Source organism: Flavobacterium sp. GNP011 (assembly GCF_056428925.1).
Genome location: NZ_JBWJVJ010000006.1, coordinates 1 through 57,671, shown reverse-complemented (window position 1 = coordinate 57,671; position 57,671 = coordinate 1). Strand labels below are relative to the sequence as shown.

The 57,671-nt window shown below is 33.0% G+C and carries 52 protein-coding genes and 2 tRNA genes (1 of these 54 running past the window's edge); 26 read left to right on the top strand and 28 right to left on the bottom strand.

Translation table 11 applies throughout. The annotated features are described in order from the left end of the window. From groL to miaB, 7 genes are all read right to left on the bottom strand, one after another. Positions 1–1,529, bottom strand: the 5' portion of a protein-coding gene (gene groL, locus AC061E_RS07395; protein ID WP_086454307.1) for a chaperonin GroEL. Its footprint begins 103 nt before the window's first position; the window shows 1,529 of its 1,632 coding nt (coding positions 1–1,529); it begins with the start codon at positions 1,527–1,529; the stop codon falls past the left edge of the window. Positions 1,530–1,604: 75 nt separating this feature from the next. Further along, positions 1,605–1,880: a co-chaperone GroES gene (locus AC061E_RS07390; RefSeq protein WP_144889261.1), complete on the bottom strand. Its 276-nt coding sequence runs from the start codon at positions 1,878–1,880 to the stop codon at positions 1,605–1,607. Positions 1,881–2,019: 139 nt separating this feature from the next. After that, on the bottom strand, positions 2,020–2,349 hold the full coding sequence (secG, locus tag AC061E_RS07385; RefSeq protein WP_478285661.1) for a preprotein translocase subunit SecG: 330 nt from the start codon (positions 2,347–2,349) through the stop codon (positions 2,020–2,022). A 3-nt stretch (positions 2,350–2,352) separates the two neighbouring features. Continuing rightward, positions 2,353–3,198, bottom strand: a complete 846-nt coding sequence (locus AC061E_RS07380) for a tetratricopeptide repeat protein (RefSeq protein WP_478285660.1) — start codon at positions 3,196–3,198, stop codon at positions 2,353–2,355. A gap of 66 nt (positions 3,199–3,264) precedes the next feature. Continuing rightward, positions 3,265–3,768, bottom strand: coding sequence for an LptE family protein (locus AC061E_RS07375; RefSeq protein WP_478285659.1), 504 nt, complete (start codon positions 3,766–3,768; stop codon positions 3,265–3,267). A gap of 58 nt (positions 3,769–3,826) precedes the next feature. Beyond that, positions 3,827–5,083 carry a sigma-54 interaction domain-containing protein gene (locus AC061E_RS07370; RefSeq protein WP_086454313.1) on the bottom strand — a complete coding sequence of 419 codons (1,257 nt, stop codon included), beginning with the start codon at positions 5,081–5,083 and terminating at the stop codon, positions 3,827–3,829. An 82-nt stretch (positions 5,084–5,165) separates the two neighbouring features. After that, positions 5,166–6,611: a tRNA (N6-isopentenyl adenosine(37)-C2)-methylthiotransferase MiaB gene (gene miaB, locus AC061E_RS07365; RefSeq protein ID WP_478285658.1), complete on the bottom strand. Its 1,446-nt coding sequence runs from the start codon at positions 6,609–6,611 to the stop codon at positions 5,166–5,168. Between the two features lie 384 nt (positions 6,612–6,995). On the opposite strand from miaB, the gene topA reads away from it, so the two are divergent. The 7 genes from topA to AC061E_RS07330 all read left to right on the top strand — a co-directional run bounded on the left by topA (position 6,996) and on the right by AC061E_RS07330 (position 16,633). After that, positions 6,996–9,527: a type I DNA topoisomerase gene (gene topA, locus AC061E_RS07360; protein WP_478285657.1), complete on the top strand. Its 2,532-nt coding sequence runs from the start codon at positions 6,996–6,998 to the stop codon at positions 9,525–9,527. 67 nt (positions 9,528–9,594) lie between these two features. Next, the gene (locus AC061E_RS07355) at positions 9,595–10,746 is read left to right on the top strand and encodes a formimidoylglutamase (RefSeq protein WP_478285656.1); all 1,152 of its coding nucleotides are present in this window, start codon (positions 9,595–9,597) and stop codon (positions 10,744–10,746) included. A gap of 127 nt (positions 10,747–10,873) precedes the next feature. Beyond that, complete coding sequence (gene porK, locus AC061E_RS07350; protein WP_478285655.1) at positions 10,874–12,280, top strand: T9SS ring complex lipoprotein PorK/GldK; 1,407 nt, start codon at positions 10,874–10,876, stop codon at positions 12,278–12,280. A 43-nt stretch (positions 12,281–12,323) separates the two neighbouring features. After that, the gene (gene porL, locus AC061E_RS07345; RefSeq protein ID WP_478285654.1) at positions 12,324–12,971 is read left to right on the top strand and encodes a type IX secretion system motor protein PorL/GldL; all 648 of its coding nucleotides are present in this window, start codon (positions 12,324–12,326) and stop codon (positions 12,969–12,971) included. A gap of 43 nt (positions 12,972–13,014) precedes the next feature. Then, positions 13,015–14,556 carry a type IX secretion system motor protein PorM/GldM gene (gene porM / locus AC061E_RS07340; protein WP_478285653.1) on the top strand — a complete coding sequence of 514 codons (1,542 nt, stop codon included), beginning with the start codon at positions 13,015–13,017 and terminating at the stop codon, positions 14,554–14,556. A 47-nt stretch (positions 14,557–14,603) separates the two neighbouring features. Next, positions 14,604–15,494 carry a type IX secretion system ring subunit PorN/GldN gene (porN, locus tag AC061E_RS07335; protein ID WP_478285652.1) on the top strand — a complete coding sequence of 297 codons (891 nt, stop codon included), beginning with the start codon at positions 14,604–14,606 and terminating at the stop codon, positions 15,492–15,494. Between the two features lie 86 nt (positions 15,495–15,580). Beyond that, complete coding sequence (locus tag AC061E_RS07330) at positions 15,581–16,633, top strand: NAD(P)/FAD-dependent oxidoreductase (RefSeq protein WP_478285651.1); 1,053 nt, start codon at positions 15,581–15,583, stop codon at positions 16,631–16,633. Here AC061E_RS07330 and AC061E_RS07325 read toward each other — a convergent pair. Then, positions 16,630–17,019, bottom strand: a complete 390-nt coding sequence (locus AC061E_RS07325; RefSeq protein ID WP_478285650.1) for a DUF983 domain-containing protein — start codon at positions 17,017–17,019, stop codon at positions 16,630–16,632. The two genes, AC061E_RS07330 and AC061E_RS07325, sit on opposite strands and share 4 nt — an antisense overlap. Positions 17,020–17,104: 85 nt before the next feature. On the opposite strand from AC061E_RS07325, the gene AC061E_RS07320 reads away from it, so the two are divergent. Beyond that, entirely contained in the window at positions 17,105–19,012 is a 1,908-nt protein-coding gene (locus tag AC061E_RS07320; protein ID WP_478285649.1) for an ABC-F family ATP-binding cassette domain-containing protein, read from the top strand. 33 nt (positions 19,013–19,045) lie between these two features. On the opposite strand, the gene AC061E_RS07315 is transcribed toward AC061E_RS07320, so the two are convergent. Then, positions 19,046–20,014, bottom strand: a complete 969-nt coding sequence (locus AC061E_RS07315) for an App1 family protein phosphatidate phosphatase (protein WP_478285648.1) — start codon at positions 20,012–20,014, stop codon at positions 19,046–19,048. A gap of 13 nt (positions 20,015–20,027) precedes the next feature. Here AC061E_RS07315 and AC061E_RS07310 point away from each other — a divergent pair, with 13 nt between their 5' ends. Then, positions 20,028–20,966: a diacylglycerol/lipid kinase family protein gene (locus tag AC061E_RS07310; RefSeq protein ID WP_478285647.1), complete on the top strand. Its 939-nt coding sequence runs from the start codon at positions 20,028–20,030 to the stop codon at positions 20,964–20,966. Here the strand turns inward: AC061E_RS07310 and AC061E_RS07305 are convergent. Then, a complete protein-coding gene (locus AC061E_RS07305; RefSeq protein ID WP_478285646.1) occupies positions 20,959–22,107 on the bottom strand; it encodes an 8-amino-7-oxononanoate synthase in 1,149 nt (382 codons plus the stop codon). The genes AC061E_RS07310 and AC061E_RS07305 overlap by 8 nt on opposite strands. Positions 22,108–22,349: 242 nt before the next feature. On the opposite strand from AC061E_RS07305, the gene AC061E_RS07300 reads away from it, so the two are divergent. Then, a complete protein-coding gene (locus AC061E_RS07300; protein ID WP_478285645.1) occupies positions 22,350–22,628 on the top strand; it encodes a 4a-hydroxytetrahydrobiopterin dehydratase in 279 nt (92 codons plus the stop codon). Positions 22,629–22,878: 250 nt separating this feature from the next. Beyond that, on the top strand, positions 22,879–23,733 hold the full coding sequence (locus AC061E_RS07295) for a leucine-rich repeat domain-containing protein (RefSeq protein ID WP_478285644.1): 855 nt from the start codon (positions 22,879–22,881) through the stop codon (positions 23,731–23,733). A gap of 764 nt (positions 23,734–24,497) precedes the next feature. Here the strand turns inward: AC061E_RS07295 and AC061E_RS07290 are convergent. The 7 genes from AC061E_RS07290 to AC061E_RS07260 all read right to left on the bottom strand — a co-directional run bounded on the left by AC061E_RS07290 (position 24,498) and on the right by AC061E_RS07260 (position 31,297). Then, entirely contained in the window at positions 24,498–25,067 is a 570-nt protein-coding gene (locus tag AC061E_RS07290) for a hypothetical protein (protein ID WP_478285643.1), read from the bottom strand. After that, complete coding sequence (locus AC061E_RS07285; RefSeq protein WP_478285642.1) at positions 25,054–25,548, bottom strand: RNA polymerase sigma factor; 495 nt, start codon at positions 25,546–25,548, stop codon at positions 25,054–25,056. Before AC061E_RS07285 ends, AC061E_RS07290 begins: the two co-directional genes overlap by 14 nt. Before the next feature lies 1 nt (position 25,549). Further along, positions 25,550–26,386: an alpha/beta fold hydrolase gene (locus AC061E_RS07280; RefSeq protein ID WP_478285641.1), complete on the bottom strand. Its 837-nt coding sequence runs from the start codon at positions 26,384–26,386 to the stop codon at positions 25,550–25,552. Positions 26,387–26,726: 340 nt separating this feature from the next. Further along, complete coding sequence (locus tag AC061E_RS07275) at positions 26,727–30,014, bottom strand: NACHT domain-containing protein (protein ID WP_478285640.1); 3,288 nt, start codon at positions 30,012–30,014, stop codon at positions 26,727–26,729. Continuing rightward, on the bottom strand, positions 30,002–30,901 hold the full coding sequence (locus tag AC061E_RS07270) for a hypothetical protein (RefSeq protein ID WP_478285639.1): 900 nt from the start codon (positions 30,899–30,901) through the stop codon (positions 30,002–30,004). Before AC061E_RS07270 ends, AC061E_RS07275 begins: the two co-directional genes overlap by 13 nt. Before the next feature lie 217 nt (positions 30,902–31,118). Beyond that, positions 31,119–31,191 (bottom strand) — tRNA-Met (locus tag AC061E_RS07265). 33 nt (positions 31,192–31,224) lie between these two features. After that, positions 31,225–31,297 (bottom strand) — tRNA-Met (locus tag AC061E_RS07260). A gap of 202 nt (positions 31,298–31,499) precedes the next feature. On the opposite strand from AC061E_RS07260, the gene era reads away from it, so the two are divergent. The 12 genes from era (at position 31,500) to AC061E_RS07200 (ending at position 40,956) form a co-directional block, all read left to right on the top strand. Further along, positions 31,500–32,381 carry a GTPase Era gene (gene era, locus AC061E_RS07255; protein WP_144889172.1) on the top strand — a complete coding sequence of 294 codons (882 nt, stop codon included), beginning with the start codon at positions 31,500–31,502 and terminating at the stop codon, positions 32,379–32,381. Between the two features lie 124 nt (positions 32,382–32,505). After that, entirely contained in the window at positions 32,506–33,075 is a 570-nt protein-coding gene (locus AC061E_RS07250) for a hypothetical protein (protein ID WP_478285638.1), read from the top strand. Between the two features lie 385 nt (positions 33,076–33,460). Beyond that, positions 33,461–33,973 (top strand): hypothetical protein, encoded by a 513-nt coding sequence (locus AC061E_RS07245; protein WP_478285637.1) that lies wholly within the window; start codon positions 33,461–33,463, stop codon positions 33,971–33,973. Positions 33,974–34,134: 161 nt separating this feature from the next. Further along, positions 34,135–34,644 (top strand): hypothetical protein, encoded by a 510-nt coding sequence (locus AC061E_RS07240; protein WP_478285636.1) that lies wholly within the window; start codon positions 34,135–34,137, stop codon positions 34,642–34,644. Positions 34,645–34,885: 241 nt separating this feature from the next. Then, complete coding sequence (locus AC061E_RS07235) at positions 34,886–35,434, top strand: hypothetical protein (RefSeq protein WP_478285635.1); 549 nt, start codon at positions 34,886–34,888, stop codon at positions 35,432–35,434. Positions 35,435–35,832: 398 nt separating this feature from the next. Then, positions 35,833–36,381 carry a DUF2975 domain-containing protein gene (locus AC061E_RS07230; protein ID WP_478285634.1) on the top strand — a complete coding sequence of 183 codons (549 nt, stop codon included), beginning with the start codon at positions 35,833–35,835 and terminating at the stop codon, positions 36,379–36,381. 3 nt (positions 36,382–36,384) lie between these two features. After that, a complete protein-coding gene (locus AC061E_RS07225; protein ID WP_086453359.1) occupies positions 36,385–36,594 on the top strand; it encodes a helix-turn-helix domain-containing protein in 210 nt (69 codons plus the stop codon). 170 nt (positions 36,595–36,764) lie between these two features. Next, positions 36,765–38,075, top strand: coding sequence for a ribosome biogenesis GTPase Der (der, locus tag AC061E_RS07220; protein ID WP_144889166.1), 1,311 nt, complete (start codon positions 36,765–36,767; stop codon positions 38,073–38,075). Between the two features lie 265 nt (positions 38,076–38,340). Then, the gene (locus AC061E_RS07215) at positions 38,341–38,823 is read left to right on the top strand and encodes a hypothetical protein (RefSeq protein ID WP_478285633.1); all 483 of its coding nucleotides are present in this window, start codon (positions 38,341–38,343) and stop codon (positions 38,821–38,823) included. 164 nt (positions 38,824–38,987) lie between these two features. After that, positions 38,988–39,668, top strand: coding sequence for a hypothetical protein (locus AC061E_RS07210; protein WP_478285632.1), 681 nt, complete (start codon positions 38,988–38,990; stop codon positions 39,666–39,668). 173 nt (positions 39,669–39,841) lie between these two features. Beyond that, the gene (locus AC061E_RS07205) at positions 39,842–40,321 is read left to right on the top strand and encodes a hypothetical protein (RefSeq protein ID WP_478285631.1); all 480 of its coding nucleotides are present in this window, start codon (positions 39,842–39,844) and stop codon (positions 40,319–40,321) included. A gap of 212 nt (positions 40,322–40,533) precedes the next feature. Further along, positions 40,534–40,956 carry a hypothetical protein gene (locus tag AC061E_RS07200; RefSeq protein WP_478285630.1) on the top strand — a complete coding sequence of 141 codons (423 nt, stop codon included), beginning with the start codon at positions 40,534–40,536 and terminating at the stop codon, positions 40,954–40,956. A gap of 166 nt (positions 40,957–41,122) precedes the next feature. Here the strand turns inward: AC061E_RS07200 and AC061E_RS07195 are convergent, their stop codons facing one another. From AC061E_RS07195 to AC061E_RS07155, 9 genes are all read right to left on the bottom strand, one after another. After that, the gene (locus AC061E_RS07195) at positions 41,123–41,863 is read right to left on the bottom strand and encodes a DUF2490 domain-containing protein (RefSeq protein WP_478285629.1); all 741 of its coding nucleotides are present in this window, start codon (positions 41,861–41,863) and stop codon (positions 41,123–41,125) included. A gap of 147 nt (positions 41,864–42,010) precedes the next feature. Continuing rightward, positions 42,011–44,608 carry a TonB-dependent receptor gene (locus tag AC061E_RS07190; RefSeq protein ID WP_478285628.1) on the bottom strand — a complete coding sequence of 866 codons (2,598 nt, stop codon included), beginning with the start codon at positions 44,606–44,608 and terminating at the stop codon, positions 42,011–42,013. Between the two features lie 221 nt (positions 44,609–44,829). Then, entirely contained in the window at positions 44,830–45,243 is a 414-nt protein-coding gene (locus AC061E_RS07185) for an RrF2 family transcriptional regulator (protein WP_478285627.1), read from the bottom strand. Between the two features lie 203 nt (positions 45,244–45,446). Beyond that, positions 45,447–46,448 carry a hypothetical protein gene (locus tag AC061E_RS07180; RefSeq protein WP_478285626.1) on the bottom strand — a complete coding sequence of 334 codons (1,002 nt, stop codon included), beginning with the start codon at positions 46,446–46,448 and terminating at the stop codon, positions 45,447–45,449. 172 nt (positions 46,449–46,620) lie between these two features. Next, positions 46,621–47,430, bottom strand: a complete 810-nt coding sequence (locus tag AC061E_RS07175; RefSeq protein WP_478285625.1) for a TPM domain-containing protein — start codon at positions 47,428–47,430, stop codon at positions 46,621–46,623. After that, the gene (locus AC061E_RS07170) at positions 47,430–47,867 is read right to left on the bottom strand and encodes a TPM domain-containing protein (RefSeq protein WP_144889153.1); all 438 of its coding nucleotides are present in this window, start codon (positions 47,865–47,867) and stop codon (positions 47,430–47,432) included. Before AC061E_RS07170 ends, AC061E_RS07175 begins: the two co-directional genes overlap by 1 nt. Positions 47,868–47,959: 92 nt before the next feature. Next, complete coding sequence (locus AC061E_RS07165) at positions 47,960–48,547, bottom strand: LemA family protein (protein WP_478285624.1); 588 nt, start codon at positions 48,545–48,547, stop codon at positions 47,960–47,962. Between the two features lie 63 nt (positions 48,548–48,610). Then, a complete protein-coding gene (locus AC061E_RS07160) occupies positions 48,611–48,943 on the bottom strand; it encodes a MerR family transcriptional regulator (protein ID WP_144889152.1) in 333 nt (110 codons plus the stop codon). A gap of 89 nt (positions 48,944–49,032) precedes the next feature. Then, positions 49,033–50,010, bottom strand: a complete 978-nt coding sequence (locus AC061E_RS07155; RefSeq protein ID WP_144889151.1) for a M23 family metallopeptidase — start codon at positions 50,008–50,010, stop codon at positions 49,033–49,035. A gap of 316 nt (positions 50,011–50,326) precedes the next feature. On the opposite strand from AC061E_RS07155, the gene alaS reads away from it, so the two are divergent. Then, a complete protein-coding gene (alaS, locus tag AC061E_RS07150; protein ID WP_478285623.1) occupies positions 50,327–52,963 on the top strand; it encodes an alanine--tRNA ligase in 2,637 nt (878 codons plus the stop codon). 208 nt (positions 52,964–53,171) lie between these two features. On the opposite strand, the gene AC061E_RS07145 is transcribed toward alaS, so the two are convergent. Together AC061E_RS07145 and AC061E_RS07140 are read right to left on the bottom strand one after the other, a co-directional pair. Then, positions 53,172–54,917 carry an ABC transporter ATP-binding protein gene (locus AC061E_RS07145; protein ID WP_478285622.1) on the bottom strand — a complete coding sequence of 582 codons (1,746 nt, stop codon included), beginning with the start codon at positions 54,915–54,917 and terminating at the stop codon, positions 53,172–53,174. Positions 54,918–55,138: 221 nt separating this feature from the next. Next, the gene (locus tag AC061E_RS07140) at positions 55,139–55,969 is read right to left on the bottom strand and encodes a hypothetical protein (protein WP_478285621.1); all 831 of its coding nucleotides are present in this window, start codon (positions 55,967–55,969) and stop codon (positions 55,139–55,141) included. Positions 55,970–56,596: 627 nt separating this feature from the next. Here AC061E_RS07140 and AC061E_RS07135 point away from each other — a divergent pair. Then, positions 56,597–57,376, top strand: coding sequence for a hypothetical protein (locus AC061E_RS07135; protein ID WP_478285620.1), 780 nt, complete (start codon positions 56,597–56,599; stop codon positions 57,374–57,376). Positions 57,377–57,511: 135 nt separating this feature from the next. Beyond that, on the top strand, positions 57,512–57,671 hold a 160-nt coding region (locus AC061E_RS07130), incomplete at its 3' end, for a GSCFA domain-containing protein (RefSeq protein WP_478285772.1).

Sequence of the window (57,671 nt, the reverse complement as noted above, 5' to 3'; positions counted from 1 at the left end):
ACTGATGCGGCATTTTCTAAGGCTACACGAGTTACTTTTTTGGGATCAATAATTCCAGCAACAAGCATATCAACATATTCGTCAGTTTTAGCATTATATCCAAAATCTCCTGAACCTTCAGCAACTTTTGCTACTACTACTGAACCTTCAAGACCAGCATTTTCTACAATAGTTCTCAACGGAGCTTCTACAGCGCGGGATACAATTTGAATTCCTGTAGCTTCATCAGCATTGTCTGCAATAATGTTGCTTAGAACATTTTTAGCTCTTAATAATGCAACACCACCACCAGCAACAATACCTTCTTCTACTGCAGCACGAGTAGCGTGTAAAGCATCATCAACTCTGTCTTTCTTCTCTTTCATTTCTACTTCAGATGCTGCTCCTACATAAAGTACAGCAACACCACCAGCTAATTTAGCCAAACGCTCTTGTAATTTTTCTTTATCGTAATCAGATGTTGTTGCTTCCATCTGACCTTTGATTTGGTTTACACGGTTTTTAATCATGTCTGCATCTCCAGCACCACTTACAATAGTTGTATTGTCTTTATCAATAGTTACTTTTTTAGAAGTACCTAACATTTCAATCGTTGTGTTTTCAAGTGTATACCCTCTTTCTTCAGAAATTACAGTTCCGCCAGTAAGAATAGCAATATCCTCTAGCATAGCTTTTCTTCTGTCTCCAAAACCAGGAGCTTTAACAGCAGCAATTTTCAAAGCTCCTCTTAATTTATTTACTACCAATGTAGATAATGCTTCTCCATCTACATCTTCAGCAATGATCAATAATGGTTTACCTGATTGAGCTACGGGCTCAAGAACTGGTAATAATTCTTTTAGTGAAGAAACTTTTTTGTCGTATAAAAGGATATATGGATTCTCTAATTCTACTTCCATTTTTTCAGAATTAGTCACAAAGTATGGAGAAAGGTATCCTCTGTCAAATTGCATTCCTTCTACTACATCAACATACGTATCAGTACCTTTTGCTTCTTCAACCGTAATTACTCCTTCTTTTCCAACTTTTGCGAAAGCAGTAGCGATTAACTCACCAATTACTTCATCATTGTTAGCAGAAATTGAAGCAATTTGTTTGATTTTCTCAGAATCACTTCCTACTACTTTTGCTTGCTGTGCTAAGTCGGCAACGATAGCTTCAACAGCTTTATCAATTCCTCTCTTTAAGTCCATTGGATTTGCTCCAGCAGCTACGTTTTTCAAGCCTTCTTTTACGATTGCTTGTGCCAAAACAGTAGCAGTTGTAGTTCCGTCTCCTGCTAAATCATTTGTTTTAGAGGCTACTTCTTTTACCATTTGAGCTCCCATGTTTTCTAATGGGTCTTTCAATTCAATTTCTTTGGCTACAGTAACACCATCTTTGGTTACGTTTGGTCCACCAAATGCTTTTCCAATGATTACATTACGTCCTTTAGGTCCTAAAGTTACTTTTACAGCATTTGCTAATGCATCAACACCACGTTTTAATCCGTCACGTGCTTCTATATCAAATTTTATATCTTTTGCCATTTTTTCAAAAATTGTTTAATTGTTTTTAGTATTGAAAGTTTCAATTTTTTTATTCCCTTTATGGGATTCTCTAGACTATACTATTGCTAGAATATCGTCTTCACGCATAATTAAGTAGTCAACACCTTCTAGTTTCAATTCTGTACCAGCATATTTGCCATAAAGTACGGTATCTCCAATTTTCACTGTCATCGTATGCTCTTTGGTTCCATTTCCTACTGCAACAACGGTTCCCTTTTGAGGTTTTTCCTTTGCTGTATCAGGAATATAGATACCAGAAGCAGTTTTTGTTTCAGCAGCCATAGGTTCAATTAGAACTCTATCCGAAAGTGGTTTAATGTTTAAATTCATGGTCGTATGTTTTTATATAAAATTAAAAAGTTGTGATTAACGTTTTTCAGAAATTGTGCCATCTTGCTTTAACTGACATATTTTCCTAAAAAAAATGCCAGCTTTGACAGGCTGGCATTTAATATATATGTGATATTATTTATTTTGCTGGAGCTGGAGTAGCTGGAGCGTTTTGTACTGGTGCAGCAGGCGCAGTAGTACTTGTGTTTTCAATTATTTTAGAATCAGTATCACTTAGCGTTCCTGTAAAACTTAAACTTGAAAACAAAATCAATAATATAAGAACCGTTGCTAAAGTCCATGTACTTTTATCTAAAAAATCAGTTGTTTTTTGAACTCCACCTAGCATTTGAGAACCTCCAATGTTTGAAGATAATCCTCCACCTTTAGGGTTTTGAACCATTATGACTACGATTAATAAAAAACATACTATAGTTATTAAAACTAAAAAAATTGAAAATGTGCTCATTGTTTAATTATTATTATGTTGTAAAATCTTAATATCCGAAATGCGGTTCGCAAAGAAACTACTTTTTTCTGGATATTTCAAAATTAATATTTCATAAGCTTGAATTGCTTTTTGATATTTTTTTTGTTCCAAATAGACTCGTGCGAGCGTTTCTGTCATTAATGATGAATTATCAGTAGTATTGATATCAATGGTAATGGGTATTGATACACCATGCTTTCCAGGTGTGATTTTGGGACTGGTCTCTATAAACTTGTCAATTAGTTCTAGTTTTTTTCTTTTTTCCTCATCCATTAAAGTTTCTGGTTCTGGTGCTGTTTCGTCACGTTTTATTGGCTCGGTACGAGATAATTGAAGCCATTCCTGAAACGAATGTTGTTCTTGTTTTGAAAAATCAAGTGGAGTTCCTATGGCTAGTTTTTCCTCTATTTGATGGGATCTTTCCTCGGGCGCTACAGTGCTAGATTTAGAAATTGAGGTTAAAATTGATTCTTCAAGAGTATTAATTTTTTGATCTAATTTTTTTTCAGGAACAATTGTTTCGCTGTCAATTACTTGAATTTCGAGCATTTCTTTAGCTTTCTTTTCATACAAACTAGTATGTATAGAAATAAAAGTTTTTGATGTTATAAAGTCAAACAATACAGATCGGTCTGTGGTATAGGCTGCTGTTCGTTTTAGGGCGTTATTGTATTTGTAACTGTCTTGGTTGTAAAGTCCTTTTAATTGAAGCGCTCGTGCACTTTGAAAATACGGAAATTCATCAATTACCTGATCTAAATCTTGTGTTTGTTGCACCTGAATGGAATCCGGATTGTTGATTAAGTGGGTAAAGTCAGTTACATTCATGGTATTAATTGTTTCAGTTATTCCTATTTAGCTATAGAATTTTTGTACTTTTAAACATTTGGTTACTTACCATTTTGCTAATGATTCATTAAAGATTTCTTGTGTAATTCTTTCAAAAATTTCTTTTAAAGCATTGTTTAATGTTGCTCCAGTAAGTTGTTGATCAGCGGGGTAGTCAAAGAAAAATGAGAATGGTTTTTCAAAATTATCTGTTTCTTTCTTTTTATTTGTAAAACGTACATTTACTCTTACTGTTAGTCGGTTTTGAGCAGCACGTTGATCAGCAGTTGCTGTCATTGGACTAATACGGTATTCTACTATTTCCCCTTCATAAGCCAAATCGGCACCATTTTTCACCAAGTTTAAATTAGTTTGATTTTGAATTAAATCCTGAAGTTCAAGTGTAAAAGTTCTGTCAATACCGGGTTCAATAAGTTCAGCATTGTTTTGAAAAAAACCTACCTGAAACGTTTCGGCATCAATTTTGCCAGTTCCTGTGAAGTTATACACGGAGCATCCTTGTAATGAGTAAGCTAGTATTAAAACAAATATAAATTTTATGTATTTCATGTAAAATAGTAATAGTTAATTTCTGTTTGTTTGACCAGTTAAGTCTAGTAACATTAAATTACAAGTCAAATTGTTTGATTTTTCTATATAAAGTGCGCTCCGATATTCCTAACTCATCTGCGGCTGCCTTGCGTTTACCTTTGTTTTTTTCTAATGATTTTTTGATCATTTCTATTTCCTTCTGCTCGAGTCTAAGTGTTTCTTCTTCCTCTATTGTTTCGGCAAATAAATAATTATCTTCTGGTTCTTGGTACAAACTTTCGTTATTCAAGGTTGTAATTTGGTTGGTTCTAGGGGATTCTTCAAAGTCTATTTCGTTGTCATTTTCCTTAGAACCGTATATTTTTTTGATCAAACTTTGATTGGTCTCTTGCACTTTTGAACTTCCATTCTGAATCAGTTCCAGAGTCAATTTTTTCAAGTCATTCAAATCACTTTTCATATCAAAAAGGACTTTGTATAAAATTTCTCTTTCAGTACTGAAATCGTTTTCACTTTTTTTATCCTTAATAACGGAGGGTAAGTTACTTCCTTGTTCTGGTAAGTAAGATTGTAAAGTGGAGGAGGTGATGTCTCTGCTTGTTTCTAAAACTGAAATTTGCTCAGCCACATTTCGTAATTGTCGAATGTTACCACTCCAACGAAATTTTTGCAACAAGTGTACAGCACTTTCCTCTAATTTTAGTGGTGGCATTTTATATTTGTGAGCAAAATCAGCAACGAATTTTCTGAATAATAAGTGAATATCGTCTTTTCTATCTCTTAAAGGAGGCAAGGTGATATCAACGGTACTCAATCTGTAGTATAAATCTTCTCTGAATTTTCCTTTTTCAATGGCATCAAATAAATTGACATTGGTAGCAGCCACAATTCGAACATCAGTTTTCTGTACCTGAGAGGAACCTACCTTAATAAACTCACCATTTTCAAGAACACGCAGTAATCGAACTTGCGTGGTAAGTGGTAATTCTCCCACTTCATCAAGGAAAATGGTGCCTCCATCAGCCACTTCAAAGTAGCCTTCTCTGGTACTAGTTGCGCCTGTAAAAGCTCCTTTCTCGTGACCAAAAAGTTCACTATCTATAGTTCCCTCTGGAATTGCTCCACAATTTACAGCAATATATTTTCCGTGTTTTCTATGCGAAAGTGAGTGTATGATTCTAGGTATGTTTTCTTTTCCTACGCCGCTTTCACCGGTTACCAGCACGGTAATATCAGTTGGGGCAACTTGTATGGCTTTTTCAATGGCACGATTCAGTTTTGGGTCATTCCCAATAATCTCGAAGCGCTGTTTTATTGATTGTACTGATTCCATTTGATTTTTGTTTAAAGTTTTTTTTGTTTCAGGTTTCAAGTTATAATGTGAACTTTAAACCTGAAACTTGAAACTAACTTTTCTAATTCATTTCAGAATATCCAACCGCTTCCCCTTTTAAAGTTCCGCTTGTGCAAGAAGTAATTTTGACATTTACAAAATCTCCAATTTTATAATTTTCTTTTGGAAACACTACCGTTATACTCTGCGAATTTCTTCCAGAGAATTCTTCTGTTGATTTTTTAGAAACTTTTTCGACCAAAACTTCTACAGTTTGACCTATGAATTCTTCACTTCTAAACCAAGCATGTTTTTGTTGTAAATCTACAATTTCTTGTAATCTACGGGCTTTAGTTTCTTCTGGGACATCATCTTCCATTTTTCTTCCAGCCAATGTTCCTGGACGTTCAGAATACGAATACATATACCCAAAATTATAATTCACGTACTCCATTAAACTCATTGTGTCTTTATGATCCTCTTCAGTTTCTGTTGGAAATCCTGCAATCATATCTTGCGAAATAGAGCAATTCGGGATTATAGTCCTAATTTTATCTATCAAAGTCATGTATTGTTCACGAGTATGCAAACGATTCATTTCTTTGAGGATTCGGTTACTTCCAGACTGAACCGGTAAATGAATGTGCTTGCAAATATTAGGATGCTTAGCAATTACATGCAATACACTTTCATGCATGTCTTGTGGATTAGAAGTTGAAAATCGAATTCTCATTTTAGGAAAACCAATAGCAACCATCTCAAGTAATTGATCAAAATCAACGGCTGTGGCTTTTTGCATCTCGCTAGCATTTTCAAAATCTTTTTTCAAACCACCACCGTACCACAGGTAGCTGTCTACGTTTTGTCCGAGTAAGGTAATTTCTTTAAAACCTTTGTCCCATAAGTCTTGAATCTCTGCTATGATGCTTTGGGGTTCACGGCTGCGTTCTCGGCCACGGGTAAATGGCACTACACAAAAAGTACACATATTATCGCAACCACGAGTGATAGAAACTAAGGCCGTAATCCCATTGCTCATCAATCGAACCGGAGAAATATCGCCATAGGTTTCGTCTTTTGATAAAATAACATTTATAGCATCTCTACCTTCCTCAACTTCTTGTAATAGATTGGGTAAATCTTTGTAAGCATCAGGACCTACAACAAGATCTACAATTTTTTCTTCCTCAAGAAATTGACTTTTCAAACGTTCTGCCATACACCCCAAAACCCCAACTTTCATTTTAGGGTTAATGCGTTTAACGGCATTGTATTTTTCTAAACGTTTTCTAATGGTTTGCTCTGCTTTATCGCGTATAGAACAGGTATTTACCAGAACTAAGTCTGCCTCTTCGAGAACTTGTGTGGTATTATATCCATTTCCAGATAAAATGGAAGCTACAATCTCGCTATCCGAAAAATTCATCGCACAGCCGTAGCTTTCTATAAAAAGTTTCTTTGTATTCTCAGGTTTATTCTCTAAAACAAGACTTTCGCCTTGTTTGCTTTCTTCAATAATCTTTTCCATGCTATTTTTTCAAAGCACAAAGATAAGCTAAAACAAATAAATATGACAACTTGTCAGATTAAGAATTAACAGTATTTTAAGTTTGATTTTTTACAGCTATTCCTGTTCTCAATTTAATCTTTCTCTTGAGGTTTGCTAAAAAAAGATTTTTCTCTGATGATTATTTTAAACGGGAAATACCACCTTTTTTTACTTACTTAATTTAGTCTTTAATTTAAATTCGATTAACCTTAAATGCAATATATGTAGTATTCAGTAAACATACCTAAAAGGGTTTATTGACTACAGAGAGTCTCTATTAATAAGTGTCAATTAATTCAAATGTTATTTCAAAAGCTTGATATTTAAAAAAAATAGATACTTTTGTCCCAGAAAAATAGACGAATGGCAAAGAATTTAGTTATAGTAGAGTCCCCAGCAAAGGCAAAAACAATCGAAAAATTCCTAGGTACAGATTATCAAGTGGAGTCCAGTTACGGGCACATTGCTGATCTACCTTCAAAGGAAATAGGAGTAGATGTAGATCATAATTTCAAGCCTAAGTATGAGGTTTCTGCAGATAAAAAAGCCTTGGTCACCAAGCTGAAAGGGTTAGCTAAGAAAGCCGATATGGTATGGCTAGCAAGTGATGAGGATCGTGAGGGTGAAGCTATTTCTTGGCACCTTGCCGAAGAGCTTAATTTAGATAAAAACAAAACAAAAAGAATTGTTTTTCACGAAATTACAAAAACAGCTATTCTTAAAGCTATTGATAATCCTAGAGAGATAGACTACAATTTAGTTAATGCACAACAAGCGCGACGTGTTTTAGATCGTTTAGTTGGTTATGAATTATCTCCTGTATTGTGGAGAAAAATTAAGGGTGGTTTATCTGCGGGTCGTGTTCAGTCAGTATCTGTACGTTTAATTGTAGAACGCGAACGAGAAATTAAAAATTTCAAAGCCGTTGCAACCTACTCTGTCGTAGCTGAGTTTACAAACGAATCAGGAAAAATATTCAAGGCTAAATTGCCTAAAAATTTTAATACAAAACAAGAAGCTCAAGATTTTTTAAACAAAAATATTGGTTCTACATATAAGGTAGCAGATTTAGAAACAAAACCTACCAAAAAATCTCCAACGGGTCCTTTTACTACTTCTACTTTACAACAAGAAGCAGCGCGTAAATTGTATTTACCGGTGGGTATAACCATGCAACTTGCACAGCGTTTGTATGAAGCGGGATTGATTACCTATATGAGAACGGATAGCGTAAATTTATCCAAAGATGCAATGGAGGCTGCTCAAGCCGAAATTATCAAATCTTATGGTAAAGAGTTTTCTAAGCCAAGAACATTTGTTAATAAAAGTAAAGGAGCACAAGAGGCGCACGAGGCAATTCGTCCCACTGATATGTCACGCCATACGGTAGATATTGACCGTGATCAAGCACGTTTGTATGATTTAATTTGGAAAAGAACATTGGCTTCGCAAATGAGTGACGCGCAATTGGAACGTACTAATGTGAAAATTGAAGCGAGCAATCACAATGAAATATTCACTGCATCTGGTGAGGTATTGCTTTTTGAAGGTTTCTTAAAAGTGTATCTGGAAGGGCATGATGATGATGAGGAAGAGCAGGAGGGAATGTTGCCTGCAATGAAAGTGAACGAAAAATTACAAAATAATTACATCACAGCAACCGAGAGATACACTAGAGCTCCAGCTCGTTTTACTGAAGCTTCTTTGGTGAAAAAATTAGAGGAACTAGGAATAGGTCGTCCATCTACTTATGCACCTACAATTTCTACCATCATTAACAGAAATTACGTTGAAAAAGGAAATCTAGACGGTCAAGAGCGTAATTATACGCAGTTGATTTTGCAATCTGGCAAGGTAGGTGAGAAAGCACTTAAAGAAAATACTGGATCAGATAAAGGGAAATTAGTACCTACTGATATCGGAACAATTGTAACTGACTTCCTTGTTAAGAATTTCGGAAATATTCTGGATTATAATTTTACGGCCAAAGTAGAGCAAGACTTTGATGAAATTGCCGAAGGAAATATTGTTTGGACCAAAATGATGCAGGAGTTTTACGATCAATTTCACCCTACTGTAAAAGATGTAGAGGCAAATGCTGAGCGTGAAAGTGGCGAAAGAATTCTAGGGACTGACCCTAAAACAGGAAAGCCAGTTTCGGTTCGTTTGGGGAAATTTGGACCGATGGCTCAAATAGGAGCTCCTGATGATGAAGATAAAAAGTTCGCCAGTTTGATGAACGATCAAAACATTGGTAATATTACGCTTGAAGAAACTTTAAATTTATTTTTATTGCCTAAGAATTTAGGAGAGTATAAAGGAGAAGAAGTTGAGGTGAGTAATGGTCGTTATGGTCCTTATATTCGTCATGGTGCTGCATTTGTATCTTTGCCAAAAGGAGAGAACCCACTTGATGTTGATTATAAAAGAGCTCAAGAATTAATTGATGAAAAAGCCTTGGCAGATGCGCCTATAGCTGTTTATAAAGGTGAAGGGGTTCAGAAAGGTGTTGGTCGTTTTGGGGCTTTTATCAAATGGAGCGGATTGTTTATCAATGTGAGTAAAAAATACAATTTTGATAATTTATCTCAATCAGATATTGAAGCCTTGATTGAAGATAAGCTTCAAAAAAATATTGATAAAGTATTGCACAATTGGGAAGAGGAAGGAATTCTTGTAGAAAAAGCGCGTTGGGGTCGATCTGTGATTACAAAAGGCAAAATTAAAATCGAATTAAGTAAAGATGTTGATGCGTCAAAACTAACACTTGAAGAAGTTCAAGAAATGATTGCCAAAAAAACACCTGCTAAAAAAGTAGCTGCTAAAAAAGCAACTGCAACAAAGGCAACTACAAAGAAGCCTGCCGTTAAAAAACCTGCTGTTAAAAAGAAATAATTAATAATTTAATTTGTTCACTACATAATTTTAAGGAAATAGTGTAATGAAGATGAAAAAAGAATAAATGGAATTTGATTTTTTAAACCCCGTTGATGATGAGGTTCTAGAATATTGTTTTGGATTGACATCACAGCAACTTGGGAGTAAGGTTGTGATGCATACCCAAGATCAATTTCCAGATGTAAACAAAATCAAATTAGCAATCATAGGTGTTTTAGATAATAGAGGGCAATCTATTGAAACTAAAAATTTAAGTTTAATTTCTTTAAGAAAAGAACTTTATAGCTTATTCCCAGGAAACTGGGAAACGTCAATTGCTGATTTAGGGAATATACTAGCTGGAAATACAGTGTCTGACACACATTTTGCTGTTAAAAAAATCGCTTCAGAACTCTTGAAATTAGGGATTATTCCCATTGTATTGGGTGGTTCTCAGGATATTACGTACGGTCTGTATAGAGCTTATGACGTGCTGGAACAGATGGTAAATATTGTAGCAATAGATAGTAAATTTGATTTTGGAAAAGAAGAGGAGGGATTATCTGCAACTTCTTATTTGACAAAAATAATTGTTGAAGAGCCTAATAATTTATTTAATTATTGTAACTTGGGGTATCAAACATATTTCAATTCGCAAGAAGAAATTGATTTAATTGAAAAATTATTTTTTGACGCTTATCGCCTTGGAGAAGTTTCAAGTAATATAGTTGTCACAGAACCTGTTTTTAGAGATGCAGATCTTGTAAGTATTGATTTAACTTCTGTTAAATCCTCAGATTCTGGAAATTTATCTTCATTTCAGCCAAATGGTTTCAATGGCAAAGAAGTTTGTACTTTGGCACGTTATTCAGGTATTAGTGATAAAGTAAGTTCTTTTGGTTTGTTTAATTTTAATGATAGTGATCGAGAGTCATGTCTTATTGCACAAATAATTTGGTATTTTATAGAGGGAGTTCAGTATAGATCAAATGAATATCCTTTTGGCAGTAAAGAGTCTTATTTAAAGTATATTGTGCCACTGGATGAAGAAGAATTAATCTTTTATAAAAGTGACAAAACAGATAGATGGTGGATAGAAATACCATTTATTTCAAATGTTAATAATAAATTAAAAAGAAATACGTTATTACCATGTTCTTACGATGAATACTTGCTAGCTTGCAATAATGAATTGCCAGAAAGGTGGTGGAAAGCACAAAGAAAAAACCTTGTTTAGAGATTTTTCACATCGATTTATGATTTTTTTATAAAAAACGATTTGTTTAGTATAAAAAAATTGTTTTTGTTAAAAATAATAAATAGGTTTACACCCTCAAATTTAATGAATAGATAACCGAAATTATATGAATAAGTTCATTGCTTTTACGACGATTTTAACCCTATTGATTAGCTGTGCTAAATCAAGTGATAAAGGGGAATTAGTTGGTGTTAATGGTGGTAAGTGGCACCCTGAGAAGCCATACGGGATGACTTTAGTCCCTGGAGGCTCATTTATTATGGGTAAATCTGATGCGGATTTAGCAAATGTTGAGGATGCTCCTACAAAAACTGTAACAGTACGTTCTTTTTATATGGACGAAACTGAAATAACAAATAGCGAATATCGTCAGTTTGTAGAATGGGTTAAAGATTCAACTATAAGAGTTAAATTAGCTATAATGGCTGATTTAAGTGGTCAGCCTGCTGTAGCTGGGTCAAATAAGGGTAAAAAATCAGGAAGTATTGCTGACTACGCTTTTAGTGACTCTGATACTACCAAGATGACAGCGTATGACAAATATATGTATGACAACTATTATAGTATTGGTACTGCAGATGATCAATATGCCGGTAGAAAATTAAATAAAAAAGTAAAATTGGCTAAAGGTCCAAAAGAATATCCAGATGCAGCATATACTGAAGTTATGGATTCTATGTACCTGCCTAGCGAAGAGTCTTATAATGGATTAAGAACAATTGATGTAAATAAATTGAAGTTTCGTTATTCTTGGATGGATATACAAGCAGCAGCAAAAGCTAAGGTAGGTCGTAGAAAAGATTTTATCAAAACAGAAGAAGTTAATGTGTATCCTGATACCACTGTATGGATTAAAGATTTTGCATACTCTTATAATGAACCTATGCATAATGATTATTTTTGGCATAAAGCATATGGAGATTATCCAGTTGTAGGTGTTAAATGGACGCAAGCTAAAGCTTTTTGTGCTTGGAGAACACTTAACAAGAACAGTTATATCAAATCAAAAAAGAAAGATCAAGACTTGATTAATTCTTTTAGATTGCCTACGGAAGCTGAATGGGAATATTCAGCAAGAGGTGGTTTAGAATCTGCAACCTATCCTTGGGGTGGCCCTTACACTAAAAACGATAGAGGTTGTTTTTTAGCTAACTTTAAACCTAATAGAGGAGATTATGCTGCTGATGAGGCTTTGTATACTGTAGAAGCCAAATCATATGAGCCTAATGGTTATAATTTATACAACATGGCTGGAAATGTATCTGAATGGACAGACTCGGCATATGATTCAAATGCTTATGAGTATGTTTCTTCAATGAATCCAAATGTTTTAGATGCTTCTAACAAACGTAAAGTGTTACGAGGCGGTTCATGGAAAGACGTTGCTTACTTCCTACAAGTCAGTACTAGAGACTATGAATATGCCGATTCTGCAAGAAGTTATATAGGCTTCAGAACCGTGCAAGATTACATGGGACTTCAAACTACAGGTAACGGTAAAAAAAAGAAATAAATTAAACAAAAACCCAATCTATTAAAATTTAAAATTTATTATTATGGCATTATTAGGAAAAAAAGCAATGAATTTCGCTTACGGTATGGGGGCTGCAGTTGTAATCCTTGGAGCATTATTCAAAATTACTCACATTGAATTCGGTTTTTTAACAGGGAATTTGATGCTTACTATTGGTCTTGTTGTTGAAGCTTTGATCTTTGCATTATCTGCTTTTGAACCGGTCGATGATGAATTAGATTGGACTTTAGTTTACCCTGAATTAGCTAACGGCCAAGCTAAGTCAGAAGTTAAAAAAGTTGAACCTGTTGCTGATACTCAAGGATTATTATCTCAAAAGTTAGATGCAATGCTTAAGGATGCTAAAATTGATGGTGAATTGATGGCAAGTTTAGGTAGTAGTATCAAGAATTTTGAATCAGCTGCTAAAGGAATTGCTCCTACAGTAGATTCTATTGCTTCTACAAAAAAATACAGTGAAGAGTTAACTCTTGCAGCATCTCAAATGGAATCTTTAAACAGTTTATATAAAGTACAATTAGAAAGTGCTTCTAGAAATGCTCAAATAAATGATGAAGTAGCACAAAATAATATGAAGCTTAAAGAGCAAATGCAATCTTTGACTTCAAATTTATCTTCTTTGAATTCGGTTTATGGAGGAATGCTTTCTGCTATGAACAATAAAGGATAATTAGTTTCGAACTATTATTAATTTAAACTAATTATTAGAAAATATGGCAGGAGGAAAACTAACCCCTAGACAGAAGATGATAAACCTGATGTACCTGGTTTTCATCTCAATGTTAGCATTAAATATGTCCAAAGAAGTATTGTCTGCTTTTGGAATAATGAATGAAAAATTTGAAGGTTCTAATAGTGCTGCTGAGCAATCAAATGCGCAAATGTTAATGAGCTTAGACGCTAAAGCTGCTGAGGCAGGTGGTGAATTTGCTGTTGCGTCTGCTACAGCTCACAAAGTAGAGACCATTACAAAGAAATTTTACGATTACATCGCTAATATAAAAACTGAAGTTTTAAAAGGAACTGAAGTTGATCCAGAAACAGGTAAATTACCTTATGAGTCAATGGATAAGGGCGATAACTTAGATCAATCTTGGTTTAGTCCAGCAGGTTATTCTGCAAAAGGTAACGAAGTTGTAAAAACGGTTGAACAGTACAAGTCAGATATGAAAACTGCACTTGGGAGCAATAAAAAACTTTCAGCTATTGTTTCAGAAGTAGAATCTAAATTCTCTCTTTTGCCTGTAAAAAATAAAGACGGAATTTCTATTCCTTATTTAGATTACAATTTTAAAGGTTTTCCTGCTGTAGCTTCATTAGCGAAATTATCTGCTTGGCAAAATGATGTTAAAAAAATGGAAACGGATGTTTATAATACGTTGTTAGGAAAAGCTGCTGTTGCTGCTGCATCTTACAGCAATTATCAGGCAATTGTAGTTCTTGACAAAAGTGCTTACTTTCAAGGAGAGCAAGTTACTGGTAAAGTAGTTTTAGGAAGATATGATGAAAACACTAAACCAACTTCATTTTCAGGACCAGGTAAAATTGTTAACGGTCAAGCTGTAATTGCTATGACTGCTGGGAATGTAGGTGAGCAATCTATTAACGGACAATTTACTTTTCTTGAAGATGGTAAAAACATTCCATTGAAATTTGCTGGTAAGTATGTTGTAGTTCCAAGACCCAATTCCGCTACTATATCTGCTGATAAAATGAATGTTGTTTATAGAGGTGTTCAAAACCCTATTACTATCTCATTTGCAGGTATTCCAGATAATCAAGTAAATGCATCAGCACCTGGATTATCAAAAGTAGGTAATGGTAAATATGTTATGTCTCCTGGAGCTGGAAATGAAGTTATCATTAATGTTTCTGGAAAAATGGCTGATGGTAAAGTAGCATCTGATAAAAAAGTATTCAGAATAAAAGGAATTCCTGGGCCAACGGGTACAATAAGAGGTGAAATGGGTGTTGTTAAAGGACCTAAATCTAACTTAGAAATATCTACTATTGGTGCTAAACTTGTTGATTTTGACTTTGAAGTAGGACTTAGTGTTATTGGTTTTAACCTTAAAGTTACAGGCCAGCCAACAGTAGTTGTACAAGGAAACAAATTGAATGCTCAGTGTAAAGCTGTGCTTTCTAAAGCAGGTAGAGGTGATCAAGTAACCATTTCTGAAATTAAAACAAAACTTGATGGTGCTGGTAGTTATTTATTACCAAGAACTGCTCCAGTTATTTTTGAAATTCAATAATAAATTGGGTTTTATAAATCCTTTTCAATATCAATAAGAATACCACTATGAATATTAGAAATTTATTTATCGCAATCGTCGCTTTATCGGGTTGTTTTGTGTCAAGTGCACAATCCAATTTGTTGAATGCGAAAACTCCAGATCAAATTGGATTAAAAACAGCTGCGCAACTTGACTCGGATAATGATAAGCCTCTTGCTTATGGTTATGTTCACGATAGAGACGTGTTGATGGGTAAAACAACGTGGGAAATTATAGATCTTAGTGAAAAAATTAATTTTTCTTTGTATTTTCCTATTGATACTGCTAACATAGGTAATGACAGAAGATCTTTGTATGATGTTTTGTCTAAGGCTATTAAAAGTGGAAAAATTACTGAAGTATATACAGATAGTTATTTTAACACTAAAAAATCGCTTCAGGATATTCAGGCATCTTTAACAAGAATTGATACAACGGATGCAGGTAGAGAGCAAATAAACTCAGGTAGCAAAGTTTCTGACGAGTATATCTTAAGACAAGATCTTGCTGCTCAAGATGTAACCCAATACAAAATAAAAGGATATTGGTATTTTGACAAACGTCAAAGTGAATTGAAGTATCGTTTGTTAGGTATTTGTCCTGTTACTCCTGATGTTTACACCATGAATAGTGACGAGAAAGATTACATAGAATTGTTTTGGATCTTTTTCCCAGCGGCTAGAGAGGTTTTACATGATGCTAAAGCTTTTAATGATAAAAACTCTGCATTGCCAATTTCATTTGATCAAATTTTAAACTCAAGACGTTTCAATGCCTTTATTTATAAAGAAGAAAATGTATACGGAGACAGAAGAATTGATGAGTACATGAAAGACAATGCTCAAAATCAATTATTAGAATCTGAAAGAGTGAAAGATAAAATTCGAAACTTTGAATCAGATATGTGGAACTACTAGTAGTTTTCAATAAACATAAAAAACTCTTACCTTGTGGTAAGAGTTTTTTGTTTGAATCCCTTTTCTTTAAAATTTATTTTATTTAAATGTTAGATTATATTATAGTTGGTTCTGGTTTGGCTGGTTTGTCATTTGCTGAATATGCATTGCGCAATCATAAATCTATTATGGTTTATGACAATAATTCTCAAAATTCATCTAAAATTGCAGGAGGCTTATACAATCCTGTTATTTTAAAGCGATTCAGTGAAGTCTGGAATGCGCAACAACAATTGAATGTGATGAATGAATTTTATACCATTTTAGAAAAAAAACTTGACAAACAATTTGATTTTAAAACTCCCATTTTAAGGAAGTTTTATTCTGTTGAAGAACAAAATAACTGGTTTTTAGCGGCAGATAAAAAAGGTTTAGAGCCTTTTCTTTCCACTAATTTGATTTATAAAAATGTAAATGGAATAGATGCTCCTTTTGGTTATGGAGAAGTTTTACAAACGGGTTATGTAGACACTGCTTCTTTTTTAGAATCTTTCTGTTCTTATTTAAAAAAACTAGACGTATTTATCCAAGAAAGTTTTGATTACAATGAATTAATTCAAGATCAAGATGGGGTTTCTTATAAAGGTTTAAAAGCAAGACATATTCTATTTGCAGAAGGTTTTGGGTTACATGCTAATCCTTATTTTAATTATTTACCCTTGGATGGAACTAAGGGAGAACTATTTATTATAAAAGCAAGTGATCTAGATCTAGACGTAATTATTAATACCAGTGTTTTTATTTTGCCTTTAGGGAATGATTTATTCAAAGTGGGAGCTACTTACAATTGGCGAGAGAAAGATGATTTTCCCACAGAAGATGGTAAAACAGAACTCATTGATCGTATTAAAGAGATATTATCCTGTGATTTTACTATAGAGGCGCATTTTGCAGGAGTTAGGCCAACGGTTAAGGATAGGAGACCTCTCATTGGTACACATCCTAATTACAATCGTTTTCATGTTTTGAATGGTCTTGGAACACGGGGAGTAATGCTTGGGCCTACAATGGCTCAAGAATTATATAACCATATTGAGCATCAAAATAATTTTGATCCTGTTATTGATATTAAACGGTATGAATCTAAATATTATTCTTAATTCTTGTTTTTAGTTGCTTTTGGATCGTAAGATATAAACATGTTGATGTATATATTTCTGGACCATCTAAGGACAAATGGAAAAGTTACAACGAGGGTAATTATAATAGCCGCGAAAGATATTTTTAAATTCGTTTTAAAAAAAATAAATGTGACTATAAATGCTACTATTCCTAAAGCAACATTTAGTCCGTAACTAACATACATGGCTCCATAAAAAAATGAAGGTTCTATTTGATAGCGCAATCCACAATGACTACAATTTTCTTTCATTTTTAGAATTTTTGTCAATTGAAATGGATTTTTTTCCAAATACATGCTCTCATTCTGGCATTTAGGACAAGTTCCTGTTAAAATGCTATATAATTTGGATCCTTTTTTTAACATTTGCAAAAAATTAATTTTTTCTTTTTGAAAAGCAGTGTTTGTTGTTACAAATTTACACATTCATCAAGGAAATAAATCATAATACATGCTTAATATACACAATTTATCTGTTTCTTTTGGTGGTACTTATTTGTTTGAAGAAGTTACTTTTCGTCTTGGTGCTGGGGATAGAGTAGGCCTTGTTGGAAAAAATGGAGCGGGGAAGTCTACCATGCTTAAAATGTTGGCAAGAGATTTTGCACCAGATTCAGGTGTGATTTCACAAGAGAAAGACATTAGAATGGGATTTTTGCGTCAAGATATTGATTTTGAGCAAGGAAGAACAGTTCTTGAAGAAGCGTATGAAGCTTTTACTGAAATTAAAATTGTTGAAAAAAAGCTTGAAGAAATAAACCATCTGTTGGTTACTAGAACAGATTATGAAAGTGATGCTTACAGCCAAATTATTGAAGATTTATCAGATTACACGCATCGATTTGAACTTTTAGGAGGATATAATTATGTGGGAGACACCGAAAAAATCTTGTTGGGATTGGGTTTTAAAAGAGAAGTTTTTGACAATCAAACTGAAACTTTTTCTGGAGGTTGGAGAATGCGAATTGAACTAGCCAAATTATTGCTTCAGGCGAATGATGTATTGTTACTCGATGAGCCAACGAATCACTTAGATATCGAGAGTATCATTTGGTTAGAAAGTTTTTTAAGAAATTATCCAGGTGTTGTTGTAATTGTTTCTCACGATAAAATGTTTCTTGATAACGTTACGAATAGAACTATTGAGATTTCTCTAGGGAAGGCTTATGATTTTAATAAACCGTATTCACAATATCTTGAACTTCGTCATGAAATTCGAGAAAAGCAATTGGCAACTCAAAAAAATCAGGCCAAAAAAATTGAAGAGACCGAAAAATTGATCGAAAAATTTCGAGCCAAAGCCTCTAAGGCATCGATGGCTCAGTCTTTAATAAAAAAATTAGATAAAGTTGAACGTATTGAGGTTGACGAAGATGATAATTCGGTAATGAATATTTCTTTTCCAGTTTCTAAAGAACCGGGCAGAGTTGTTATTGAGGCCGAAGATGTAACCAAAAGTTATGGTGACGCTACTATTTTAAAAGACATTAGTTTATTAGTAGAACGTGGTAGTAAAATAGCTTTTGTAGGCCAAAATGGCCAAGGTAAATCTACATTCATTAAAGCAATCGTAAACGAATTTGAGTATCAGGGAAACATCAAATTAGGTCACAATGTGCAATTGGGTTATTTTGCTCAAAATCAGGCAGAATATCTTGATGGTGAAATTACATTGTTGCAGACTATGGAAGATGCTGCTGCAGATACGAACCGTATGAAGGTTAGGGATATGTTGGGTTCTTTTTTGTTTAGAGGGGACGATGTGGAGAAAAAAGTAAAAGTACTCTCAGGAGGTGAACGCAACCGTCTTGCGCTTTGTAAATTATTGTTACAGCCAATCAATGTGTTGTTGATGGATGAACCTACGAATCACTTAGATATTAAGTCTAAAAATGTTTTAAAAGCAGCCTTACAAAAATTTGGGGGCACTTTATTATTGGTATCTCACGATCGTGATTTTTTACAAGGAATGTCTAATATTGTGTATGAATTTAAAGATCAAAAAATTAAGGAGTATTTAGGGGATATCAATTATTTCTTGGAACAGCGCAATTTGGAAAACATGCGCGAAGTAGAGAAAAAAGATATTGAAAAGGCAACCTCACCTAAGGAAAGTAATAAAACCTCTTATGAAGATCAAAAAAAGGGTAAAGCACTTCAAAATAAATTGAGTAAAATTGAAAGTCAAATTAAGCAATTAGAACGCGACATTCAGCAGGATGATAAAATGCTTACTTCTAATTATGACAAACATATTGAAGATGCTAAGTTTTTTACAGCTTATAATAAAAAGAAATCAGATCTAGATCAATTATTATTAGACTGGGAAATAATTCAAGAAGAAATTGATAATTTATAATGTTACTTAGAGCTCCTTTTGGAGCTCTTTTTTTTAGTTGATAATACCAATTGATTTAGAATGAGAAATAGCCTCGCTACTCTCCTTAAAATAGCACACAGCAACGTTAAGTGTAGTTAAGTTGTTTAAAACTGAAGTAACTTTTTCTTTTTTTGAACTTCCTGTTTGCCTGATGTAAACCGCTTTTACTGTTACTGGAAATATTTTACAAATAGATTCGTATAAGTAGGGATCGTGCTGCGAGTCATCACCAAGCAGTACATATTCAAGATTGGGGTAAAATTCAAGAATGTGTTTAATTTTTTCGAATTTGTGATTGTGACCACCTCTGCCCGTCATAAAAAAATCGGTTAAACTACTTTTAATGTCTTTTAATAGTAACACCGCTTTTGGAAGTTTGTGAATTGCCGTAAAATTGATAATAAAACGGTATAAATTCCATTCACTGCTGGAAACATAAAAAAAAGCATTGAATTCGGACTCGTTATTTCTACCCGCAGTGCTCAACGCTTGGTAATGAGTAACTACATCATCGTAAATTTTGCGTTTGTTTATGTTTTTAAACAGAAGGACATACAACTTCAATAAAGGATTGAAGGTATAGGAAACCAGAAAAGTATCATCAATATCCGATATAATTCCTAAATTTCCTTTGTGCGGCCTGATATAGCTTTCTTTTTTTATGATGGTTTCTTTTTCATAAGTCATGCTTACTTCATAGTCAATCCATCCATAATCGCTGTTGGGATCTAGAGGAATACAAAACTTAAAATAGCCATCATCAAGCGTTTTAGTATGAATCTTAGTATTGTTAAGTTCAAGATATACATCAGCATTGGCTTGTGTTTTCATTTGAAACATTTTGATTACCGATGTTGCATTTTTGAGGTTTTTCTTTTGAAAATTATACTCTTCTCTAGTTGTGGGTTTAAACACATGCCCCATGACAATTAGTTCTTGTTCATTTGCATAACCACGGTATAATTTTAAAATAGGCTTCATAAATTTTGTAATTTTGAAAAAAGTTAAAGTAGAGGTTTTAATCGAAAAAAAGAAAAGAAATTTGAAAAAGAATATCTTATTTGTTGTAAATCCTATTTCTGGAGATATCGATAAATCAGCCTTGATAGAATCTGTATCTCAATTTGCTGCAAAAGAAAATTTGAATATCAGAGTTTTTACTACTACTGGTGAAAACGATATTCAAAATATAAAAGACTTATATACTGACTATAAGCCTGAAAGAATTATCGTTGCAGGTGGTGATGGTACCATTAAAATGGTTGCCGAAGCCATGGAAAAAGAGGACGTAATATTAGGCATTTTGCCAGCAGGCTCTGCCAATGGTTTGGCTGTTGATCTCAATTTACCCACAACTGTAGAGGAGAATCTATCAATTGCATTTTTGAATGATTACTTAGCTATTGATATGATTTCAATCAACGGAAAAAAAAGTATTCATTTAAGTGATATTGGTCTTAATGCAGCATTGGTAAAAAATTATGAAAGCAGTAGTGTAAGAGGAATGTGGGGTTATGCTTTGCAAACCGTGTCTACATTAATGGAGCTTGATGATCCTTTTATTGCAACTATCACTGGAGATTTTCCAGCTATTGTAACTGAAGCTAGAATGGTGGTTATAGCTAATTCTCAAAAATATGGTACTGGTGTTACTATAAATCCCCATGGAGTAATGAACGATGGGAAATTTGAATTGGTAGTGTTGAAAAATATGGATTTACTCTTGTTGGGTAAAATAATAACGGGAAATATGCCTTTTAATGATGAGGATGTTGCTATTATATCAACAAATAAAGCTCAAATTTCACTCAATGTACCTGCAGATTTTCAAATAGATGGTGAGTACTGTGGTAAAGAAACCAAATTAAATATTGAAATACTTAAAGGACAAATGAAAGTGGCTATTCCTTATATAGATCTCTCAATTATTTAAATGGATTGCGCTCTTGCCAAATGGTTTCGGGTTCTAAGTATCTGAATACTTTTGGTAATAAAAAATTAAATATAGAAGATTCATGGCGCATCAAACCAAATACTTTTTCCGGTTTAGCACCTACTGAACTTTTTATTTCTAATGCTGTTCTGGCAAATACAATTGATTTAAATTTTTTATTTATGGAATAGGCTATCATATCATAAAGCATATTCAAATAAAGCATTTTTTCTCGTTGAATGGTTTCATCATATCCTAAAAAATAAGTATCCATAATAGATCCGTTTTTTATTAATGTGTTGAAACCAATGAGTTTTCCGTTCAAGAAATATCCATAAAAAAGAAATTTATCCTTAAACTGCTCTTTAAAAACACTAAAATGATTTTTGGGTAGAAAAAAAGTATTAAAAGGAGCATTTTTAGCCACATAAAGATACAATTCGTAGATAGTGTCTTCAAGGGCTAGGATTTCCTCTAGAGGTAATTTTCTTTTTTCAATTCCAGTTGCCCTTTTACGACCTCTTTTATATTGATCTCTGTATTTTTTCGATAATGAACTAATATAGTCCTCTTCATGATGCCAATTATCATCAATTGTAAAAATCATATTGGGCTGTGTAGAAAACTTGAAATCATTTCTAAAAGTGGGGATTCTAAACAGTTCGAATTCTTTGGAATTATAATCCTTAAAAGACGTAATATGTATTTTTATACCTTTTTGTGCAAATTTATTTTTTAATTCTTGAACCGATTCATGTAACGTTTGAATTGCCTTTATAGGATTAGCATTTGAACTTAACGCAAATGAATTTTGGCCTGTGAGCATATTGTTGCCAACAATCAATACATGCGAAGCTATTTTTTTAAAAACAAAATTCCGTATCCTATTCTTGATGCTGTTATCACGTTCCCCAAAGCTATCTAGTGCATTTAAATCAATAAATTGAGAAATAGCAATCCCAATTAAGTGATCTTGGTTGAAGATACCAATGAAATGGCATTGCATATTTTTAGGACATGCATTTTCAAGTACTTGAAGGTATTTTTTGGATAAAAAAACAGTTGCGTTAGCAAGGGTGTCCCAATTTGCAGGTAAAGATGTGGTATTGTCGAAAATTTTGAACGAATATGATGAATCCAAATTGAGTACTACTATTTATACAAAATTAGGCATTAAAGTTTAATGATGCACATAAATGTATGTAAGTATTATTCTAAAAGCAGCGGTATGTTTAAAACTAAATTTCGAAACAGGAATTCATAATTAATTTGTTTCGTTTTAAATGAAATACATAAAACATGTTTTAACGATAATCCTTTATTGGTTTAGAATAGTTGTACCTTTATCAATATACATTTAGATATTTAAATCAAAAAGCAATTATGAAAACATATACGGAAACCACGATTCAAAAAGAACTAGTTGCATTGCATGATTGGAACTTTATTGAAAATACATTAGAAAGAAAATATGTTTTTAAAAATTTTACTCAAGCTATGGGTTTTGTAGTTCAAGTAGGTATTATGTCTGAATCTGTAAATCATCATCCTGACTGGTCAAATTCCTATAATAAAGTACATATTAAACTGAGTACGCATGATGCAGGCGGAGTAACAATCAAAGATATTCAACTTGCCACGGCCATAAATACAATTTTGTAATTATTCAAAAGGTAATTTTTTATTTTGTTGAATACTAGGATTTTATATTTTAGTAATGATCTTGAATCAAGTTTTCTTGATTTGATTTTTCGATTGAGCAGTTATAAATTACAACATCCAAGTCAAAAGTGCGAAAAAAGTAAGAATTTATATTCTTAATAATACAAAAACATGTATTTCGTCGATTTTATTTGATTTTAAGCTGTAAAAAAACTAATTTTATGTTAATAAGTAATATAATTTTTAGGACATGAAAAAAGCTTTACTATTATTTTTGATTCTGTTGAGCAGTAATGTAATTTTTGCTGCAATTTCTCTTAAAGAAAAAGAGGCTTTGGTAAAATTTTATCATGCTACAGGAGGCTCACAATGGAAAGTGAAGTGGGACCTAAACGCTTCAGAGTCGTCTTGGTATGGTGTAAAAATTCAAGATAATAAAGTAATTGCTTTAGACTTATCAGATAATAATTTAACGGGAAAGATTCCTAGTGAAATTTCGAATTTAGTAAATTTACAGCTTCTAAATTTACACAAAAATCAACTTACTGGCGATATACCTCAATCATTGGGAAAATTGAAATTATTACGAATTTTGAATCTTTCTTTCAATCAATTATTTGGACCAATACCAACTTCTTTATGTCAATTAGAAAGTTTGAATGCTCTAGAATTATACATGAATAACTTATCTGGAAATCTTCCTGTACGATTAGGGCAATTACAAGGACTAGAAACTTTATCGTTATTTAATAATGAACTTACAGGTGAAATTCCTTCATCATTATACGAGTTAAAAGCTTTAAAAACCTTAATGCTCAACAGTAATAATTTAGTAGGAAGCTTGAGTAAAGAGATTGAAAATATGGTTTTTTTAGAAAACTTAAGTTTATTTGATAATAATATGAATGGTCATGTTCCTATGGAATTAAGAAAATTACACAATTTAAAAGAAATGAATTTATCGTATAATAAATTTAATGGGTTTGTATCCAAAGATTTAGCAGTTCTTGATATCATGAATATGACAATGTTAAATGAAAAAGGTTTGGCCGTGGCTCTAACTGTAGTTTCCGACAGGAATTCTGCAATCGTTTCAGAAGATTAAATTTTAAATTAGAAGTTAGTTGGTTTTAAATTAAATTAAATAAAGTAGTTGAATTAAACCTGTAATTAATTGCAGGTTTTTTTATGGTGTAGTTTTAAAATACACGCCATTAGTTTCTTTGTTGATTTTAAATTTATTTTGGCATGTAATTGATAAAAGTCTTTATAAAGAGGGAGATTTTTAGAAGCTTTTATATAATAGTTCTTGATCTCTAGTTTTTAAAGTAGTCTGAAACAATAAACACCAGCTTTTTCAAGTGGTGTTTTATTAGTCGTCCCCGCTGTCTCAGAAAAGTGGCTTATCAAAAACTATGAGATTGTCTCCGACTTCGCACCCTCAATCTGAATCAAGCATTATTAAATCTAAGATAACCACAGATTCGCAGATTGAATAATACCATAATCTACGAATCTGTGGTGCAACACAAAATAAAATGGCGCGAAGTAAGAGACATTCGCAAAGCAAAATGAGGTTTTTAAGAATGGTTTGTTTTGAAATACTTTGGGCAGCTGTGGTCATGAGACACTTTTGTTAATTTCTTTTTAAGTTTTTTATACAGCTTAGAAAGCAAGGAAATAAAAGCGTTTAGATTATATTTTGAAAGGGTCAGAATTCTTATTGAGATGATATAATCTTTTACCTAATCCCAATTTTTTGCATTGAACTCAGAATAATAGAATTTAGAAAAAGTTGAAAAAAAAGCTCCAGATTTCTCTGAAGCTTTTCTAGTAATGGTAAACGGTACAATAGCTACCAATTGTTTTTTACGAAATGTTTTTCAAGAAGTGCAAAAGCTTTATTTCCTTTTGGATGAATCGTATCATAAAAAATGCAAATAGAAATAAAAAAATATATCCGCTTAATAGAATGTAAAGATAAAAGCCTCTTGAGAAAATGGTTTTAAAAACTGGTAAAAGCAATGTAAATCCAGCAGTATACGTGAGGTAAATAATAGGAGTAAGGATGTAATGTATTTTTTTTCTCCAAGTATAAAACTGATGAGCTAGTTTGCTGTATTCTATTAATGAGAGATCAGTATTTAAATTGGCTAGCTTTTTCACACTGATCCATTCTAAGGCTACACGGCTCACAAGCATGGCAATCATAATGCACAAGCCAATACTAAACTGTATGTTTCTATAAGCGCCAGCCCAAATATAATAAGAGATTAATATTATAGAAGTCAAGCATAAAATTATTCTAGTCCACAAATGACTGCGTTTAATTTTTTTAGTATGGGACTCCGCTTTTTTTATAATTTCGGTGGAAGTTGGTTGTGATTCAGATGCTGTCTGCTGATCCCAGATATTTTGTAATTCTTCAAATGTTTTCATTTTGTACACATTGAGTTAAACTTTTTTTGATTCTATGAATTCTAACACGAAGGGTTTCTTCGGTTATCCCGATTACTTCGGATATTTCCTGATATTCTAAACCGTCTAAAGTCATCAGGATGATCATCTTGTTCGTTTCTTCCAATTTTTGTATGCATTGATACATTTGTCTAAGCTGCTCATCTTTTTCGCTCGAATAGGTTTCTGCAACAACCTGAGGCAGAATATCGGTTCTGATTTCTTTCTTTGTAGATGATTTTCTTAAATAGAGAAGGCAAGTGTTTACTGCAATTCTGTAAATCCAAGTGCTGATACTGGATTCATTTCTAAAAGTGTCTAACTTCTCCCAGACTTTGATGAAGATTTCCTGAGTGGCATCAGAGGCTAATGCGCTATCGCCACAAAAATATCCTTTGCACAATCGAAACACTTTATTGTAATGCTTGTAATAAATCTCGTCGAATAGTTCTTTTTTAGCCACCTTATTTTAATTCAAGTTTTACTTTATCCATAAACCATTCCGGTTGATCGTACATAACAAAATGAGCGGAGTTTGCTGCATACTGAATTTTAACAGAAGGCAGGTTTTCATACTGGGCTTTATAGGTGTTTTGTACTGTAGTAAGATCTGGATTTGAAGCAGCTAAAATTACAACAGGAATTTTAATTTTAGAAATTTCTTTTCGCAGGTCTAAATTTAGCATGTCAATATAACCGTGAACGTAAGTTTTTCGATCCACTAGACGCATCCATTTATTGATAGTTTTTTGTTTTTCTTTGTTCATGCACATAAAAGAAGTTGACTGCGAATTCATTCCATCAAAAGCTTTTTGGTCCATATTAAGCATCATTTTACTTTGCGGATTGTCATACGGTATAATTTCTCCTTTGTAGTTAGGAATCATTAATGCGGCAGTTGCAGGCAAAGCATCAACAATAATTAATTTTTTGAACAAATTGGTTTCCTGAGAGGCTAACCACAAACTTAAAGTTCCTCCTAAACTATGACCAATTAATGTAGCATTCTTAATTTTTTTTGTTTTTACATAAGATATGACCTGATCTTTGATGGTAGCCAACCAAGGAGTTTCAATTGGTGGGACATTCCCAAATCCCGCAAAAGTAAAAATATGACATTCGTTAGTTTTAGAAAGTTCGGTCACTGTTTCATTCCAAACTTCTCCGGTGCAGCCAAAACCAGGAAACAACATTACAGGAGTTCCTTTTCCTTTTACCTCTACTTTGAAGGCGGTTTGAGCAAAAACAGATTTTGAGATCAAAAAGATAAATGCAATAATTAAAATAGATTTCGTTTTCATAAGATGTGTTTTTTTAAAGTTTATCTTTTGATACAGTACTAGATTAATTGTTACCTCAAAAAAGCATTTTTTTTTAAATTTTTTTTTAGAGAATCAAATTTTGGGTTTAAAGTGTAGTAAATCAGCGTGATTGCAGGTTTTTAAAAAGCAAAAACACCAGCTTTTTCAAGTGGTGTTTTCGTAATAGTTCCCGCTCACTCAGAAAAGTGTGATATCAAAAGCTGTGGAGAATATATCCAGCCTCGCACTCGTAATCTGATTAAGCTTTATTGAATCTAAGGTATACTAGAAAAGCTGCAGATTTCTCTGAAGCTTTTCTAGTAGCGGAAAAATGATAATTTTATTTTATTATTTCTTCAACTTTTAATAGTGCCTCATTAAAGTTAAGAGCTTTAGATTGGGAATTTATGTAACTTTTTTTAGAATTATCTATTAACTGATTAACATAGTATAATTCATTATCATTATTTAATTTTTCAAATCTGTTTTTAATGCTTTGCAACTCAGTTTGTGTTGAATTGTAGCTTTCTTTTTTCTTTGATAAATTTGATACATAGGTTGTCATAAAATCACCTAATCCGCTAAATCCTATTGCATCTCTATCTCCTGCATAAATTTTGTTGAACAATTTATTTAAGAAACTATAGTCTTCAATGATATCATAATTAGTGTAGGAACTCTGATTTAATGAAGGTGATTTATATAAATCTAAAAATGAGAAAACATATTTTAGAGCTTGTGATGAATTTAATTCAAATAAAATGGCTAATGCGCTTGAATAGTAATAATTTTTTTCATCATCTATTTCTAAATTCAGATACTGTACGGCTTTTTCCTCACAGAAATTTTTCTCAATTTTTGAATTCATTAGAAGTTTGAGCGAAGTCCAGCAATTATGGCTTTTAATTTCAATACAAAGTTCTTTTAATAGTGCAATATCATTGGTCAAGCTAATATATTGCTCAAGCTTTTTGTCAATATTCCCTCCATATTCTTCCATCAGAAAGTATTCTCTAATTTTTGGAAATGTTTTAGTTAGATTATTATCTAATGCATATTGTATGTGTTTATGCAATATGAAAGAAAACAACTTTTTGTTATTAAGATTCTCTATAATTCTTTTATTAAAAAGTTCTTCGTTATTAATTTTAATCTTCAATGATTCTAAATTATTATCTTCTTGATTAGATTTATCAACATCAAAAAACTCAATGCAATTTAGAAGAAATTCCTGTGATAAATCAAAATTAAATTTAGTTAAAAAAAATAATATCGTTTTTAGCTTGACATAGTCCTCTAGTAAATTGAAATTATTTATAGAAATATACCCCATTATTTTATCAAACCGAATTTCATTAGACGCTTTTCTGTACCAGCTATATATAAAAGCTTCTTGCTCTTTGCTTATTGTGAAATTGTTGTTTGAATTGTTTAAAGCTTGAATTTGTAATTTGATTTCATTAATAATTATTAGTTCATCTTCTAAAATATGTTCAATATCTTTAAATTCTAAATCAACTCTTTTTTTATGAACAATCTTTCTTAATAAGACATTTGAACAATCTATTTTATTACTAAACCCATTTTTTCTATACCATTCCTTGTCAATGTCCTTGATTTTATTTGAATTAATTGGTGTTCCATATTCTAGAAAAATAGTTTCAATTTTGGAAAGTAATTTTGGTTTATCAAATAATATATCAAAATTCTCTTGAGGATTTTTCTTGAATTTTGTTTTCAGCATTTCAAATTCTTTAGGATATAAAAAGGGTTCAACGAATTCAAAGCCTTTTTCTATCATAGAATTATTAAATTGTTCTGCTAGTTTTCGATTGCCGTGATTTGCTATAACATTTCTGTAAAAATCCAAATTCGCGCTTTCAATTGAGCCATTTACAAAATTATCAATCACAAGATCTATTGTTTGTTCATCTGTAATAGATGCTAAAAAGTACCCCAAATTATTGTACGTATATTTTGAAATTAAACATTCAAATGCTTTTATTTTACTTGATTTTCTACTTTTTAAAATCAATTTTTTTAATACATCCTCTTTAAGATAATATTTTGTTTCTTCATCAAAAGAAGAAAGTAGCATAACTAAAAAGGTTTCATCTAAATTTTCAAAATAAAGACATCTTTGAATAATTTCCTCTGTAAATCGATCATCACTATAATTATTTTGTGTTTCATCAAAATAATATTTGGCTAAATCAATAAAGTTAGCTGGTTCGTTTAGTTTAATAATTATTTTTTCTAATTTCAAACTTGTTCCACGCATTACTTCGTCTTTAACTGCTCTTTCTACAATTCTTCGATCTCTCAAAAATTCAGGTTTGATGTACCAAAAGAAATCATCAATGTTTTCGTAATCTTCGATTAATGAAAGTAAGGCTATATTAATCTCTTTACTAGTTTCGTTTTTAAATAATTCAAATATTTTATTCAAATACTCATTGTCTTCGCAAAGCTTTTGGTCACAAATGCAGTCTAAAATATGAGATTTTACCATTTCAGAATTTTGGGAATTCTGTAATAAAATGAAAAAATCATCTTTAAGTTTTTCTTTTTTAATTGCAGGAATTGTAAAATGACTTAATAAATCTAGTGCTGATATAATTACCCTAAAATGAGGTTTAATTTCGTTGATAAAATAAACTAAGTAATCAAAATTAGTTTCACAATTTCCAAATTCTGCAATTTCCTTAACTGAAAAAGTTCTATTACTGCTAATCCAAAATTTCTTTTCAATACATTCTGATTGAAAGTAATGTTGAAAAACACGAACTCTAAAACTTTCCATTCTATTAGAGTCCGCTTTAAATAATAATTCAGATTCATTGTCAATCAACCATTGTACGAGTTCATCATATTTATTAGAATCAATAATATTTATCAGAAATGTGATCGTATTGAATAATGAAGGATGAGTTTTGTTTATTCCTTTCTCAATAACTATAAATTCTTTTATTGTCGAAAATGATAAATTACTTAATGCTAATGCCGCAAAATATTCTTGAATATTTCTATGCTCAAAAAAATATTCCTCCTCATTAACTAATTTATTAATTAATGGATTTTTTTTAAAATCTTCAAATTCTTTTGTGTCTTCATTAATTGATGTGTAAAGATTATCCTCATCAATAATGTTACTTTTCATCAACTCATTGATTAATGAAATTTTCTTCGACCATTTTTTTAACGCAGGTACGTTTAAACTTATTTTCTTTAATTTTTCATCTTTATCGTGAGAAAATCTATTGTTAATATAGGTTTCCCACAAAATAGTAGTATTTTTAGGAATTTCTTTTTTATCATTAATGAAATTAGCCAAAATCTCTAACTGGAAAGGGGTTTTTAAAAAATTATTTAATCTTGTATGAAAATCTAAAGTGTCAACAATATCTCCACATTTGGTTTTTAATAAATCAAGACTTTCATAATAATTTAAATCCTTCAAATAATAGACTTTAAAATTTGAGATGCCTTTTACGATACTTTCATATACATTGGTTCTGCAGCTTATTATGTATTTATATTTTTTCTGATTATCAATGTTTTGATTTATAAAGTTTTCTAGTTTTGATTTGAAATATTCAATATCTGAAATTTCATCTATGCCATCCAAAATAAAAAAACTTTATTAAGTTCTTTCCATCCTGTAGGTAAATAGTCCGTAATTGAATCCGTATTTGTGAAGTTTTTTAAACTTTTAAATATTGGAACAAAGTTTTCTGTTTCGTCGGTTATCCAATTTTGAAGTGCAAATTTTTTAAGTTCAGTAGATTTACCAATACCTGGGTTTCCGATAATAAATATTTTATCTTCTTTTTCTAGTATTTTTGAAAGCGTTAAATTCTCTTTTTTTTCATTCCTTAAAAATGAATTTTTATTATTTACTTCTTCAGAAAAATATCTTTCAATATGATTTTCTTCTAAATTTATATCACCAATAAATTTAATTTTATCGAAATCTTTTATTATAATTTTTTTGAATGGTTTTCTTGAAAAAATAATATTCTTAAATCTATTTATTTCTTTTTCTTCATTAATTTCAAAATCAACTTCTTTTTGATAAATTAATTTAAAGAACTGATTATTTATGGCAAATAATTCTTTTACACCATTTGTAATGTCTAATGCATAATAACTAAACTTAAATTTGTCACTTAAAATAGGAGATAGTTTTTCGGAATTATCCTCATTGCTAAAGCTCGATCTTGGATTTATTGCTATAAATAAATCATTCTCATCAAGAGTATAATTGGATTCTAAATTCAGACCTTTTTTTAAAATATTACCAATCGATATATCAGATTCATAATTTTTACATTCAATAAAAATTTTATTCTCTACATAATCTTTTGAAATGATAATTAAAATATCAAATCCATTCTGTGAGCCAGCTTTTTGAACTCTTGCTTTTGTTATTGTAAAGCCAATATTTTCTAATAACCAAACAAAAAAATCTTTAGTTATTATTTCAAAGCTGCTTCCTAATTCTTGACTTGTCATCTTTAACATATTTACTCAAATATATTAAAATTCCTTAGCTATTATGTAAGTTATTGTGGGTTTTTGATGGCGAAAAAGAAATGATTTTTCTAAGAAGAGTAAATAAAAGTCTTTTTAATTTTGCTAATCCACAGATTTTAGGATTGGTCCCAAATTCATCCATGATGCAAAGTTTTTAAAAACAAAAAAAGCTTCAGATTTCTCTGAAGCTTTCTAGTAGCGGGAACAGGACTCGAACCTGTGACCTTCGGGTTATGAGCCCGACGAGCTGCCTACTGCTCTATCCCGCGATGTGCGTTTGTACTTTCAATAAGGCTACTTAGTAGCGGGAACAGGACTCGAACCTGTGACCTTCGGGTTATGAGCCCGACGAGCTGCCTACTGCTCTATCCCGCGATATATTTTTAATCAATGTTTCAGAAGCTGTGTCCGCCGTGGCGGATATGAAACCCTACGAAAGCATTACTGCTCTATTCCGCGTTGTTTCGGGTGCAAAGATACAATCAATTTCTGCATTTCACAACATTATTTTAAAAAAATGTTTTATTTCGTCTATTCACTTGATATGACTACCTTTGTGACATAAATTTTACTACAAATGTCACATAAAGCAGGTTTTGTAAACATCATAGGGAATCCAAATGTTGGTAAATCAACATTAATGAATGCCTTTGTTGGAGAGCGATTATCAATTATTACATCAAAAGCACAAACAACTCGTCATAGAATTCTAGGTATTGTAAACGGTGAGGATTTTCAAATGATCTTATCGGATACGCCAGGAATCATTAAGCCAGCGTACGAAATGCAGGAATCGATGATGAACTTCGTAAAATCAGCTTTTGAAGATGCTGATGTCTTGATTTACATGGTCGAAATAGGGGAGCAGGAACTTAAAGACGAAGCGTTTTTTAATAAAATCATCCACTCGAAAATTCCGGTTTTGCTATTGCTTAATAAAATTGACAATTCGAACCAAGAACAATTAGAGCAACAAGTAGCTTTTTGGACAGAGAAAGTTCCGAATGCTGAAATATATCCAATATCAGCCTTGCAAAATTTTAATGTTCCTGAAGTTTTTCAAAGAATTATTACACTTTTGCCGGAGTCGCCAGCGTATTATCCAAAAGATCAGTTGACGGATAAGCCAGAACGTTTTTTTGTGAATGAAACCATTCGTGAAAAAATCTTGTTGAATTACAGCAAAGAGATTCCGTACGCAGTTGAAATTGTTACCGAAGAATTTTTTGAAGACGATAATATCATTCGCATTCGTTCTTTGATTATGGTGGAACGCGAAACTCAAAAAGGAATTGTGATTGGTCATAAAGGTGCCGCTTTAAAAAAGGTAGGAACTGAGGCGCGTGAAGATTTAGAGAAATTCTTTGGAAAACAAATTCACATTGAGCTTTACGTAAAAGTGAACAAAAACTGGAGAAGTAACGCGAATATGTTGAAGCGTTTTGGGTATAATCAATAGTGAATAGTTGGGAGTGAAAGGTGAGTGGTGAGAAGTGAAAAGTGAGAAGCGAAAATGTAATTAAACGGATTTTTTTAGTTTTCATTCGAATACAATGGTTCTAAATAATATTAAATAAAGACGGATGCATCCATTAAAGTTTTTCTTATTTATTTCGTTGTTTGCAATTTCTTGTAAAAAGAATGTTGAAATCGAAAATCAATATCCTAAATTGCCTCCAAAAGGAAAAAAAGTAAAAGTCCATTGGTTAACTAACAATACAAACACAATGGCAATAAATCCACTTTTATCTCACCAAAAAGGATTTGTTTGTGATTCAGTTATTGGAATTGATTATGTTGGTTTTGAAGGCGAGCATTTTTATTATCCAATAAATGAAAAAGGCGAATTTATAAATACAATTATCCAAAAGAAAAAACTCAATAAAAACCAATTTTTAAAACTTAATTCAATTCTTGGAAATAAAAGCACTTATATAAATCCCAAAATTGTTGGTTGCTATGAACCTAGACTGGGATTCATCTATTTTAAAGACAATAAAGTTATAGGTCAAACACAAATTTGTTTGAGTTGTGCTCAACTTCATTCAACTGCAGAAACCGTTGAGGGCGCACTTGGGGAATTGTTTAATGAAAAAGCAACAAAAGAATTGAATGAGTTAAGAAAAGAGCTTGGTTTTTTCGGAGAATATTAGTTAGTAGTACTTGTAAAAGCTATAGCAACGGATTTTGGTATTAGTCTTAATGGGGGTTTGGTTTTGTATTTGATAGATTCAGCAAATCCGAAAAATAAATCTCAATTTAGTCCTCAAGTTCGGCCAGTAGCAAAACATTAAAATCAGTAGGGAGAAGTGAAGTGACTGGTTTTTTTAGTTTTCATTCAATTACAAGAGATGTGTGTCATTCCCCCTAGACTCCCGTCCTGACCTATTAAGCTAACGGCGGAAAGTGGAAAAATGAAAGGGATTAATAAGAAAAAATATTTTTTTAAATATTGATTTACAGGGTATTAATAAAACTTTAGTTGGAATTCTCTAAAAATCGGGGGAATTAGAAAATTTAATGACAAAATTAACTATCATGAAAAAAAATACACTTATAATTATTCTTTTAATTTCAATAAATTCCTTTTCTCAAACATTCGCGGAATTTAAAAATGATAATCTTAAAGTTGAATTCCCAGAAGCTTGGGTTGTATTACCAAACGAAAAAATGCCTCAATTGGCATTAGTTGTATATCGGAAACCTGAAAATTCAGCTGATAGAGCTCAAGTCACGATAAACATTAATATTATAAATACGCCAAATTCAAGTTTAGATGTAACTTATACACGTTTAGTAGATTCAATAAGAGAAGCTGAAAATTTTAAATCCCTTAAAAATGGTAATACTGATATTTCAGGTCAACCTTTTAAATGGTTAATTGAATCCCATTCTAACCACAAAGATAAAAGTCAACAAATGCATAATTATGTATTTGTTACTTATAAAAAGGGCAAGACTTATATTCTTACAATGGCTGTTTTTTCCGAAGTATTTGAAACTTACAAATCAATTTTTGATAAGATTTCAAAAAGTTTTATTATAAACTAATTGGAACTATTGCCAACAGCTACAATGAATTTGGGCAATAGGCTTAATTGAAAGTTTTTTTGTATTTAGTAGATTCAATAAATCCAAAACAGGTTTAATTTGGTTCTAAACTGTGTTTAGTGTAGGAAAATTATATGATACCCTTAAGAGAATTGTAGTAAATGAACAATATTGACCCAAAAATAAAAAAGTTATATACTTGGATTCTAATGTACATGACTATACTTGTTTTATTTTTAATTTATTACTTTATTTTTAAGCCAATTCCAACAACCGAAAATCAACTTTTAGAATTAAACGTAAAAATCGTTGGAAGTGAAAAGCCTGCAGGTGGTCGAGATTCTAATCGTTTCTTACTTCATACATCTAAATATAAATGCCTATTTGCCGTTGAGAAATCGATAAAGAGAGAGTTAACGGATCATGTCATAAATCAAAAACCTGATGCAATTCTAAAAATTAAATTAGAAGATAAATTTAACTTGAATGCATCTCGAAAAGTTATAAATTTATATTATTTAAAAACAGATAATTGGGGATTAATTTTCGATGAAAATGAAACTAACCAAAATATAGATAACGAATTTTTTCAAAATATTTTCGGCAGTTTAGGATTCGTGACGATAATCTTTTTACTTGGGTTATTTAGATATAAAAAAGGCATCACATAACAGTCACAACAGATTTGGGAATTTCGTTTAATTGGAATTTAACTTTGTATTTGGGAGATTCAGCAAATCTGAAAAATAAATCTCAATTTAGTCCTCAAGTTCGGCTAGTAGCAAAACATTAAAATCAGTAGTGAGAAGTGAATGGTGATTAGTGAATAGTGAAATGTGAATTGATTTTAGCTTTTTAGTATTCAGTCAAATACAATGTCTTAAAGGTATTTTCGAAAAGAATAGAACATTTATGAAACTTAAAATTCACTTGTTTACTGTACTAATTGGCCTTCTTTTTTTAGTAACTTATTTTCTTAGTGATTTTCTTTCGGGATATTTATCGATATTTTACTTGATACCTCCTGCTTTCTTTGGTTTTTGTTCAATTAGTTTTTTCGTGTTGGCAATCTTAAAGAAAAATAGATTAGGGATTTTCATTGGAGTTGTAATATTTGGAATATTTTTAAGCTCTGAATTACTGAATTCTGAAATTTTTAAGAGCAAAAGAATATTAGAAGCAACTCTAATTGATGACCAAAGTGCTATGCGTTTGACGCTTCGAGATGACAAAAAATTTGAAATGGAATCCTCAAATTTATTAAGTGAGAAAATTTATAAAGGAAACTATCAACTTATTGGTGACAAAATAATATTCAAGGACAAGCGTGATGATAACAATTTTATTCCTGATACAGTTTCAATTATAGGAGATAAAATAATAATTCGGTTTGATAAAAATGGTCAGCCAATTACAGACTTCGCAAGATACTTCGACATAAAAAGAAATGAAATAAAATAAATGAAGTTTATCAGCAACAATGAGCTCGAGCATTAGGCTAATGGTAATTTAGCTTAGCTGTAAAATAAATTGTAGTTTAAAAACTCAAGATTATTAAAGCAGAAAACATTGAAATCAGTACTAGAGTTAGTCTCCTGTACTGATTTTTTTTTAGCCCAGAACGAAAAGAAAACCCCGCAGCGAAAAAAGGATGCTGTTGCTGCTCGTATAGAGCGACCAAAGGAAGCTCCTGCACGGGCTTTGCAACAGCTCCTTGAGGCGCGAGGAGTTGTATTGTAGCGCTGGAAAAGCTCCTGATAAGTTTAAAAGCGATAAAAATATTTTGATAAATGATGTATATTTATTGTTTTTCAATAAATATTGATATATTTGTATTTTAATTTTAAATACTTTGTATCATGTCTAGAAAAACCAATTTTGTTTTTAAAGTAGTGCAAGTGGTATCTTGGATTATTTTTGTGGGGCTTTGCATCCAGGCGGGTGGCTTTATTTTTAATACTGTTTTTACGTTGCTGCTCAATCCTGCTGGGGCAAGTAAGTTTTGGACAGAAGTTGATTTGGCAGCTTTGTATCATTTCAACCAGTCGCATTATGTGACTTTGACTGTTTTAATGTGCATTGTTACGGTGTTGAAAGCGGTATTGTTTTACACTATTGTACTTGTTTTCCACAGTAAAAAAATTGATTTGGAACAGCCGTTTAATGATTCTCTGAAAAAATTTATAGATTTGGTGGCTATTATTTCTTTTGGAATTGGGTTGTTTTCATTGTGGGGAGCAGGCTTTACAAAGAATTTGATTGAAGACGGACTACAAATGCCTAACATTGCCGATTTGAGTTTTGGAGGTGGCGATGTGTGGTGGTTTACGAGTGTCATTTTATTGGTAATTGGGCAAATTATAAAAAAGGGAATCGAAATGCAGCAAGAAAACGAACTAACCATTTAAGTTATGGCAATAATTGTAAACCTAGATGTGATGATGGCCAAGCGCAAGATGTCATTGAACGAGCTCTCGGAGAAGGTAGATTTAACCTTGTCAAATTTATCCATCTTGAAAACAGGAAAGGCTAAGGCGGTTCGGTTTAGTACTTTGGAGGCTATTTGTAAAGCCTTAGATTGCCAGCCAGGCGATATTTTAGAATATTCGAAGAACGAATAAATACAAAGGCTAGTGGTGCCGTTGTGAGTTTTGTTTTGAAGATGAGGTGGTTAGGTTTTGCTATTGTTGCTAATATTCGAAAAAAATTGATAATCACGCTTTTAAACACTACCTTTGCCACCCGAAACGGAAAAATAAGGTTTCGGAAAAACGAATTTTCAAATTATATTATGAATAACATTGTTGCGATAGTAGGAAGACCTAATGTAGGGAAATCGACCCTTTTTAATAGGCTGATACAAAGAAGAGAAGCTATTGTAGATTCAGTATCTGGGGTGACCCGCGATAGAAACTATGGTAAAAGCGAGTGGAACGGAAAAGAATTTTCTGTAATTGATACAGGAGGATACATAAAAGGTTCTGATGACGTGTTTGAGGGCGAGATCCGCAAGCAAGTTGAACTGGCTATTGATGAGGCCGATGTCATCATTTTTGTGGTTGATGTTGAGGAAGGCATTACGCCTATGGATGATGTTGTGGCGCGCTTGTTGCGTAAAGTGACTAAGCCGGTTTTGCTAGCGGTAAACAAGGTTGACAACGCCATGCGTGAGAAAGATGCCCTAGAGTTTTACAACTTAGGTTTGGGTGAATACTATACTTTTGCGAGTATATCAGGTAGTGGAACAGGAGATTTATTAGATGCTTTAATTGATGCTTTCCCAGTAAAACCAGAACCTGTTCAAGAGGAAGTGGTATTGCCTCGTTTTGCAGTAGTTGGGCGACCAAATGCTGGTAAATCAAGTTTTATCAATGCCTTGATTGGTAAAGAACGTTTTATGGTTACAGACATTGCGGGTACTACGCGTGATGCTATTGATACGAAGTTTGACCGTTTTGGGTTTGAATTTAACTTGGTTGATACTGCGGGAATTCGTCGTAAGGCTAAGGTAAAAGAAGATTTAGAATTTTACTCGGTAATGCGTTCTGTGCGTGCTATTGAGCATGCTGATATTTGTATACTTGTTATTGATGCGACACGTGGATTTGAAGGACAAGACCAAAGTATTTTTTGGTTGGCCGAAAAAAACCGCAAAGGTGTTGTAATCTTGGTAAACAAATGGGATTTGGTTGAAAAAGATACCATGTCAACCCGCGATTACGAAGAGAAAATCAAGAAAGAATTAATGCCGTTTACGGATGTGCCTATTCTTTTTGTTTCGGCTTTGACCAAGCAGCGTTTGCTAAAAGCATTAGAAGCTACGGTAAAAGTGTACGAAAACAGACAGCAGCGTATTGCGACTTCTAAATTTAACGAATTCATGCTTAAGGTAATTGAGGCCTATCCGCCACCAGCTACCAAAGGGAAATATGTAAAAATTAAATATTGCATGCAGTTGCCTACACAAACGCCTCAGTTTGTATTTTTTGCCAACATGCCACAATATGTTAAGGAACCGTACAAACGTTATCTTGAAAATAAAATTAGAGAAAATTGGGATTTTTCAGGAGTACCAATCGATATTTATATTAGAGAGAAATAAGAATAGAAAACCACTTTGTAAAGAAGTGGTTTTTTTGTTAATATTAATAGCCCAAGGATACTTCTTTGGGCTATTTTTTTTGCTTTTTAAACCAGATAACAGATTTATTTGTTTTTTATAGGTTTTTAATTTTTTACTATAATTATTGTAGTTATATTCGTAGGAATAAGAGCTATTGAAATGGTATGAAGCGATCGATGTTAGGATAGATTGGATTTGTTTCATGGCATATATTTAGTAGTTATAGGCTATTTTGAAAAAAACAATGGAAATAGAACAAACATCTGAAGAACAAATATATAATTGGATAAAAATTGGTCTTTTTCAACCAAGTGAAAGATTATCTGAACTGTTTTATTACGACAAACGTGATAATCAATTTTTCTCAATATTAGTTAGTGATTATTTCCACTTTGATAAAGATTATAATGTTCCCGAAAATGCAAGTTCAAGTTATTCTGAAAATATTTTGAAATTACTTGCTGACAGAATGAAGAGGATTGAAAATGATGATAAATCAATTATTCCATTATCGAGAACAAATAGAGAAGAAGACACAAATGATGATTATTTAGATCAAAAAATTGAAACATTTTTAAATTTAAATTCAATTAACATTAAAACTGTAACCATTTGGGATGTTGATTCAATTGGAAGTTTAACAATTGATTTGACAACTAGTAATGAAATTGAATCGGAAATAAATCAGAAAATTGAGAAAAAAAATTGGTGGAAGTTTTGGAAGTAGAAAAAACAGCCTATAACACACGCTACAAGCAATTTGGGTATTAGGCTTAATCGAAAAATTGGTTTGTATTTGGAAGATTTGGCAAATCCGAAAGATAACGATGATTTAATCCCAAACTGTTTGTTGCGCGATAACGTTATGCACAATCATAAAGAAACCTAGAAATGAAAAAAGAAACTAAAGATGACATTGCATATGGTGTAGCAAAGGCAGTTCTTGGTTCTATTCCTGTTGTCGGTGCTACAGCGTCAGAGCTTTTACAATTATTAATCACTCCTCCATTAGAAAAAAGGAGAAATGAATGGATGATTGAAATAGGCGAAAAACTAAAACAACTTGAACAGAAAGAAGAACTTGATTTGATTAAATTAGCAAATAATGATGTGTTTATAGACGTTGTTTTGCAAACTACACAGTTGGCACTTCGAACAAGCGAAAAAGAGAAAATACAATATTTCAAAAACGTAATTTTGAATAGCGCCGTTGAAGAAAATCCAAACATAACTGAAGTGCAAATTTTTCTAAACTTTATTTCTACTTTCACAGTTTGGCACATTAAAATCTTGAAATTATTTGACAATCCAGAAAATTGGTTTAAGAAAAATGGAAAGAGTTTGCCTAATTATATGGCTGCCAGTTTATCAAATGTTTTGGAAGAAGTATATCCTGAATTAAAAGGAAAAAGAGAATTGTATGATTTAATTTGGGATGATTTGTCACGAGCAGGTTTACATAAAACTAGCGGTTTACATACTACAATGACAGGCTCAGGTTTAATGGTTCCGAGAACAACAACCTTTGGAAAAGAATTTTTAGAATTTATAACTGAAAGTCCAATCGATTAAATGACTGTGCATAACAGCCATAACAACGGATTTGGCCATTTGGCTTAATGTAAAGTTGGTTTTGTATTTGGAATGATTTGATAAATTCGTAAATAGGTCTTGATTTAATCCCAAACCCGCTGTAGTGCGAGAAAGTTAGCGGATAGTTCCCAAAAAATCTTAAAAAAAACAAAATGTTTTCAGAACTTATATTTAATGGTCAAATTGGAGATTTAAGAATTGGAGCTAATTTAATAAACTCAAAATTAAAACTTGAAAACATAACAGAAGAGGAAGGAGATATTCCATCTTTGTTTAATTTAAAATTTAAAAACGAAGACTTTCAAATAACAGTATTGAAAAACATTGTTGTCGGAATTCTTTATGATTTTGAATATGAACAAAAGAAATTATATAACATAGAAATACAAAATAAAAAATACAGAATTGGGCATTTATCAAATTTTAAAGAATTCACAAAATTTATAACCGAAAATGAAATTGAACACAAAATAACATATTCTGAAAATAACGATTGTGCTGAAATTGAAATTGTAAAAAGTAAAATTCATTTAAGGTTTGTAAATTCAAGCTATTCAAATCTGTGCAAGGTTTGGAATTTTGATAAGGAACTTTATGATGAAATAAGTACCGAAATTAAAACTAATATTTGAAAAATTTAAATGCAAAAAGAACCATTCGCCAACACACGCTACAGGCAATTTGGGTATTAGGCTTAATTTAAAATTAGTTTTGTATTTGGGATGATTTGGCAAAACCGAAAATAGGTCTTGATTTAATCCCAAACCCGCTGTAGTGCCAGAACGATAGCGATTATGTTAAGAAATCTATGAGAAACATGATTCATTTAAAGGAAATATTATTAATGCAAAAAATTTTTGGAAGCACATTAGGAGTTTTCGGAATTTATCTATTGGCTACAGAACCTTTCTATTTTGGATTAATATTTATTTTTTTTGCATTAAATGTCTTTTCAACAGAAGGGTTTGAAATGAATTTAGAAAACAAAACGTATAGAAATATAAATTCACTTTTTGGTGTAAATTATGGTCAATGGAAAACTTATCCAGAGATTGAATCAATTTCTGTAATTAAAACTAAGGAAAGTAAATCTTTTGAAGGGACATCAACAAGAATTATTAATGATATAATTCATTTTAATTTATTTTACAGTGGAAATAAACACATAACTTTTTATAAAACTAAATCTTTAGAGGATGCTAGAAATGCAATTCAAGTATTAGAAAAAAACTTGGAAGTTACTATTTCAGACAAAATAGTGATTTAATCAAAAACACAACCGCTAACAAATGCAAAAACTCAAGACTAGTTTTCGGTAAATTGTTCGTTTCTTTTTCCTATTCTCTTTTTGCGATAATGAAAAAAACTCAGTCGCCAAGCCGCCACGAGTTCTAGCATTGACCGTTAATCCAGAAGAAATTCTGGATTTTTTTTTAGGATTTATTTTTCCAACGCAAACGATGAAAAACACTCAATCGAATAATATCGCGATCAAAAAAATCAACGCCGCTAGGTCGTCTTTGATAACTGTTGAGGTAGCCTAACTCATACGAAAAATGGTTGGTGGCTTGAAAATGTATTGCTGCGTAAATTCTGTTTTGGTCAAAGGTGTTTTTACGGGTTGATTTCCCAGCATTGAACATGATTTCATCAGAGAGAATGGCTTTTATAGCTTGGTTTTCTTTTTTCCAAAACGTATAATCTCCTTGCAGGCGGTATCTAAAACGCCATGAAAAAGTACTTCCGGGTAGTAATCCTGAAGCATTAGCGTTGTGAATAAAACGTTCCTCCACTTGAAAACGCTGATTGAGTACTGTTTTTTTGCCGCTGATTCTCCAAGTCAAGTCTTGTTGCCCGCGGTATTCAGGAATTCTAAAGTCGGGATTGATTTCAGGTATTTGTGTAGTAACAGAAAAATGAGCAAAACCAGTGCCAGTTTCCAGATGGCTGTTTATTCTGTAACGTCCTTGCATACGCAGCACGTAAACATTTTGCTGAATGGGTTTTGTAAAAACTCTATTGTCAATTTCAGAATGCAAGGACCACTTTTCACTCAACAGCAATTGGTTGTAGTAGCGCGTCCATACAATACTTTGATGGTCTATTTTTTTTACGGTTTGTGCTTGCAGCCCCAAACACAGTAGTGTACAAAAGAAAAGAAATTTTTGAGTCATTAGTTTTAAAATGGTTGCAAATGTACACAAAGTCAGCCATTTTAAAGTAGTTACGTATTTGTTGATTCAATTCATTACTTATAAAAAAAAAAGCACCGCTAACTCATAGGATAGCGGTGCTGTAATATAAAAGGATGAAGTTGCTGTTTACAACGAATACTTCAAGGTAATTCCATATGTTCTTTGGTCACCTAAAACACCAGCATAATGTCCTGCATTTCCTCCAGCTGGTAATAATTGCTCAAAGTAATCTTTGTTCAAGAGGTTACGACCCCAAAAGTTTACAGATAATCCTTCGGTTGCTCTAAATCCGAAACGACCGTTAAAAATGGCATATCCTTGAACCACCAAGTATTTTGAAGCTGATGGACTTGATGAAAATTCAGAACGAGCATACGAGTCAATTGCCACAAAGAATTTACCTAGGTTGCTAAAAAACTTAGCTGATTTGGTATATTCTCCACCCAAACTTCCGGCCCATTTTGAAACTCCTGGCAAAGTGCTTCCAGACACATCTTTGAAAGATACAGGAGAGCCTGTTTCTTCAAGAGGCAGTGGAGCGTTGGTGAATTTAATATATTTTCCATCGGTATAACTCAACGCCCCGTTGAAGGCAAAATGTTCATTGATTACAAAACTAGCATCAACTTCGGCACCTCGTACACGTACTTTGTCAGCATTGGCTAGGTAACCACGATTTACACCTAATTCAGCTGCTTGTACATTGGTTTGGAAATCTTTGATATCCGTATTGTACAAAGTCAGGTTTAAAATAGCTCTTTTGAACGGAGAGGTTTTTATCCCAATTTCATAGTGATTCACATCTTCGGGTCTAATAACAGCAAGATCAGCCAATGTTTGTCCTGCGGCAGGAGTAGGCAAACCGGCTACGTTTACACCCACTGGTTTGTAACTTTTAGCATAAGTAGCGTAGCCATTAATTTTATCAGTCGCTTTGTAATTCACTGTAATATTTCCTGAAAAGTCAAACTTGTCTTTGTTAGCAGAGAAGGTTTGGTTGGTGTACACCGCTCTTTTTATTGCTAATAATTGCGGATCGTTGGTTTGTAAACCACCATACGTTTGACGGTCGTAATTTGATTCTTTTTTGTCGTAATTGTATCGTAATCCCGGTAGAATGTGCAATCTATCGGTAACTTGCCAATCTAATTGACCAAATAAAGCAGCACTCACAGCATGAATATCAGCAATGGTGCGTATTCCGTAGCCTTCAAGCAAACCTGGTTCAGCCCATCTAGCAAGCGGTACAGGAGTTGAAACCCCGTTATTGTTGTAGTTTACTGGCGATTGAGAAAAACGCCATTGTGCATTTCCAGATTCTTCTGTTCCTCTAATCTTAACCGTTTGGTCGATAAAAAAGGCACCAATTACTCCGCTTAATTTAGAGGACACTTGTCCTGCATAGCGAATTTCTTGTGTCAACTGCGTATGTCTGGCTGGGTTTTGTGATTTTGCTAAAACTTGCAGTCCTGTAAAATCTCTATCGTTTGAAGGATCCCAGTTCCAAAAACGCCATGCTGTAGTTGAGGTTAAAGTTCCTTTACCAATTTTAGTATCTACGTTAAGTGAGGCGCCACCTAAATCTTGTCCCGAACGCCATGGTGTATCGTGGTCAATTTTACGGTCAAAAGCATTTCTGCTTGGGAGTTGGTAATTTAAATCAGCAATGATGGCGTCAAATTGGCGGTAAGCGGCTCTTTGTGTTGGCGCTACACCAGCAATTACTTGCGCATATCCATCAGGACGTTGTGTAGTGATGTCAGCTGCGAATAAAATGTTCGTGTTTTCAGTCGCATTGTACAATAATTGGCCTCTAATTCCTTGATTGTTTAAGGTATTTGTGGCTCTTCCAGTTACTACATTATCAATTAATCCGTCTCTTTGCGTTCCCGAAAATGAGATTCGACCAGCCAGTTTTTTACTTAACGCACCTGTTATTGATGTTTTAGCTTGAAGGAAACCATAATTTCCGTAGCTTACTTCAAAATCAGCACCAGATGTAAAACTAGGTTTTCTAGTGGTAATGTTAAACGCTCCTGAGGTTGTGTTTTTACCAAAAAGCGATCCTTGTGGTCCACGCAATACTTCGATGCGGTCAATATCTACAAAATCTAAAGTGGTGGCTGCTGGACGCGAATAATACACACCATCAACATAAAAACCAACACCAGGATCAATCCCGTCATTAGTAAGTCCGTAAGGTGAACCAAGTCCTCTAATGTTGATACCCGTATTTCTAGGATTGGAGGAGTACAATTGTACCGAAGGAATCAATTCTTTCACACGATTTACGTTGAAAGCACCTGCTTGTTCGGCTTGTTTTCCGGTTACTACAGATACAGCAATTGGGATATCTTGTGCTTTTTCTATTCTCCTACGAGAGGTAACCACGACTTCAGAGAGTACTTTTTCTTCTCCGTACGAAATGATAATCTCCAGCGGTTTTACGTTGGTAGGCAATTCGGTAATTTTAATTTCTTTGGTGTTGTAGCCTGCATATTGTACGATCAGCGTGAAGGGAAGTGACTTTGCTTCGATGCTGAAAGTTCCATCAGCTAGCGTTGTAGTAGTGTTTGTGGTGCCTTTTAGAACGATATTGACACCTTCAATTGGGGCGTCTTGTTCGTCTTTTACTTTTCCTTCAAGTAATACTTGCGCAAAAGAAGTAGAGAAAACTAGAACAAATAATAAAGTAGTGCTTAGTTTTAAATAAATATTTTTCATTATAGTATGTATATGTAATTAGTAGAGTTTTAAAATAATTTTTTTTATTTCTAACACATACACATCATACAGGCAGTAGATTTGGGGTTTAATTTTTTGAAAACTTCTAGGGATTTTTGTACTTGCATCTTTTTCATCTTGCTTTAAATAGAGTTACTACTAATATTTCGGTGCAAATATATATAAATTCTATAAAAATAGTAGAGTTTAAAATAAAATTTTTATTTTTTGACTAACGAGGCTATGGTAATACCTTGCATGGCCTTTAAGGTCTCATCTCTAATAAGCATTAAACCATGACGCAGGCTGCATTCAGACTCTGTTTTACAATCAGAACAAGGTTCATAAAAATTTAAAGAAGCGCAAGGTAATAATGCAATAGCTCCATCAAACAGGCGGTGTATGTCAGCTAGAGTGATGTCATTTCCTGATTTTAGAAGATAATAACCTCCAAATTTCCCTTGCTTGCTACCTACAAAATGACCCCGTTTTAGATCCAATAGAATCTGCTCCAAAAATTTTTTTGGAATAGAAGCCGACTCGGCAATTGTCACTGTTTTAGAAATATGGTCTGCGTCCTGCTCGGCTAGATAGAGCAGTGCTTTAAGGGCATATTTAGTTTTTTGTGAAAGCATTTGGTATTCGTATTACGCTTTTTTTAGCGTTTAAAAACGATGTTAAAGATACTTGTTTTTTTAAACGAATCAACTTAAACGATGAAGTTTTCAGAGCTTCAGGATTGTTGTCATTAATGAGATTGCTTACCGTTAAAATTAAAAAAGGATAAAGAAGCCTGTAGCAGCTTTATCCTTTTTTGAGTTAAGGGTATTTTACAAATTTATTTGCAGCTGCTTTTCAACTTAATAGCGTAATTTGGATTTAACGGTTCGTTTGTTTGTGCTAGTCGCTGTGACCCCACATTGGCTGGACAAGCAATGTCATTAGTTGCATCATAAACGATTCGTTTTCCAGTGGCCAATAGTGTTTTTGGAACATAAATTTGAACTTTGGTTATAGCGTAACCAGACGGGTAATACCGAATGTAGTATCCATCAGGATGTAAAGTCCAAATCCCACTTGGAATATCTGTGCGTACAGGTGCCATACCCGCAATAATGGCGTATTTTTCCATTTCGGCGTAGGTATAATTTCCATTAGCAACCATTTGTCGAATGTTATTTTCGGCTTCAAAAACATTTTGAACTGCTTGAGGAAGTTTTGATTTTGCTTGATTCATAAGGCTAGCAGGCAATACTCCTAGCATTCCACCTTCAAGGTGTGTTAATTCAGCTGTACTCAAAAGAGCGATAGCTGTTAGTTTTAGTTGTCCACTGAAATCGGCAAAACGGGCTCTAGCTATAATAGCCCATAATAATTCTTGTATGTCGTGTTGGTTTATTTCAGGATGTTTTTCGGCATTTTTTAAAATTGTAGTTACAATTTCTTGCTTAGGTCCTAGAGTGGGTGCGTACATGTACCCATCGCCTTGAGATGGGGCAAAGGTACCTGCTTTTAAACAGTAACTTTTGGCACTCATTTCATAAAAGCCATCGCACAATACAAAACCGCCTTCAGCAGCTTTCGGTAACAAATATAAAGGTTGTACATTTTTGACTACCAGTAAATCAGGTAATTTTGATCCTGTTTGATCTACATCTTCAAATGAGGTCGTAATAGATTCTGGTTTTTTTAGTACTTGATCAAGTCCCATTTTTTTGGCTCCTAATGCAGCGCCTGCTTGCAATACTTTTTCTTTCCAACCGCTAAATTGGGAGTAACCTTGAAATCCAATGCACAACATTAGGATTGCAATACCATGCGATAATTTTAATTTTTTCATTATTTAAAATTTAGTTTTTTATTCAAAGATAAAATTATTACTACTAATTTAATTAAAAAGATATTTAATTTTTCAACAGAGGTGTTGCCTTTTAAACAGTAATAAACTATCGTAAAGTGCTGTTTAGAAACAAAAAAAGCTGCATTTGCAGCTTTTAATTAATGTATGTGTTTTACCAGTCGCCTCCAGATCCTCCTCCAGAAAAACCGCCTCCGCCAAATCCACCACCGAATCCGCCTCCGCCAAATCCTCCTCCAGAAGAACCACCACCAAAACCTCCGCCTCCGCTACCACGGCCAAGACTGCTAAGTATGATGACATCCATAAGGCTAGGGCCAAAGCCACCACCGCGATTTCCAGAGTTGCCACCGCCTTTATTTCGGGAAGCTAGTACGATGATAACTACTATAATCACAATAATGGGAACAATGGGGAATTTTTTTTCTTTTGATTTCTCTACGCGTTTCCCTTTGTATTTCCCCTTAAAAACATCAAAAAGTGCATCAGTTCCTTTATCAAGTCCATTGTAATAACTTCCGGCTTTAAATTCGGGAATAATGATGTTTCGAGTTATTTCACCGCCAATTCCAGCTGTCAATCGATCTTCAAGACCGTATCCTGCTGAAATCCATATTTTTCGTTCTGCTTTAGCTAATAAAATAAGAACACCATTATCATTTTGTGCAGTACCACCAATTCCCCAAGTTTGCCCCCATTTAGGAGTAAGAATTCCTATGTCTTCGCCTTTAAGGCTTTCAATGGTAATAACGACAATTTGAGTAGTGGTTGAGTCCGAATATTTGACTAATTTTTCCTCAAGCTGTGCTTTTTCGCTTTCGCTTAAAACCTTAGCATAATCATATACTGAAGTTTGAAAAGTTGGTTTTTCAGGAATTGCAAATTGGGCAAAGCTTATTTGTGCGAAAAATAAAGTGACAAATAGTTTTAGATACAACAAGGCATTCTTTTTTTGTACTACCATTATCCTCTAGATATTTCGTTTGATAATTCATTTGTATCACCTTCTTGCCAAGGAAAATAGTGTTGCAATTGTTGCCCAGCACTTGTAATGCCATCAATAAGTCCTTGTTTAAAATTACCTTGTTTGAAGTGCGCTACCATTACATCACGAGTACTGTCCCAAAAATCACTTTTTACAGCATCATTGATTCCTTTATCACCGCAAATGACAAAATTTCGATCTTCAACCGCTAAATAGATTAAAACACCATTTTGGAGTTCAGTTGCATCCATTTTAAGTTCGTTAAAAACTTCCATAGCACGATCAAAATGATCCATAGTGGTGGTTTTTTCGATGTGAACTCTAATCTCGCCCGAAGTGTTTTTTTCAGCATTACAAATAGCTGTTACAATTTCTTGTTCCTCTTCTTTGGTTAAAAAATCTTCTACTTTTGACATCGGAAATAGTTTTGAGTGAAAAATAACGATTTTCAATCCCACTAGTTTGCTAGCAGTAATCAAAAATCGTTATTCAAAATAAAAAATAAAGTTTAGAATTTTACTTCAACAGGTTTTTCAGCACCTTCAACAGCAGTAAAATAGGTTTTCTCTTTAAAACCAAAAAGACCTGCAAAAAGACTGTTTGGGAATGTTTTGATATGAGAGTTGTATGGCTTAACAGCTTCATTAAAACGTGTTCTTGCTGTTAAAATTTGATTTTCAGTACTTGCTAACTCATCTTGTAATTTCAAGAAGTTTTGATTAGCTTTCAATTCAGGATATGCCTCAACAGATACTAATAATCTTGATAAAGAGCTGCTTACTCCGCTTTGAGCTTTGTTGAATTCAGCTAATTGCTCAGGTGTAATATTGGCTGGGTCAATTTTTACTGAAGTTGCTTTAGAACGTGCTTCAATTACAGCAGTCAATGTGCTTTTTTCAAAATCGGCGGCTCCTTTTACAGTGTTTACTAAGTTGCCTATAAGGTCAATTCTTCTTTGATAAGCAGTTTGTACATCACCCCAAGACTGTTCTACATCTTGATTTAAAGTTACGGCAGTGTTGTTGATCCCTTTAACCCAGCTGTACATTACAAAAATTACAACTGCTACTATAATCCAAGGCAAAAATCTTCTCATGTTTGTTTAATTTAGTGTTTAAAATTTAGTTATTTAGTTTTTCTCACGCGAGTGAGGTTTGTTTTAAAGTTCGTTTTTTATGTTGGTTAATTGAGTTCGAATTGATTCTAGCTTTCTTATAATTTCAAATTTATCCAAAGTTTTCTTTTGGCCTTCTTTCAAATGGGTCTTAGCGCCTTCTAATGTAAATCCTCTTTCTTTGACAAGGTGATAAATCAATTGCAAATTAGTAATATCCTCAGGCGTAAACATTCGATTACCCTTTGCATTTTTCTTTGGCTTTAAAATATCAAACTCACTATCCCAAAACCGAATGAGTGATGCATTAACATCAAAAGCTTTGGCTACTTCGCCTATGCTATAGTATCGTTTGTCTTTTGAAAGTTCAATGTGCATTTTTATTTATTTTCTAATTTTTGTAATTCTAACTTTTGTTGTCCAGTGAATTTTCATCTTTCTCAACTTACTTTTCACATTTCACTATGTTAATCCAGCGACTGGTTTTCTTGATTCGCTAATTGTGAAATAGCTACATATTCAACCGCCGAAATGTTTCCGTAATAAAAATTAAGTGGGTTTACTACCTTTTTATCTTTTAACACCTCATAATGTAAGTGCGGAGCTTCAGATCGGCCAGTACTTCCTACGTAACCTATAATGTCACCTCTTTTTACACGCTGTCCTGCTCTTGTATTGTACTTGCTCAAGTGTGCGTATAAAGTTTCATATCCAAATCCGTGCCGAATTACAATATGATTTCCGTAGCCTGATGCCGTGTTGTCCGCTTTTGCCACAACACCATCGCCAGTAGCATAAATAGGTGTTCCACTTTTAGCTGTAAAATCCATGCCTTCATGCATTTTACGAGCTTTTGTAAAAGGATCTGTTCGGTATCCAAAACCAGATGCCATGTGTTTTAAATTCTCATTTCGTACTGGTTGAATGGCAGGAATAGCTGACAAAAATTCACTTTTAGCTGCTGCTAATTTTAAGATTTCGTCTAGTGACTTTGATTGAATGGCTAATTGTTTACTCATAACATCAATCCTTTTGGTGGTATTGATGACTAACTGTGAATTATTATAACCTTCGAGCAGTTCATATCTATTTTTACCCTGAAAACCAGCTTTCCTAATGGAGTCTGGGATTGCTGTCTTGTTAAAATACACTCTATAAACATTGTTGTCCCGTTCTTCTATTGCGTCCAGCGCACCGTTCACCTGATCCATTTTTTTATTGAGAATGGCATAATTCAATTTTAAATTTTCAATCTCTCGGGCTTGCAATCGGTCTTTTGGTGTTTCAAAAAATGGCGTGTTCAATAAAACGATGAAACTCAAAAAACCAAACAACGCGGCAGCTAGTATAAATAGAATAACAACACCAAATTTTCTCCTTTTTTGTGTTTTTATTTTCCTGTAGGCTAGATTTTCAGAATCGTAATAATATTTTACTTTCGACATATTTTAAAATACCCTATTTTTGCACACTATAATGGGTTAGACGAACAAATTTAAGAAATGTTTCATTTGTTACCGTCTTTTTTTAAGAATAAATAAATTAGGTGCCTGTTCCAGCTATTCGTTACAAGTTTACCTTTTTGCCCTCTTTTTTTCTTTGGATCCAGCAGGAGCTTCCTACGGTCGCTCTGCCAGCTCTAGAAAAAATAGTAGGCAAAAATGCAAAGCTTTCCACTACTATCTGGGGCAAAAAAGAGTGAAAGATTAAAAGATTGAAAAATTCAATCCTTAGCAATCTTTAAATATTTAAATCAAATCAATGACATCACAAGACGTACGCAAGCAATTTCTAGAATTTTTCGCCTCAAATGGGCATTTAATTGTTCCATCAGCACCTATTGTCCTGAAGGATGATCCCACCTTGATGTTTAATAATTCTGGAATGGCTCAGTTCAAAGAGTTTTTTTTAGGAAACGGAACTCCAAAAAATAATCGAATAGCCGACACTCAAAAATGCTTGCGCGTATCAGGAAAACACAATGATCTTGAGGACGTAGGTTTTGATACGTACCACCACACCATGTTTGAAATGCTTGGAAACTGGTCTTTTGGTGATTATTTCAAGAAAGAAGCGATCAATTGGGCTTGGCAACTTTTGACAGAGGTCTATAAAATTCCAAAAGAAAATTTATACGTTTCTGTTTTTGAAGGAAGTACAGAAGATAATGTTCCTTTTGATCAAGAAGCTTGGGATATCTGGAAAACGTTAATTGATGAAGACCGAATCATCCTTGGAAACAAGAAAGACAATTTCTGGGAAATGGGAGATCAAGGACCGTGTGGACCATGCTCTGAAATACACGTTGATTTGCGTACCGATGCTGAAAAGGCTTTGGTTTCAGGAAAAAGTCTTGTAAACAATGATCATCCACAAGTAGTTGAAATCTGGAATAATGTATTCATGGAGTTCAACCGTAAAGCCGATGGATCTCTTGAAAAACTTCCAGCACAGCACGTAGATACCGGAATGGGATTTGAGCGTTTGTGTATGGCTTTGCAAGGTAAAACATCTAATTATGACACGGATGTTTTTACACCACTTATTGAGAAAGTAGAACAAATTACGGGTTTTAAATACACATCTGATGAAGTGAAAAACATTTCAGAGGAACAGAATAAAACTAATATTGCCATTCGTGTTATTGTAGATCACGTGCGCGCCGTAGCGTTTGCAATTGCTGACGGACAATTGCCATCAAACACAGGAGCTGGTTACGTAATTCGTAGAATTTTGCGACGTGCTATTCGTTACGGATTTACATTTTTGGATACCAAAGAACCTTTTATCAATAAACTGGTAGCGGTTTTGGCAAATCAAATGGGAGAGTTTTTCCCAGAGATTAAAGCACAACAACAATTGGTTACCAATGTAATTCGCGAGGAAGAAGCTTCGTTTTTACGAACTTTAGACCAAGGATTGCAATTGTTGGACAAAGTGGTTGCGGAGACATCAGGAAATGAAGTTTCAGGAGCAAAAGTTTTTGAATTGTACGATACATTCGGTTTTCCAAAAGATTTGACTGCTTTGATTTTAAAAGAAAAAGGATACACCTACAACGAAACAGATTTTGAAGTTGAACTGCAAAAACAAAAAGCGCGTTCGCGTGCCGCATCTGAAGTTTCAACCGAAGATTGGTCGGTTTTAATTCCTGGAAATGTAGAAACTTTTGTGGGTTACGATCAAACAGAAAATGAAGTAAAAATTACTCGTATTCGTAAAGTAGATTCTAAAAAAGACGGGATTTTATATCAGATTGTTTTAGACAATACGCCTTTTTATCCAGAAGGTGGAGGACAAGTAGGTGATAAAGGAACACTAGTTTCTGCTAACGAAACGATTGATATCATTGATACAAAAAAGGAAAATAATCTGATTTTGCATTTTGCAAAACAGCTTCCAGAAAATATTGAGGCTGGTTTTACGGCAAAAGTAAATACGGATTTAAGAACGTCAACTTCTAAGAATCACTCGGCTACGCACTTGATGCATTTGGCTTTGAGAAGTATTTTAGGAACGCACGTAGAGCAAAAAGGATCCTTAGTAAATCCAAACTATTTGCGTTTTGACTTTTCGCATTTTTCTAAAGTTTCGGATGAGGAATTGCGTCAAGTGGAGGCAAGTGTGAATGATCAAATTAGCGCCCAATTGCAATTGGTAGAACACCGCAATATTCCAATTAAAGAAGCATTGGACAAAGGTGCAATGGCTCTGTTTGGAGAAAAATATGGAGATTCAGTTCGAATGATAGAATTTGGCGAAAGCAAAGAACTTTGTGGTGGAATTCACGTAAAAAATACAGCTGAAATCTGGCATTTCAAAATCATTTCAGAAGGTGCAGTAGCAGCAGGAATTCGCAGAGTTGAAGCCATTACGGGTGATGCAGTGAAAAATTTCTATCAAAATCAAGAAAATACTTTGGCGGAAATCAAAGAAACGCTGAAAAATCCACAAGATGTTTTAAAATCGGTAGCTTCATTGCAAGATGATAATGCGAAGTTAAAAAAACAGATTGAGCAATTGTTAAAAGAGAAAATCGACGGGTTAAAGAATGTTTTAGTCGCTGATTTTCAAGAGGTAAACGGTATTAACTTTTTAGCAAAGCAAGTTGATTTATCAATGAGTTCGACCAAAGATTTGGCGCAAGCCATTGGAACAGCTAAACCAAATTCATTTGTATTTTTAGCTTCAATTGAAGAAGGTTTACCAAATATTCATTGCTATATTTCTAAAGAATTGGTTGCAGAAAAAGCATTAAATGCAGGAACTGTAATTAGAGAATTAGGGAAATTAATCGATGGAAATGGTGGTGGACAGCCGTTTTTCGCTTCTGGAAAAGGAAAGAATGTAAACGGGATTGCTGAGGCTTTGGCTAAGGCAGTTGAATTTCTGAAGTAGTAATTACTTTAATCTCGCAGGACGGAGAACTGCAAAGTTTTTATAAAATTAAACCCGACAAGTTTTAAAGTTGTCGGGTTTTTGTTTGTCGTATTTATTCTTCCTTCTCATTTTTTGTCATTTCTCCTTCGTCGAAATGACAAATAGTACGTTTAATTGTTTTTTTAAGTTAGCGACTTAAAGTCTTAGTAACTTAGAATCTTAAAATTTATTTACGTTCCCCAATCTGTTGCCTCCACATGGCATAATACAAACCTTTTTCTTCTAATAATGCTTCGTGTTGGCCTTGTTCAATGATTTGTCCTTGTTCCAAAACAAAGATTTTATCAGCATGCATAACGGTTGACAATCGGTGTGCAATTAAAACTGTAATTCGGTTTTGGTCGGATATATTTCTAATTGTAGTATTAATTTCTTCTTCGGTAATAGAATCAAGAGCAGAAGTTGCCTCATCAAAAATCAATAAATTCGGATTTCTCAAAATGGCTCTAGCAATAGATAGACGTTGTTTTTCGCCACCAGAAACTTTAATACCGCCTTCACCGATAGTGGAATTCAAACCGTCTTCGGCACGCGCTAATAATGTATGACAACTTGCTTTGTGAAGCACTTCTAGCAGTTCTTCATCGGTTGCAGATGGTTTTACAAACAATAAATTTTCTCGAATTGTACCACTAAATAATTGTGCATCTTGTGTTACAAATCCGAGTTGTTTTCTCAAATATAACAAATCAATTTCTTTAGAATCCATGTCGTTGTAACGCACATTTCCTTTTTCGGGAGGGTACAATCCAACAAGAAGTTTAACCAAGGTTGTTTTTCCTGCACCAGACGGCCCAACAAAGGCAATTGTTTCTCCTTGTTTGATCTCAAAATTTATGTTTTCAACAGCATTGTGTTTTGCTGATTTGTGCTTGAAACTCACATTGGAAAAGGCTAAAGATTGTATTGCACCAACATTTCTAGCGTTTTTTGGACGAAATTCTGTGGGTGCATTTAATAATTCTTTGAAGTTTTCCATTGAAACTTTGGTTTCATTCAGCGCGATTATGAATGTTCCTAACTCTTGTAACGGTCCAAAAATAAAGAACGTAAAAAAGACCATTGTCAATAAATCACCAACAATAATTTTGCCTCCAAACAAGAAATAGTACAAGGTAAAAACAACACATGTTCTAAGAAAATGAACCGTTGTTCCTTGTATAAAACTCAAACTTCTGATAAAACGAATTTTTTGTAATTCGAGGTGTAAAATTTTAAGGGTGTTTAAATTCAGACGTTTTTCTTCTTGATACGTTAATCCCAAGCTTTTTACGAGTTCAATATTGCGTAAACTTTCTGTAGTTGATCCTGCTAAGGTGTTTGTTTGGGTTACAATTTTTCTTGAAACTATCTTTATTTTTTTGCCTAAATAAGAACTCACCAATGCAATAATTGGGGCTGTAATTAAGAAAATGAGTGAAATTCGATAATCAATTTGCGAAACATACACCACTACAAAAACAAACCCAATAACGGTTTGAAATATTAACGAAATAGAGAGTGTAATTAATTTTTCGGAATCCTGACGAACCTTAGTTAATTTACTTAAAGTTTCGCCACTTCGCTGGTCTTCAAATTGTTCATACGGCAAATCGAGCGATTTTTTGATGCCCTCTGTGTACATAGCTGCACCAGTGCGCTGAATGACAATATTGGTAAAATAGTCTTGAAAGTTTTTCGTAATTCTGGAAATCATTGCTGCTCCAAGGGATAATCCTAGCCAAAATGAAACCGATTTTAAAAAACCTATTTCGTTCCCTTTATATTTTGAAATTCCAACACCGCAATCCTGCATTAATTTTCCAGTAATAATTGAGTCAGATAAGCTAAAGCAAATGTTTATTGCGGCCATAAGTAAGGCAATAAATAGTAAGGCTTTATGTTTTTTGAGATAAGAATATAATAGTTTCATAGTAATTCAAGAGTAATTGGGTAGGCTTTTGCCCATGCAAAAATATCAAATAAATGTGCACTTTTGGATTCTTAAATTAGGAATGATTGTTAAATATAAATTTTAATCATTTTTAAAACAATATTCAAATAGTTGTTGGAATTGGGACTCTATTTTTACTATTAAAAATGCGGCTAACATCCTAAAATGTAATAGCCGCATTTTCTATAATGAAAGATATTTTATTTGCTCATGGCATATTTGTTTCCTTCGGTAAGGGAACATTTTTGGAATCCATATTCTTGATCTGGAGCAATTAGTTGCCAAAATACGGTTTGGTTTGGCTGCAGTATGAACTTTGCAAAAGATGTTCCAATTCTACCAGAATTATGAGGATTTGCTTTACCATTGATGGAATAAAACCAAAACACATAATCTGCATTGCTTACATCATAACAACTGCTGCTAAGATCTGCAGTGATTTCATAAGTTGAAAAAGGTATTAATGATTTAACATACAACTGTCCGTCGATGGTTACTGTTGTGTAGGGCATGTAGCCAAAATAACGTTGGTTTACTGCATCCATAACATCTTTGATTGAGGGGTTAGGATTGCTCAGTTGAACAGTGTACGCTGGAGTCGAAATGGCGTAAGGTCCTCCATACTGTGGCTGCTCGACAAATCCATTTGTTTTGCAAGTAAAATCTACTGGACCATTTGTTACCTTAGGTAAATTGTAAACAATAGAAAAAGTATACAAAGCAGCACTGTTAGCGTCTTCGTTTACTAAGATTGCATCTTGAACCATTTTCGAACCTACGTTATGGAGTACGTTCTGTAAAAGTCGTAAAGAACGTCTGTAAGATTGAAGGTGTCTCGCTACCGTGTAACCATTAGCTGATTTATTGCTTAAATGAGCAATTGTTCTTCGTAGTACTGCGCGTTCCGCTTTCGTTATACCATGAACATTTTCTGCTTCCGTTATCGGGTCAACTAAGAAGGTGTTCAATGCGTCATCGTTTGATAAAAGTAAGTTTACATAATTAAGTAAACTAGAATTTGATTGTTTCATAGTATTAATTTAGGGTTAAGTTTAGTTGTTAAATTCCATTTATGGCTGAGTTTAAGTCAGCTTTTGGTTTTATTGTTTCATTGGGGCTACTTCAAAAACAATGTTTCGAATTCGTTATAATTTAAATTTTGAAAAGAATAAATTTTATTCTTTTCAAAACTAATACAATTGAGAAAACTCAAAGCAAGTATAAATACCTGATTTTAAATAAGATGATTTTTTTAACGAAAATAAAATAAATATTGAAAAACCCGGAAAAAGTGATAAATGCAGAAATTGTTATTATAGAATTGGGAATATTAATTAAGGAAAATGATTGTGGATGCTCTTTTTTCGAATCTGGAAAATGAAAAAATACAAACGTAATTAAACAAACAGTGTAGAAAGAAATAATGGATTTATGGTAGTGAAAAACTTAAATTTTCTCATGAGTCCTAATAGGAATACATTCTGTTTTTTATGAACACCTTAGTTGTTGAATCTTTAAAATAAAATGGAAATTCTTTTCAAAAGCGCAGTTCAACCGAAAGATTAGGATTATGACGATGAATTTTTTATAAAAAAAATATTTGTCTAAATTTGTACACTTTTATGCCAAAAATTAATGGGAGAAGTGATTGATTTATTATGAAAAATAAAATAGTTATAAATTTCTTTTTGTCTTTTATTATTTTAACATTTGTTTCTTGTGCAAATGATACTGACGATAGTTTTAAATTGCTTCAAAAAGTAATTGAAACTACTGCAAGAGGAAATTTACAAACTTATTTATATGTTTACAAAGGAAGGCAGATTGTGAGTATTGATGGCACTCAGGAACGCACAGACTTTACATACACCGATGGTTTAATTTCTAAAATGGTTAAGCTTAATAAAACAAACCAGCTTCTTGAAACTATTGAATACAGCTATCTTAAAGGGAAATTAGTGAGTGTTTTTTCTTTAGGGAATTATAAAATAAATTATACCCATAATGCTGATAAAACGGTCTCTTTTGAAAAATATGCACTAAGTTCAGGAAATGTTGAGGTTAAAGAATATCACGGTACTTTATATTTTACTAATGATAATTTAACTAAAGAAGAGCGTATTTATGACAATTCTCCTGCGGGAGTAGAATCTAAGTATAGTATTAGTTTTGATTATGATTTAAAGAAAAATCCGTTATTTAATATTGCAGGGTTCAAAGAATTATTAAATCAAAATGATAAAATTTCTATCAATAATAATGTTATCAGTACAGTAATTACGAGCACTTCAATAAACGGTCAAATTACATCCTCTGCTACAACATATAAAAACGCATTTACCTATGATTTAGAAAATTATCCTAAAGAAAGAGTTTCTGAATCTACGCCTTTAGCTAATGGATTTTTGGGGTATTTGAAAGTGGAATATTTTTATTAAGATAAAATTACTCAAAAAAAACCCTTTCAAAGTTTAAATTTTGAAAGGGTTTATTTATTGTCATGAATCAGGAATAAAGAACAAAATCTCATTTAATTCGCTAAAATTGTTGAAATTTGTTCCAAATACAATTCCATGCAATTCAGAACCGAAATCCCCATTCCTACCAGTAAATATCCTATTGATTACAATTCTAAAATCATGTCAATAGGTTCCTGTTTTGCGGTGAACATGGCCGAAAAACTGGATCTTTTTAAATTTCAAAACAGTTGTAATCCTTTTGGGATTTTGTTTC

Bases quoted from the DNA above. Each gene is read 5' to 3' on its own strand.
- era (WP_144889172.1), top strand. From the start codon at position 31,500: ATGTCACATAAAGCAGGTTTTGTAAACATCATAGGGAATCCAAATGTT.
- AC061E_RS07375 (WP_478285659.1), bottom strand. From the start codon at position 3,768: ATGAAATACATAAAATTTATATTTGTTTTAATACTAGCTTACTCATTA.
- porN (WP_478285652.1), top strand. From the start codon at position 14,604: ATGAATATTAGAAATTTATTTATCGCAATCGTCGCTTTATCGGGTTGT.
- miaB (WP_478285658.1), bottom strand. From the start codon at position 6,611: ATGGAAAAGATTATTGAAGAAAGCAAACAAGGCGAAAGTCTTGTTTTA.
- AC061E_RS07160 (WP_144889152.1), bottom strand. From the start codon at position 48,943: ATGCACATTGAACTTTCAAAAGACAAACGATACTATAGCATAGGCGAA.
- AC061E_RS07205 (WP_478285631.1), top strand. From the start codon at position 39,842: ATGTTTTCAGAACTTATATTTAATGGTCAAATTGGAGATTTAAGAATT.
- porL (WP_478285654.1), top strand. From the start codon at position 12,324: ATGGCATTATTAGGAAAAAAAGCAATGAATTTCGCTTACGGTATGGGG.
- AC061E_RS07315 (WP_478285648.1), bottom strand. From the start codon at position 20,014: ATGAAGCCTATTTTAAAATTATACCGTGGTTATGCAAATGAACAAGAA.
- AC061E_RS07210 (WP_478285632.1), top strand. From the start codon at position 38,988: ATGAAAAAAGAAACTAAAGATGACATTGCATATGGTGTAGCAAAGGCA.
- AC061E_RS07180 (WP_478285626.1), bottom strand. From the start codon at position 46,448: ATGAAAAAATTAAAATTATCGCATGGTATTGCAATCCTAATGTTGTGC.
- AC061E_RS07225 (WP_086453359.1), top strand. From the start codon at position 36,385: ATGGCAATAATTGTAAACCTAGATGTGATGATGGCCAAGCGCAAGATG.
- AC061E_RS07370 (WP_086454313.1), bottom strand. From the start codon at position 5,083: ATGGAATCAGTACAATCAATAAAACAGCGCTTCGAGATTATTGGGAAT.
- AC061E_RS07235 (WP_478285635.1), top strand. From the start codon at position 34,886: ATGAAACTTAAAATTCACTTGTTTACTGTACTAATTGGCCTTCTTTTT.
- alaS (WP_478285623.1), top strand. From the start codon at position 50,327: ATGACATCACAAGACGTACGCAAGCAATTTCTAGAATTTTTCGCCTCA.
- topA (WP_478285657.1), top strand. From the start codon at position 6,996: ATGGCAAAGAATTTAGTTATAGTAGAGTCCCCAGCAAAGGCAAAAACA.
- AC061E_RS07245 (WP_478285637.1), top strand. From the start codon at position 33,461: ATGAAAAAAAATACACTTATAATTATTCTTTTAATTTCAATAAATTCC.
- AC061E_RS07295 (WP_478285644.1), top strand. From the start codon at position 22,879: ATGAAAAAAGCTTTACTATTATTTTTGATTCTGTTGAGCAGTAATGTA.
- AC061E_RS07155 (WP_144889151.1), bottom strand. From the start codon at position 50,010: ATGTCGAAAGTAAAATATTATTACGATTCTGAAAATCTAGCCTACAGG.
- AC061E_RS07320 (WP_478285649.1), top strand. From the start codon at position 17,105: ATGCTTAATATACACAATTTATCTGTTTCTTTTGGTGGTACTTATTTG.
- AC061E_RS07250 (WP_478285638.1), top strand. From the start codon at position 32,506: ATGCATCCATTAAAGTTTTTCTTATTTATTTCGTTGTTTGCAATTTCT.
- AC061E_RS07145 (WP_478285622.1), bottom strand. From the start codon at position 54,917: ATGAAACTATTATATTCTTATCTCAAAAAACATAAAGCCTTACTATTT.
- AC061E_RS07135 (WP_478285620.1), top strand. From the start codon at position 56,597: ATGAAAAATAAAATAGTTATAAATTTCTTTTTGTCTTTTATTATTTTA.
- AC061E_RS07215 (WP_478285633.1), top strand. From the start codon at position 38,341: ATGGAAATAGAACAAACATCTGAAGAACAAATATATAATTGGATAAAA.
- AC061E_RS07330 (WP_478285651.1), top strand. From the start codon at position 15,581: ATGTTAGATTATATTATAGTTGGTTCTGGTTTGGCTGGTTTGTCATTT.
- AC061E_RS07140 (WP_478285621.1), bottom strand. From the start codon at position 55,969: ATGAAACAATCAAATTCTAGTTTACTTAATTATGTAAACTTACTTTTA.
- secG (WP_478285661.1), bottom strand. From the start codon at position 2,349: ATGAGCACATTTTCAATTTTTTTAGTTTTAATAACTATAGTATGTTTT.
- AC061E_RS07185 (WP_478285627.1), bottom strand. From the start codon at position 45,243: ATGCTTTCACAAAAAACTAAATATGCCCTTAAAGCACTGCTCTATCTA.
- porM (WP_478285653.1), top strand. From the start codon at position 13,015: ATGGCAGGAGGAAAACTAACCCCTAGACAGAAGATGATAAACCTGATG.
- porK (WP_478285655.1), top strand. From the start codon at position 10,874: ATGAATAAGTTCATTGCTTTTACGACGATTTTAACCCTATTGATTAGC.
- AC061E_RS07290 (WP_478285643.1), bottom strand. From the start codon at position 25,067: ATGAAAACATTTGAAGAATTACAAAATATCTGGGATCAGCAGACAGCA.
- AC061E_RS07195 (WP_478285629.1), bottom strand. From the start codon at position 41,863: ATGACTCAAAAATTTCTTTTCTTTTGTACACTACTGTGTTTGGGGCTG.
- AC061E_RS07240 (WP_478285636.1), top strand. From the start codon at position 34,135: ATGAACAATATTGACCCAAAAATAAAAAAGTTATATACTTGGATTCTA.
- AC061E_RS07230 (WP_478285634.1), top strand. From the start codon at position 35,833: ATGTCTAGAAAAACCAATTTTGTTTTTAAAGTAGTGCAAGTGGTATCT.
- AC061E_RS07380 (WP_478285660.1), bottom strand. From the start codon at position 3,198: ATGAATGTAACTGACTTTACCCACTTAATCAACAATCCGGATTCCATT.
- AC061E_RS07200 (WP_478285630.1), top strand. From the start codon at position 40,534: ATGCAAAAAATTTTTGGAAGCACATTAGGAGTTTTCGGAATTTATCTA.
- AC061E_RS07280 (WP_478285641.1), bottom strand. From the start codon at position 26,386: ATGAAAACGAAATCTATTTTAATTATTGCATTTATCTTTTTGATCTCA.
- AC061E_RS07355 (WP_478285656.1), top strand. From the start codon at position 9,595: ATGGAATTTGATTTTTTAAACCCCGTTGATGATGAGGTTCTAGAATAT.
- AC061E_RS07190 (WP_478285628.1), bottom strand. From the start codon at position 44,608: ATGAAAAATATTTATTTAAAACTAAGCACTACTTTATTATTTGTTCTA.
- AC061E_RS07175 (WP_478285625.1), bottom strand. From the start codon at position 47,430: ATGGTAGTACAAAAAAAGAATGCCTTGTTGTATCTAAAACTATTTGTC.
- AC061E_RS07270 (WP_478285639.1), bottom strand. From the start codon at position 30,901: ATGACAAGTCAAGAATTAGGAAGCAGCTTTGAAATAATAACTAAAGAT.
- AC061E_RS07170 (WP_144889153.1), bottom strand. From the start codon at position 47,867: ATGTCAAAAGTAGAAGATTTTTTAACCAAAGAAGAGGAACAAGAAATT.
- AC061E_RS07300 (WP_478285645.1), top strand. From the start codon at position 22,350: ATGAAAACATATACGGAAACCACGATTCAAAAAGAACTAGTTGCATTG.
- AC061E_RS07390 (WP_144889261.1), bottom strand. From the start codon at position 1,880: ATGAATTTAAACATTAAACCACTTTCGGATAGAGTTCTAATTGAACCT.
- der (WP_144889166.1), top strand. From the start codon at position 36,765: ATGAATAACATTGTTGCGATAGTAGGAAGACCTAATGTAGGGAAATCG.
- AC061E_RS07325 (WP_478285650.1), bottom strand. From the start codon at position 17,019: ATGTTAAAAAAAGGATCCAAATTATATAGCATTTTAACAGGAACTTGT.
- AC061E_RS07165 (WP_478285624.1), bottom strand. From the start codon at position 48,547: ATGAGAAGATTTTTGCCTTGGATTATAGTAGCAGTTGTAATTTTTGTA.